Raw genomic sequence first — 56133 nt, forward strand, 5'->3', positions numbered from 1 at the left:
GGATATCATTGGTTGCCCGGGCCATAAGGTCACCGGTACGGTTGCGCTCGAAGAAGGAAGGCGTCATCGTCATAAGATGATTCATAAAGCGGGAGCGGAGCAGACGCTCCACAAGGTTGGAACCCCCGAACAGCTTATGCATCCATATGTAGGTGATCCAATAAATAATTAGAAGCATGAGGACGATCAGGCCAATATACTTCATAAGGGAACCGGCGGTTATCGAGCCGCGTACGATCTCGTCAATGGCATTGCCGAGCAGACGAGGAGGCAGCAGTTCAAGCACACCAACTACAATTAATAAAATCAGGCCTACTGTGTAGCGCCTTTTCTCCCGGCGGAAGAACCAACCGAGATTTCGGAGAACGGAGAACAAGGGAAATCCCTTCCTTTCGTATTGAATTGATTGCCGGCTGTTGAATGGTGCGGATAGTGGTTCAGCTCTTAACAGCATACAAAAAGGCATATCATCCGAAAACGGATGATATGCCTGTGATATACAGCAGTTATCATGTCCACGGTGCTAAGACAGCACAGAGACATGGAAGAGACTTGCATAACCTGAAATCAAGATGTACGCGTTACATACATGATTCTTCAGGTGCTTTCCACTACTTGGGCTGCTTTGGTATTCAGTTGTGTACAGTTGCCGACAATAGTATAAAAATCAACTTTAACAAGGTTAAACACCGCGCTCACCCTTTCCTTAGTTTTGGTAATAACTTGAAGACGCTTCGTTATGTTCAGAGTTTATCATCCGCCGTTAAGAATTGTCAAATGTAATTTTGAACAAATTTCGAATTAGCGGTATGATAAAATACGTTGCGATCATTTGGAATGTGGACTTTTTTTCAGTATGATAAGAAGAAACGGGAGGAGCTAAAAGACATGAAGATGGTAATCAGCCCAGAAGCCGCCGCCTGGTTTATGCGGGAATTAGATCTGCAGACAGGGGCGCATATCCGGTTATTTCCCCGTTACAGTTCAGGAGGAGGACTGCATCCCGGGTTTTCACTGGGGATCGCCACCGAACTGCCGGGACGTCCTGCTGTGCAGACTGAGCAGGGAGGCCTGATTTTTTATATGGAAGAGCAGGACTTGTGGTATATGGAGGGATACAGCCTATCCATTGTCTATGTGGAGGCTGAGGATGATATCGACTACCAGTATGAGCTTCTGCCGGTGGCCGGTGGAGTGCAGCAGTAATTCTGCCCTGTGCAACTGGGTATTACAGCACAGGTTGCTATCTTAAAAAGCCCTTGCCAAAAGGCAGGGGCTTTTTAAGATAGAGAATTTACGGATACAAGAATCTATAAGGTTGGGCCTATAAATCCTAAAACGTCATTAGTGCGAGCTGCGGAAGGTCTCTTCCTCCATAGCGAAATCAAAGTCATCAATGTCATACACCTGGACGGGGACTCCGCCTTCGATGATGCGCTGAATGAGCTCGAACTGGTCGGTAAGAATCGGTACTTTCTCACGCTGGGAAGAGAGCAGCAGCTCGGTTTCGATCGGATCAAACAGCTCTCCGTATGTAGCATTATCAATGCTGTTGATGATGGTGATCTGTGCCTGCCCTCCGAGCAGAATGCCGGAGCTCTTGGCCCATGGAACAGCCAGACAGCGGTTGATCTTCTTGGAATTGAGCGGTTCCTCGAAATAGGCGATCAGTTCACGGATCTTCAATTTGACGTGCTGATCATCATCCGCCCGGTTCATTAACGGCTCGTCACTGTCCCGTAGTTCATACAATTCCATGATGGTTGTATAGGGCACTATATATTCTACAGGGCTTTGCGGGATGAGAAGCTGGCCATAAATTGCCATCATGACCGCTTCTGTCACAAATTGTCTAGACATCGTTATCCTCCTGAAGTTCAGGTACTGCAATCGTACTTATGGACTTAAAAATATAAAAACACTGTGGAGCGCAAATGTCAACAGTACCCAGTCAACAAGGTGAAGAGAAAGGGCGTAACCATCTGTGAAACAATGGAAATCTTATTTTGTTTTTGTCCGGCCTTATATGAAATGGATTGTGCTGACGCTGATTATCGGCATGATCAAATTTAGCATTCCGCTAACACTGCCGCTGATTCTGAAATATGTGGTGGATGATCTTCTGAGCAACTCCGTACTGACTGTCGCGGAACGTGTCTCGAAGCTGATGTATGTCCTCGGAGGCGCATTATTCCTGTTTGTCATTGTCAGAGGTCCTGTTGAGTATTTCCGTCAGTATTTTGCCCAGCTGATCACAAGCAAAGTGCTGTTCGACATGCGCAACAAGCTGTACAGCCACTTGCAGCGCCTGTCACTGCGTTACTATCAGAATACCAAGGTAGGCGAGGCCATATCCAGATTCATCAATGATGTGGAGCAGTCAAAGAATCTCGTGGAAGTCGGGATGATGAACGTCTGGCTGGATATGTTCACGCTCGTCTTTGCACTAGGTTTCATGTTCTACCTCAATCCGGTGCTGGCGCTCGTATCCATAGCCATCCTGCCGCTGTACGGCATTGCCGTGAACACACTTTATAAGCGGCTCAAGCTGCTGACCAAGGACCGTTCCCAGGCGCTGGCAGCGATTCAAGGCTATTTGCATGAGCGGATTCAGGGCATTGCGATTATCCGCAGCTTCACGATGGAGCGGGTGGACCAGAAGCAATTTGAGGCTATCAACGGCAAGTTTCTGGAAAAGGCGATGGCCCAAACGCGCTGGAATGCCGTTACCTTTGCTATTATCAATACCTTAACGGACATCGCCCCGCTGCTTGTGATCGGTTATGGGGGATATCAGGTGATACACGGCAATCTGACGCTGGGTACATTTGTTGCCTTTTTCGGTTACCTGGACCGGATGTATGCCCCGCTGCGGCGGCTGATCAATTCTTCCACCGTGTTGACTCAGGCCTCCGCATCGCTGGAGCGGGTCATGGAGCTATTGGACGAACCTTACGATATCGTCGATCAGCCTGGAGCAAAGCCGCTGAACAATCCATCAGGAGATATAGAGTTTGATCAGGTATGGTTCAAGTATGGCGATGAGAACGAATATGTGCTGAAAGATATCAATCTGCGGATAAATCCCGGACAGACGGTGGCCTTTGTAGGGATGAGCGGCGGGGGGAAGTCCTCCCTAATCAGTCTGATCCCGCGGTTCTATGATATCAGTAAAGGCAATCTGCGAATGGACGGGCATGATATCCGGGGGCTGACGCAGGAGAGTCTGCGGCGGACTGTCGGCATGGTGCTTCAGGATAATTTCCTGTTCAGCGGTTCGGTGCGCGAGAATATTCTCTTCGGCAATCCGGCGGCTGGTGAGGCGGAAATTGTCTCTGCAGCGCAGGCGGCTAACGCGCATGATTTCATCATGCAGCTTCCTGATGGCTATGATACTGAGGTAGGAGAGCGGGGGGTGAAGCTGTCGGGAGGCCAGAAACAGCGCGTGGCGATTGCGCGGGTATTTCTCAAGGACCCGAAGGTGCTTATTCTTGACGAGGCCACCTCGGCACTGGACCTGGAATCGGAGCATCTGATCCAGCAGGCGCTCCAGTCGCTTTCATCCGAGCGCACAACGCTGATTGTCGCCCACAGACTGTCCACGATTACCCACGCAGACCAGATTGTTGTGCTGGAGAATGGAGAGATCACTGAGCGGGGTACCCACGAAGGGCTTATGGCGCTTGACGGAAGTTACGCCCGGCTGTTCAATGTACAGCGGCTGGATGCATGAATAGAGTTTACTGCTATGCGGTTCCTTCGGGAACCGCTTTTTCTTTGCATTTGAATTTAAGTTACAGTATACTGTAACTATAACAGCGAAGTGTAACTAATGTCGGAAGTTTAAATCATTTTTGCGAACGGGAGGATGGTTGGATGAATACCTATACCGGCAAACAGCTTGCCGATCTTGTTCAGCGGGAAGAGCCGGATATGAATCTAAGAACGATACGGTACTATACGCAAATCGGGCTTCTGCCACCGCTGGAGTTATCCGGCAACAAACGGGTCTATACCGACCGGCATCTGGAATATTTGCGGGCGATCCTGACCTTGTCCAAAAGCGGGGAGAGTCTGGCAGATATTCAAGAGAAGCTTACGGGATTGCCTGCGGAGGAAGTGGCTAAGATTGGTGAACGGCTGCGTTTCTACCAAACGGAGCATATTTTCCGCAATGAGACCCTAGTCATTAATGAAGATGTGATGCTTACGGTTAGTCCGCGCATATCTGCAGCGTTAAAGTCCGAGCTGGTTGAAACGGTGAACCGGCTGCTGAAGGGGGGCAACACCCCATGACTGGAGCAGAAATTACGATTGAGGTGCGTCTTGCAAAATCTGTGCTGGAGAATGAAGAGGGAATGAATCACCTCTGGGTCCATTTGGAGCCACTTGGCGGGGTGAAGCAAGCGGTACTTGAACTGCAGCTTCCAGCAGGGGTCCATTGGGACGGGAAAGTAAAGGGCTATCCACAGGATACCAGTGGCAGAGTCATTATTGAGCAGCCCGAAATGCCAAATGACCTTTTACTGGGGATTTATACAATCCAGCCTATAGATTGCGGCTTAGTCAGCTTGAGCATTGATGTGTCACTCATAGATCACAGTGGTATAGAGATCTGTAATACAGTGCTCGTCCCGCTTAGCATTGTTGATGCAGAAAGTGTGGATGAGGAAACGGTAGAAATAGACGAGGAGGTCATTAGAAGAGTCAAAGAACAGGCCCTAACTGAGCCAACGAGCACTCATCCGGACGGCAGCAACAGCGGAATGCTCGATTGCTCACTTCCCAAGCTCATTCGCTATGACCCCCATTACCGCTCAGAACTCGAGGAAAAATACCGGGTTGAGGGAACAGGTTTATAAGCTTCATCCGCATCCCGACATACCAAACAGGCAGGCCACTCCGCTCACAGTGAGCAGAGTGGCCTGCCTGTCTCCATCTTTAAACCATTATCCACGTCCAATCAGCAGGGAGAGGATACCTGCCGCGATCAGCGGACCTACGGGTACGCCCTTGAAGAAAGCGACACCGATAACCGTGCCGATCAGCAGGCCGGCAACGATCGTAGGCTGGCTGCCCATAAGCACTGCTCCACGCCCACCCAAATAGGCAACAAGAATACCGATCCCAATGGCAAGCAGCGATTTCCAGTGGTAAAAGGAATGCCAGATCATTTGCAGCGATATTTTACCGCTCGCCAGCGGAGTCATCACACCGATGGTAAGGATGATGATCCCGACAGTCAGGCCATACTTTTCCAGCCACGGAAAAGCCTGCTGCAGTCCAAGCACCCTCAGCAGCAGCAGCACAACCATTGCGATCGTTACCGGTGAATTGCTGCTGATAATGCCGAGGGCTGCGAGGCCCAGCAGGAGGAGCGAGGTGATATCCATCGTAACGAAACACTCCTTATTCTAAGTAAGCCGTTTTGAAATGATGTGATCTGCAATCAGCTTCCCGTGGCCCCGTCCGGTTTCGATGAATACCTCATTGGCATTGCGTCCGGAGGCGATAACACCGGCTACATAAAGTCCCGGGATGTTAGTTTCCATCGTGGACGGGTTATAGGCAGGTTTATCCTGTTCGTCGTCCATTATTGCCCCTGCGGAAGACAGAAGTGTCCTGCTGGGGCGGAAGCCGGTTAAGGCGAGTACAAAATCATTGTCGAGTTCAAGTGTCTCACCGTTTGATTTAGTAACAATGACTGAACCGGGTGTAATTTCGGTTACCCGTGATTCCAGATGGAGCGTTATCTTTTCTTTAGCTACCATGCTTTCAAAGATAGGCCGTACCCACGGTTTGATGTTCTGCGAAATGCTGGCTCCCCGGTAGACCATATCTACGGAAGCGCCCACCCGCATTAACTCAAGTGCCGCATCCACAGCAGAATTGCTGCCGCCGATGACAGTAACCTTCATCCCCGTATAGGGATGGGCTTCACCGAAATAGTGCGTGACCTTAGGGAGCTCCTCCCCGGGGATGCCGATCATATTGGGCTGGTCGAAGTAACCGGTGGAGATCACCACGTTTGAGGCTGCATGGGTTAGCTGTTCCCCCCGTTTAGTGATCGTATGTACAGCGAAACTTCCGTCCTCCAGACGTTCGACTGAGAGCGCTTCTTCGTAAGCGGCAATCTCGAGTCCATGCTGCTCGGCGGCGCGGCGGTAATAGACGAGTGCTTCATGGCGGTAAGGCTTGTCATTGGGTGAGGTGAAGGGCACATCACCAATCTCCAATAAAGAGGTTGTACTGAAGAACTGCATGCTGGTCGGATACAGATAAATGGAGTGAACAATAAAGTTTTTTTCAATGATCAGGCTGGACAGCCCTTGGCGCTGGCATTCCATTGCGGCCGAAAGCCCGCAGGGACCTGCCCCGATAATAATGACGTCTTTCATATGGATGGCAACCTCCTGATGTATACTTTCTTTTCTCTAAATCGTACCTTAAATTTAATGTTTTTGCTATCTGTGCAGCATATTCAGCTAATCGTTATTGCTCTCGAGATTGGATTGGAGTATAATTAGATATATATCTAAACATAGTTTAATCGTAAAAATTGCTTGTAAATGTTATAGGAGAGTGACCCCGATGCAGCTGGAGAAAATTGTGAATTACCATAAAGCTTTATCCGACCCGACACGCCTGCGCATGCTGCTGCTGCTGTCCAAGGGGGAGGTGCACGGACAGGCGCTGGCGGAGAAACTTAATTTATCACAGCCTACCGTAACACATCATGCCGCCAAGCTCCGGGAGGCCGCAATGATCAAGGAACGCAGAGACAAGAATACGGTTTACTTTTCGTTGAACCCTGAGTTTATCGAGGCCGGTTCAGAGGCATCGCTTAGATTTATTTTTGCCAAGGGGGCAGAAGATATGGACGAGTTATCTACGGAAAAGAGCCTGAAGGATTCAGTGCTGCGCAACTTTTTTGCCAAAGACGGCCGGCTGCGCCAGATTCCCGCACAATACAAGAAGAAGCTGATCGCACTGCAATATATGGTTGAGAAGCTTGAACCCGGTGTAGTGTATACGGAAAAAGAAATCAACGAGTTTATCAGACCATTCCATGAGGATTATGCCTCGATCCGCCGGGAGTTCATCATGCACCAGTTTATGTACCGGGAAAATGACAAATATGAGCTTAACCCGCCGGAGATGTGGACTCACTGGGAAAATGTCAAATAATGATCTAATAAATGGGGATTTTTTGTGACAATTGAAGGTTCGACTGATTAAATGTCCGAATAACGAATAAACTGGAATTGTAAGCGTTATCTGACATATACTTCGAAAGGAGACTTTCAGTATGATATTCAAACGCGCGAAAAAAAATACACCTCCCATTCATCTCACTGTTACTTTGCCGCAGATCAAGCAAGCTGTTAGGCAATTTGAAGAAGATATGCCTGCTCCGATCAACCGTACCGCACTGATTCTGGAGGATAAGAGCATTGACCTTATCCGGCTCAAGAGATATTTGGGCGGAGTGCCTCATCAGAAGTTTTACATGTCGCGGGAAACGTTCGAAATTTTTGAGGAAGCTGACAAGATGGTGCCTTATTATATTGATATGGTTCAGTCGGCTGTGGATAATTATATCAACGACACCGGCAAGCTGCCGCTGCTCGAGGATGCCTGGCTGCCGGAGGTTCATTACCGCCTGCTGCACACTGAACGTTATCTGAAAGAAACACCGCCATTTCCCCTGTACATCACGGAGGAAGAGATGATGCTGACCCATCGGCCCGAGCATTTTGAATGAATGAACGATTTACAATTAACACTAGAAAGACTGTTCAGTTGAGGGGCACTGAGGCGCCTGTCAGCAGAACGGTCTTTTCTTTGTTCATGTTGGCATAGTACAATGAATTTCTGGTAACACGTTCCGGAAGAATTCATAGATTAGGAGAATTATTGCATGAACAAAGTACAAGCACTTCTGTTTGATCTGGATAACACGCTCATGGACCGCGATTCAACCTTCCGCAGTTTCAGCGAACAATTTGTACGTGATCTCCTCGGGCATTTGCAGCCGGAAGAAGCGCAGCGGGTAGTAGAGGATATTATTGTACGGGATGCCGACGGGTACCGGGACAAGGATGGTTTTTTTGCCGAGCTCAGCGAGGTGCTGCCGTGGGAGAAGGCAGTGTCGGCTGCGGACATCCGGACCTATTATGATGAGACCTACACCGGGCACGGAGCGCTTATGAAGTACGCCGAAGATATTTTGAACTACTGCCGGGAGCAGGGCTATATTCTAGGTCTGGTTACGAACGGCAAGAAACAGATCCAATATGGCAAAATCGATCTTCTTGGACTGCGCGGCTTCTTTAAAACAATAGTCATTTCCGGCGAAGCAGGAATCAGCAAGCCGGATCCGGCAATTTACCGTCTTGCACTTGAGCGTCTGGGCACAACTGCGGAACAGACGCTGTTCATCGGCGATCATCCGGTGAACGATATCTGGGGTGCGGGCAAGGCGGGTATGGAAACAATCTGGCTGAAGCGTAATCATGAATGGGATGAGAAGCTGGATGTGCATCCATGGAAAACCATCCATGAGCTTTATGAGTTGAAGGGGATTCTTTAGCTTTGCTGTTGACAATATGCTGCCGGCAAGTTTATTATTACAGCATATTAGTTCGGAAGGAGACGATGTTATATGACAGTTTATATTGCAATTGCGCGATTGGTAACTACTGTTGTGAATACGTGTCTTCCGGGAACAGCAGCTGCAGTGTAAGTAACACGCAGCTTTGCGGGTAAGCTCTACGATGCCTTTTAGAGCCGCCGGGAACCGTATGTGTTCCGGCGGCTTTTTTGTGTGGATCGGTAAGTACGGATACGGTTATTGTATTCGTGCACACCGGATTCACGCTCAGAAATGTGCTGATTCTCCTCTTCAGGGGGAGGAATGGCTTGCTCTGATCTTGACTTCACAGAAATTGTCCCTTGCCATAGTGCAGGGGAGAGTTTCTGTGAAGTCCGCCGCCGGAATGAGGATTCCGGCGGCTTTTTGTGTTCCCGTAATACACGTTGGTCAGAAGAAACGAAGTGATTTATTTCCGATGCCGGCTTCTTTCGAAGCCGGGCCGGGAGTGTACGAACTAAACAATCAGGAGGATTTAGATGACAATAGAACAATATGGCTGGAATAAAACCTGGATTAACAAGTGGAACGAACTGCATCAAAGTTTGGAAAACAGAACATTTGTACCCGGCAGAATTGTCGGCGATTTCGGCAGCAAGTACAGGGTTATGACAGAAACGGGAGAAACCTGGGGTGAGCTGGCAGGCAGGCTCAGACATACCTTAACCGATTCCGGGGATTATCCGGCAATCGGTGACTGGGTGTCACTGGCGATGTTGGATGGTGGAGAACATGCCGTTATTCATGGTGTGCTGCCCCGCCAAAGTGTGATCTCGCGGAAGGTGGCGGGAAATACAAATGAGGAACAGATTGTGGCCTCCAACGTAGACACTTTATTCCTTGTCAGTGCGTTAAATGACGATTTTAATGTCCGGCGGATGGAAAGATATCTGATCATGGCCTGGAACAGCGGGGCAAATCCGGTGATCCTGCTGACCAAAGCGGATTTGTGTGATGATGCAGAGAGCAAAATTGCAGAGATGGAGCGGGCAGCGCCCGGAGTGGCCGTGTATGCAGTCAGCGCCTTGCTCGGAGACGGGCGGGATAAACTGCTGCCCTATATTGGCAGCGGTCAGACAGTGGCCCTGACCGGCTCCTCGGGCTGCGGCAAGTCAACATTGGTTAACTGGCTTAGCGGAGCAACCCTGCAGCTCACCCAGGATGTCAGGGAAGGGGACAGCCGGGGGCGGCACACGACCACTCACCGGGAACTGTTCATCCTCCCGGACGGCGGTATCATTGTCGATACGCCGGGAATGCGCGAAATGCAGCTGTGGGAGGATGAAGGCGGACTTGATCTCGCGTTCGGGGATATCAGCAGTCTGGCAGCAGATTGCCGCTTTAGCGATTGCAGACATGAACGCGAAGAGGGCTGCGCAGTCCTTGCGGCAGTCTCGACCGGAGTGCTGGAAGAGAAAAGGCTGCTGAATTACCGCAAAACCCAGAAGGAGCTGCTGTACCAGAGCAGCAAAGAGGTGAAGCAGAAGCGGAAAACAGCAGCCGCTGCGACCAAGGCAGCGCCTTCCCGTTCCAGAAATTCCGGCTGGCGCCGGGAGCTGGAGGAATATTGAGGAGCAGTATAACTAAGCAACAATAAACTAAGCAACAGTAAACCACAACAAGAGGGTCCCTGGAGCCTTAGAATGGCTGTAAGGAGACCCTCTTGTAACGCAAGGGCGCAGCTCCAAAGAAGCTGCGCCCTTGCTATATATAAATAAAAGTCCGGCTAATTGCAATGCATATACCTAATTAAAGTACGGATGTCTATCTTTAGAACCGGACCTTTAATACTGGTGTGTTCTTAGAACGATGCAGCAGCAGTCTTGGCCAGTTGCAAACCGCTCGCGATGATTTCTGCGGATTGTGCAGGGTTCTGGTTGTGGCCTTCAATAATCACTTGTGTAGTATCTTTGAAGCCCCAGAAGTTCAGGTTGCCCATGATGAAGTTAACGGCCATTTCAGCGCTTGCTGCCGGTCCTTCGGAATAGATGCCGCCTCTGGCATTGAGTACAGCTGCTTTTTTGTCAGTCAGCAAGCCAACTGGACCTTCAGCAGTGTATTTGAATGTGGTGCCTGCCTGGTTCAGGTAGTCGATGTAAGTATGAAGTACAGCCGGAACAGTCATGTTCCAGAGCGGGAAAGCAAATACTACTTTGTCAGCGGCAAGGAACTGATTCAGGTATTTCTTAACCAGTGCAGCGCCGGCAGCTTCTTCAGGAGTAGCTTCGTAGCCTTGAGCGGCTTTATAAACACCGGTAATCAGTGTGTTGTCATAATAAGGAAGTTGCTCTGCGAACAAATCCAGTTCAGTGATTTCGTCTTGCGGATGGGACTCCTTGTAGCTTGCCAGGAATTCGTTGTAAAGCTGAACGCTTACGGATTGATCTGCAGGGCGGTTATTGGCTTTGATGAAAAGTACATTAGACATTATGATTTCTCCTTAGATATATATTTAATACTTACTATCAATAATATAGCATTTAATATTTAGTTTGTAAATAACAGTCGAAACAAATTTTTATTTGCTCGACAGCAAAGGCCTTTTCTTTGCAGGGCTACTACATCTCTTAATGGACGAATTGTTTTTTTGGCAGAACATCAATATGTAGTGAAACCGCTCTGACTCAGCTTTTTTTTCAATTTTGGGCAAAGTTTAAGGAATACAGGACCCGGTTATATAGGTGTTACAAGGATAAAAGGAAATGATTTCCTCACCTCAGGTTGGCAATACAACTTATTGAAGAAGGAGCGATTGACATGTCCATCGACCGTTTTATCATTAAAAAACTGGACAACTGTCACGAAGAGCAGACTCGTCGCAACTTAGTGAAGTTGTTCAAACTGCGGATTCAGAAGGCAGAAAAGGAAGAGAACAGAAATCACCGGATTAGTTGAAGATATGCCGCTGAAGTACAGATAGCCGGCCAACATATAGAGCGAGCAGAGCACATCCCTTCTTAATGAAGGGGTGTGCTTTTTTTCTGCACAAAAAAACTACCCCTCTAATTAATAGAGGGATAGCGCCAATGAATCATTTTCACTATAACTGTGCAATATAGCTTCAGAGCCTTTAATTTCGATACTAATCAGAGAATTTAAGCATTTCTGCAGAGCACTTTTGCCCTTCTGGATTTTGAGCTCCAGTGTGCTGTTCAGCAACCGGATAACCTTCTGGGTGGGCTGTTTGTTTTCTGTAGTGAAGTACACAGGTACAAGCTTGTTCTGAAATGTGATGAGCATTCTCATTTTGAAATCACCTCGCTACAAGTATTTCATGATATAGATCATACCCCTCATTTCTTAATTTTACCTTAAAATTAGCTTATGATAACATAAAGATTACAAGTTTTATAGTTTGGGACTTTTTTTATTGCAGTGTGATTCCAATGTTAGCGGGATCCGGGAAGGATATATCAATGTGAATAAAAAGGATAAGGTATATTTAGCTAATTTTCTGTTCCCAGATAAGCCAGCGGGGAAGGAAATTTCGGATCTGATGCAAATGGCAGCATCCGCGGACCGAATATGCCGGTTAAAATACTGTGAAGGTGATCAAGTACAGGATATCTGCCTGCAGGTTCATAAGGATATAACATTGATCGCAGGCATTGAGCCCTCAGATTCCTTCGTCTATAGACTGAGCGATCCACAGAAGGTGCAGCGCGCTTGTTATTATCTGTTTAATTGCTTTGAGCCTGAAGAGTTTAGCGTAGAGGATGTACCGTGTCTGCAACTGTCCAGACGGAGATATGAGGAGCTAAAAGAAAGCGCCGCAACCTACAGCTTGTGTTTTTTGGCAGAATGTCTGACAGCGGAAACAGGGGATTTGCTACAATCCGCACAGCTTGCGAAGGTCATGAAGAACAAAACGGCTGAAGGAGAGCTTAAGCTGTGTTCACGCAGTAAAGAGGAGTGTAAGCTCCAGCATGCCTTTTTTATTGAAGATACCTCCAGCGGCTGGCTGCTGCGTATGAGCTGCGAAGCCGCGGAGGACTGGATGGTTGCCATTCCGGTTACGAAAGCGCAGATATGCTCTGCTCTCTATGAGTGGGTAATGCAAACATCTCCAGTGTTTACTCCAGAATAATTGTGGAATAAGCAGGCAGTGTAAGCATGTTGTCCGCCAGACCTGCTTCTCCCCGGAACGTCTTGATTATTGAAGAATAAGTAACGGTGTTCGTGCCGGAAGGTAGAGGAATCTTCTGTGTCCCGCCAGTTAAATTGTGAACCACCAATACTTGCTCTCCGGCAGTGATCCGTTCGAAGGCCATAATGCCACTGTTTCCGGAAGAATACTCGCGAATTCCACCGTCTTTCAGTGCAGGTACTTCATTGCGCAAGGAAATAAGCTGACGGTAATGCTCCAGCAGAGAACCTCTGTTCTGCAGCTGACTCTCCACATCAGCACCGGAATTAGCGGCGTTATTCTTTGCCTGCTCCCAAGTGGTCTGGCCATCTCCTTGACCATCGGCAGTCCATTTCATAGGCTCACGGAGGCCTTCATCGGGCTTCACTCCAAGCATTCCTATCTCTTCCCCATAATAAATAAACGGGTTGCCCGGCAAGGTCAGCAGAATAGCTGCGGCCATTCTGGCATGATCCGGATTGTTCGCAAGCTGGCTCATAACTCTGTTCTTATCATGATTATTCAGGAAAGTGGCATCTGTAAATGCTCCTCCCGAAATCTGCGAATATAGCTTGTAAGTTCGCTCCAGAGTAAAGGCAATCCCACTGTCTTTTTCTGTATTGGCAGAATTCAGCACTGCTTCGGCCAGGCCGAAATTAAACCCCGAATCAAATGCTTGATCCAGATAGGCCCCTACGGTAACAGCTGAATTCTCCCATACCTCCCCCACGATATACGCCTGCGGGTTCACCTCGGTTATCGCTTTGCGGAATTCTTGCCACCATGCCACGTTTTTGGCAGTTGTTGCCTCGCTTCTATCCGATACCTGATCTTCGTAGATATGCTTGGCGGCATCCAGACGGAAGCCATCCACCCCTAGATCCATCCAATATTTACCAATATCCTTCATCTCACTGCGAACATCAGGATTATCAAAGTTCAAATCAGGCATTCCGTCCCAGAAGGTGCCCATATAGTGGCTGCCCCGCACAGAGTGCCATGGATTCCCGCTGCCGGCAGCGCTGGTGCCGCTAACCGGACGGTTTTGGTCTTCGGCCCAGACATACCAGTCTCTATACTTACTTTCCTTGTTTTTGGCGGAATCCACAAACCATGGATGCTCCTTGGAGGTATGATTCACAACCAGATCCATTATGATTTTGATTCCCCGCTTATGAGCTTCTTTTATCAGCTCCTGCATATCCGCAACTGTCCCGTACTGGGGGTTGATAGTGCGGTAATCGGTTACATCATATCCGTGATAGCTGGGTGAGGAATTGACGGGCATAAGCCAGATTCCGCCGATTCCAAGATCGTCCCGGGTCGCGGGATTCCCGTCATTCAAGTAATCCAGCTTCTCTGTAATGCCCCGTAAATCACCGATCCCATCCCCGTCGGAATCATAAAAGGAACGGACAAAGATTTCGTAAAAGACCGTGGAGGGCTGTTCATCAACTGCAGCAACCGATTGCCCGGAGACTTGAGGAGAGTTTTGCGGATCGCCGCTTGAAGCCGCGGGTGAAAGTTCTGGTGCCGTAGAAGCGGTAGGCTGGACGGCGCTTGTACTGTTGTTGTCAGAGCATCCGGCAAGCAGGGCAGCAGTTATGCCTGCGATGGCCAAAATGCACATCATGCGGCGGTTAGTCAAGGTTAAAGGCTTGCGCTGCATCTGTTGCGGACCCCTCCGATAAATAGCTTCATTAGTATGTTGATGTGATAAGCGCTTTATTGATATCTTAGTCGAATGCATGATTTTGGTAAAACGTTTGCACAAACGAAAAATCAACGAATTAAGCGATTTATTAAGATTTAGACTGATATATCATTGATTATTGTTTGTATTCTTCTGATATCTCGTGTTTATGCGGAAAATCGTATTTTCATTTAAATAATTTCATGCAAGGAACCGAAATATGCGCCAGTTCTTTCACTTTGAAGTTCTATAATGAAGCGCAAACGATACTACACATACTCTTTAACCTTTCTGTAGGCATTCGCATAAGCTGCAAGCAAGGGCAAAAGACCCGGGAAGAAAGGAGAATGAAGAATGAAAAACAAGAAAAAGCTGTCACTGTCGCTCATGATTCTCGCCTTGTGTTTTTCAGTGCTCGCCGGCTGCGGCGGAGACTCGGCTGCGGTAAAAGTGAAGATCGGCGAAGTCACCCGATCCGTCTTTTATGCGCCCGAATATGTGGCATTATCCCAGAACTTCTTTAAGGAAGAGGGGCTGGATGTTGAGCTTCAGACTATACCCGGCGGTGACAAAACAATGACCGCATTGCTCTCAGGAGCTATTGACGTGGCGCTTGTTGGTCCAGAAACTTCAATTTATGTATATCAGCAGGGAGCGGATGATCCCGTTATCACTTTTGCCCAGCTGACCCAGCGGGACGGCACGTTCCTGTTCGCCCGCACACCGGATGCGGACTTTAACTGGGATAAAGTAAAGGGGTCGACCTTCCTTGGACAAAGAAAAGGGGGAATGCCGCAAATGGCGGGTGCCTTTACTTTGTTTAACAAAGGGATTGATGCCGAAAAGGACCTCACGCTGATTCAAAATATCGACTTTGCCAATATTGCCGGTGCCTTCGCCTCCGGGACAGGTGATTATGTACAGCTGTTTGAGCCGCAGGCTTCTATTTTTGAGAGTGAAGACCGGGGCCAGGTGGTGGCATCCTTTGGGGTGGAGAGCGGTTATCTTCCTTATACGGCTTTTATGTCCAAGGGGAGTTATATCAAAAAAAATAGTGATACTGTGCAAAAATTTACCAATGCAATCCAGCGTGCACAGCTATGGGTGAAAGAGCATAGTCCCGAAGAGATTGCCGATGCGGTACTTCCGTATTTTGATAAAACGGAGCGTGAGATTGTGATCTCCGCGATCAAGCGCTATAAAGAGCAGGACACCTATGCCGTAGATCCGGTCGTGGACAACGAAGAGTGGAACAATCTGCTGGATGTGATGGATAATGCCGGAGAGCTGAAAGAACGGGTTCCGGCGGAGAAAATTGTGAACAACAGCTTTGCGGAAAAAGCGAAAGACAACGTCAAGTAGGCGTTGTCTTCGTCAAATTGATTAAGGGTTAGGAGGGGCTGATATGCTGCCAGTAGTGCAATTGGAGGAAGTGACGCATGCCTATCTGGGTGACCGCGAGGCTTCTCTGGCCATTGAGGACCTCAGCCTCAGTGTAGAACAAGGGGAGTTCGTCAGTCTCGTCGGGCCGAGCGGCTGCGGCAAGACGACACTGCTGTCGATCATTGCCGGGCTGCTCAGTCCATCCCGCGGCGAAGTATTCGTTAACGGACATAGTCTCAAGGGACCCTCCCCGGAGGTAGGGTATATGCTCCAGCAAGATTACCTTTTTCCTTGGCGGACGATCCTGGACAACGCGCTGCTTGGACTGGAGCTCACCGGAAATCTGAACGAAAGCACGCGTCAAAAAACGCTGGAGCTGCTGAAGGATATGGGGCTGGAGGGCAAGGAGCAAGCCTATCCGTCACAGCTGTCCGGCGGCATGCGCCAGCGTGTGGCACTGGTACGGACACTGGCCACCGACCCGGGGCTGCTGCTGCTGGATGAGCCGTTCTCTGCGCTTGATTATCAGATCAAGCTGCAGCTCGAGGATCTGGTATCCGAGACGCTACGCCGCCGTGGAACCACGGCGGTTCTGGTTACCCATGATCTGTCAGAGGCGATCGCCGTCAGCAGCAGGGTGATTCTGCTGCAGCGGAACCCGGGAAGAATACGTAAAATATTTACCGTTCCGGAGGAAATACGCAATACGCCCCCGCTGTACGCGAGGGACTTGCCCGGTTTCGCGGAGCTTTTTCATGGAGTCTGGAAGGAAATGGAGTTGGCTGGGAGGGAAGACGTGTGAAATCAAGTCAGCAAAGCGAAATAACGGCTTCCCGCGCACAATGGCTGGAGCAGAAGCATAGCGATTACAGGAAGAAAAAAAGGCGCTGGCAGAGCAGGGTCATGGCCGTGCGGGGCAGTCTGCTGCTGCTGTTTTTTCTGCTATGGGAAGCAGGAGCCCGGCTGGGTTGGATTGACGAACTGCTGTTCAGCTATCCGACGAAGATCTTCCGTCAGATCTGGGAAGACATGATCAGCGGAAGCCTCTGGCCGCATTTGGGGATTACCGTAGGGGAGACCGTGGTCGGCTTTGTACTCGGAACGCTGCTTGGAACATTGCTGGCAGTGATCATCTGGTGGTCGCCTTTTTTATCAGCGGTGCTTGACCCGTACATGGTCGTTTTCAACAGTATGCCTAAGGTAGCGCTGGGGCCTATCTTTATCGTGATGTTTGGTGCCGGATTTACCGCAATCGTAATCACTACCCTATCCATCACTGTTCTCATTACAACACTTGTTGTGTATAACAGCTTTTGCAGCGTAGACCCGAATCTCGTGAAGGTGGTCAGGTCGTTTGGGGCGACCAAAGTACAGGAGTTCTTTAAGGTTATCCTGCCGGCATCCTTTCCTACGGTTGTTTCGACTTTGAAAGTAAACGTTGGCATGTCCTGGGTAGGTGTAATTGTCGGTGAATTTCTAGTCGCGAGGTCGGGGCTTGGATATCTGATCATATATGGTTTTCAGGTGTTCAATTTCACTCTTGTCATGTCCAGTCTGCTGATCATTGCAGCGGTGGCTACGGCGATGTACCAGATGGTCGTCTATGTGGAGAAGCTGTTGTTGTCGAGGCGGTGAGAAACATGTCATATTGTGTCTCCTCTGAAAATCTTGTACCATGTTTATATCTTTACCTGAATGATGAAAAGCCAAGGAGAGGTATTTACATGGGATTTCGAATTATCAAAACAGCGGCGGCAACGCTGCTGTCCATTCTGCTGGCAGCCGCTATAGGCATACCCAACGCGCAAAGCGCGGGCCTGCTTGCGATCCTCGGAGTGGAAACTACGCGTAAAAGGAGTCTCCGAACGATAATGGCGCGTTTCTCAGCCTCGCTTGTGGGACTCTTTTTAGGTTGTATTCTATTTTTCACCCTGGGCTTTCATTATTGGGTACTTGGCTTGTATGTGCTGTTCGGTTTCCCGCTGATCGTTAAATCGGGCTTTAAGGAGGGCATCGTTACCAGCTCGGTAATCGTGTTCCGCGTGTTCGGACAAGCTGAGCTGTCACTTCATGTTCTGCTGCAGCAGATTGAGCTGCTGGTTGTGGGCCTGGGATCGGCGGGTCTGGTCAATCTGATCTATATGCCGCAGACCGGCGGGGTAATTGCGGGTATCCGCAAGGAGGTCGACAAGTACTTTTCGATCATATTTGTACAAATGGCAAGGACGCTGCGGGACCCGGGTTATGTGTGGGACGGTAAGGAGCTTATCGGTGCGAACGAGGCTGTGCAGCGGGGACTTACGGCTGCGTCCAGGGAAATGGAAAATCATGTGATTCATCCGGATGAAGCCTGGAATATTTATTTCTATATGCGAAAGGAGCAACTGGAGTCGATCCAGAATATGATGCAATTGCTCTCCCAGGTGTACCGGCAGCTGCCGCATGGAGATATGGTTGCCGAATTGTTCGATCAGCTTTCTAATGATGTACTGGCAGAGGAATACACCGGACGGACGGAGCGGCTGCTGGATGCGCTTGAGCAGGAGTTCGAGCGGATGGAGCTGCCGGAAACCCGTGAAGAGTTCGAGGTCCGTTCTGCGATTCTGCAGCTCTGCCGGGAGCTGGCACTTTATCTGAAAATTGCCAAACGCCATAAGGTTCCGGTTGAAGCCAAACCGTTGAAACGACCGGCCGCTTTCCGGGGCCCCTCGTAATCTATAAGATGTAAATGTCGGTGAGGTATTAACATTGCTGCGTAAAATAACGATAAGATATGTAAGAACTAAAAGTGAGCTGGTAATTGTCCCGTCGTTCAGTTTTTGTTCAGTCAACAGGATTAATGTGTTATTCATTAGAAGATGGGGCAGTGAAAGTTCCAATTACTGCAGACGGTTCGCATAGGTGAATTTCTGCGCAGGTAGGTGAGGACTATTGAACAACAGCAATGAACAATATATCGGTAAACAGCTTGTTGAGAATCTCTTCAACCATAATGGCGTGTTTGTTCTGCCCGCACTGACTTTGTTAAGCAGTGATCATATCCGTCTGATCAGTCAGCACAAAATCTTTCTCGAGCCGCATGATGTGGTTCAAGTGGACAGTGCAGCCTTCTATCAGATTGCGGTTGACGAGTGCACGTCTGCGATGGAGAGTATCTTTGAGCAACTACGTTTTAACAAGAGCAAACGGCTGCCCATGATTGAGCTGCGCAATGAAGTCATTCCCTTTATTCAGCGGGTTAGTGAGAAGAACGATTTTTACGGAATATTGGCTGCGTTGCAGTCCAAGGATGATTATACATACAGACATAATGTTGCAGTCGGAATTTTGTCTACACTTCTGGGGAAGTGGCTCAAGCTGAAACCGGAAGAACTAAGTATGCTGACCATTGCCGCAACGCTTCATGATATCGGGAAAATTATGATACCTGCTGAAATTTTGTCCAAGCCCGGACCCCTCAATGAAGAAGAGCTTGCGATGATGAAAAAGCATACCACTATTGGATACGAGATGATCAGGGACACGGTAGGCACCAATCATATGCAGGCACTCGTTGCGCTGCAGCATCATGAGCGCATGGATGGCAGCGGATATCCTTTCGGTGTTCTGGGCCACCGGATTACTGATTTCAGTAAAATAGTTGCCGTGGTGGATATTTTCCATGCGATGACTTCTGACCGCTACTACCGGAAGGCCTCGCCTTTATATGAGGTTTTGAGGCAGATGGAGGATAATGTCTACGGCAAGCTTGACCCTTATATTTGCAGTGTCTTTATCAATAAGCTGATGCAGTCAATGATAGGCAACGAAGTAGTGCTCTCGGATGGGCGGATAGGCAAAATCATCATGATTCTCGCGCATGATCCGCTGCGGCCATTGGTTAATATTGATGAGGATTTCATTGATCTCAGCAGGCACCGAGATTTGGGGATTATGCGGGTTATACCGTTATAAAACCTCGTACGAAGACACCCGCAGGCGGTTGCTGCGGGTGTCTTTGCTGTTCTGAAAAGAAGAATAACGGGCTGCAATAGCAGGAGTGGAGTCGCGGCTTGACGGAAGTTCTACGGTTGCCCTGTGGGCTGTCCGTTTTTTGTTATGTACTCATAACCAGGGGATTATTGCAATAAAATGAACTATGAATCTTATAACGGGGCGCATGGAGGGCTTACCCAAATTTATTTCTACTCTAACAATCAACAAATGCCCAGAACGTGCATACACTTGATAGTGAATGATTGTATGGAGGAGGTTTAAAGATGTCATTAAGTCATAAACGTCAAACAAGGGAGATCATTACGAAGGCAATTTGCGGCAAAGGTCGTAAGTTCTCTACCGCAACTCATACCGTGACTCCGCCACATCATCCGACAAGTATTCTGGGGGCTTGGATTATTAACCACCAGTACGAAGCGGTTGCCGCCGGAAACGGAATCGAAGTAATCGGTACTTACGATGTGAACATCTGGTATTCGTACGACAAAAACAAGCAGACCGAGGTAGCCAAGGAAACGGTCTCCTACGTGGAGCTCATTCCGCTGTCGTATCTGGATCCGAGACACCGTGCTTCCACGGTAGAGGTCTCTGCGGAGGCAACGCAGGAACCAAATTGTGTGGAAGCCGGTGTCTCTCCGGGCGGCGGCAGTGTGACACTTCGCGTAGAGCGGGAATTCGAAGCGGAACTGGTGGCTGAGACCAAGGTTCGCGTGTTTGTCACTGACCAAACGGATGATCCGGAAGACAAGGATTACGATTTCGACGGTGAAAGCTTTGATTTCGATGATCTGGATCCTGACGCCCTGGATGATGAGCTGTAAGGAAGGAATGCGCCGCCGCCAACTGAATATCGGGTGGGTTATAATCCATTATATGTAGTGAGGGCGGCGGCGAGAGGGCGAATGCCCTCCTTTTTATTTTTTATTTATTTTTCAGCATCAAGAACGGGAAGATCTAAAGTTAGGGGAACGAACCACTAGGGAGGAGCCAGCGTGAATGAAGGGTTAAAGGAGTACCTGCACCTAACTCCGGAGCAACAAGAGCTCCGGCTGCGGCGCTGTGGACTGGAGGCTGCTCTGTCTGCCGGCGGGAATCGCTTGGAGAGGGATGCAGGGCAAGCCGGAAGAATAGCTGTTGCAAATGGCCATACATATAAGAAGGGTCCCGATATGGATAGACACAAACAGCAATACTTGGTTAAAGTATTCAACTTGGCAGTGCTTGAGATCACACCACTGGGTACCGGCAGGGCCATGAGTGCTGCAGCGGGGAATTCCCGCCCAGATGCATCGGGCGGTGGGGATAGTGTGTCCGGGGGTACCGGTGTTAGCTTGCTTGATGAGGGTGAAATTGATAATTATGGAGACCCTGGAATTCCCGGAGATTACGGAATACCCGGTGAACAGGCGCATTACAGCCCCGGCCCGGAGCGGCGCGGAACTGCCGGACTGGTGAGGGGAATTGCGGTTAGAGCTTTATACAGCCTGGGGCTGGACAGCGGTGAAGTCCGGCTAAAGGCTATGGGCGGAAGGCGATACCTTGTGGAACAAATCCTTCCGCTCGCGGAACCTGCCGGCAAGCCGCTGCCGGAGCCTTACCGTACAGCGTCGCTGGCGCTGGACCACGACCTTGCCCGGGAGCTGCCTGGCCGTCCAGGCATGCTGATGGGCATGGACCCGGAGTTTCTTCTGCTCCGGGAAACCTCCGGCCGCGTCGTGCCCGCGTCGCGGTTCCTGCCCGTAGACGGCGTCGCGGGCTGCGACGCCGGACCTCCGGGAACGCGCGGCATGTTCCCGGTCGCTGAGCTGCGCCCTGCGCCGCGCGGGGAACCGCGCGCACTGCTGGCGCAGCTGATGTCCGCCGCAGCCACGGCGGACCGGATGGTATCCGACCGCTCGCTCCGCTGGCGGGCGGGAGGCATGCCGCTGCGGGGCTGGGCCCTCGGCGGCCACCTGCACTTCAGCGGCGTCCGGCTGACGGCGCCGCTGCTGCGCGCGCTCGACAACTACTTGGCGTTGCCGCTGCTGCTGCTGGAGGACGCCCGGGCTGCGGCGCGGCGTCCGCGTTACGGGGTGCTCGGCGATTTCCGTATTCAGCCGCATGGCGGCTTTGAATACCGGACCTTGCCGAGCTTCCTGGTGTCCCCGGTCATCGCCAAAGGCGCGGTCTTCCTGGCTCACCTGATCGTGAGCCGCTATGAAGACCTGACGCAGCGCCCGCTGGACCGGGAAGAGCTGCATGCCGCCTATTACAGCGGCAGCAAAGATCTGCTGCGCGCCGCCTGGGCTCCATTGCAGGCCCAGCTTCGCGCACTGGACGGCTACGCGCGCGCCGCCCCTTACGTGGAACCGCTGTTCCGCTGCATCTCCGCGGAACAGACCTGGGATGAATCGCGGGATATCCGTCCGCTGTGGACCGGGAAAGAGTCCATGAGGAATCAGCGGTAATCAGGTTGGGAATTCTGTCGCCCTGAGGCTTATGCACCTGCGCCTGTAAGTTGATTTTCTTTATGTAGATAAGTCATGGACCATTTGTCGATATCGCGGAAACCGAGCTTTTTGTAGATTAAGCCTGCTTGAGGATTGTTATAGAAAAGGCATAGCGATTTTCCCTCGGCCAGAATATCGGCACAAAGCTGTGCGACTACCTGTGAAGCTAATTTTTGTCCTCTGTATTCCGGATGGGTGGCTACGGCGACTATCATCGCTGACCGGGAATTTTCCGCCGCGGTTGACGCGGTAGCAATTACTTCCCCGTTCTGTTCCACGAAGTAGGTGCGGCCGGTTCCGCTTTCCAGCGTTTTGAGCAGAGTTTTACGAGCATCCTCTGGACTGCTGGTAAACTCTGTAATAACATCCGTCAATGTACAAATGGCATCCACATCCTGTGTTGTAGCTTTTTGGATGGGCACAGGAGCGGATGCCGCTGTACGGATTTCCTCATTCATCTCTGTCAGCTCGGCGAAAAGCATCTCTTTTTCCTGCCGGATATTCAACCATTTACTGAGTGTCCGCACAACCTCTAAAGAGCCTGAGATCATTTCGGCGTTTTTGTTTCTGCGCAACAGTTCCGCAAAACCCTCCGCATCAAAAGGCCCCTCTGAATATGGCAAATAACTTCCGTAGAAACGCAGTATCACTGCTTTTAACGGCCCGTCTACAGAGTCACTTTCTCCCCAAAGCTCCATGAAATCCTGCTCGAACCCGAAATTTTCCACGTCTCCGATAATGTATAAATTGATAGCCGGATTTTTGCCTACCAGTTCCATCAAATCTTCCCGGTCGGCTTCATTTAGTTTGCGTATCAAGCTTGTACCTCCTTCAGTTTCAGTAATGTATAATAATTCCTTTATAATTTTACAGCAAATTATTGAAAAAGCACATCATATGGTCATGTTGATCTTCAATGGCTATAATTAACAATATCTGTAATGCACCCGATGCAGGCAGCGTTCCAGCTCTGGTGTTCTCTTAGTGTTCGCTTATTGTGACTTCCCGGGGTGACTTTGCCTTGCAGGTTTCTGTTATAATAGAGAACACAGAAGATAGGTATGGAGGTCAATGATGGCAAAATATACGCCGATGATAGAACAGTATTTAAAGGTCAAAGAAGGGGCAAAGGACGCTTTCCTTTTTTTCCGGCTGGGCGATTTTTATGAAATGTTCTTCGAGGATGCGGTTCTGGCTTCGAAAGAGCTTGAGATTACTTTAACCGGCCGTGAGGGTGGGGGCGAAGAGCGCATTCCGATGTGCGGAGTGCCATACCATGCCGCGGAAGGTTACATACAGCGTTTGATCGAAAAGGGCTACAAAGTTGCGATTTGCGAGCAGCTGGATGATCCCGCCGTAACAAAGGGCATGGTGCGCCGGGATATTGTCCGCGTTGTCACACCGGGTACAGTAATGGACGGCAAAATTATTACGGACAAAAGTAACAACTACCTCGTTTGCGTGACCGAGCAGGACGGGATGATGGCTCTGGCTGCCTGCGATTTGACTACGGGTGAGCTGTATGTCACTTCCGTTCTTTCAGGTTCGGAATGGCTGCGTGACGAGATCGGCATTTATGAGCCAGCCGAGATTATCGGAGATGCTGACCTGCTCGAGAGTTTGCGCAGTGAGGCCTCACTGCTGGCGAAGCCGGTCGTGTACACTCCTTGGGAGAAACGCGAAGAGGAATTGGCCCGCCGCCAGTTCGGCGAAGCGGCCTGGGTGCGTCTGGAGAGTGAACGGGGCAAATGTCTGGCGATGCTGATTTCCTATTTGAGTGAAACCCAGCGGCGTTCCCTGGGACAGCTTAGCCAGATTTCGCCGTATGAGCCTGGCAACTATATGATTCTGGATCCGTTCACACGCCGCAATCTGGAGCTCACTGAAACGGTGCGCGAGCGCTCCAAAAAAGGTTCACTGCTCTGGCTGCTGGACCGCACCGAAACCTCGATGGGCGGGCGTCTCCTGCGCCGCAGAATCGACAAGCCGCTCTTGCAGCGGGCACCGATTGAGCGTCGTCTGGAGGCTGTAGATTATCTCTATAACCAGTTTATTGTCCGTGAGGATTTGCGCGGGGCGCTGAAAGAAATCTATGACCTGGAGCGGCTCGTCGGGCGTATCGCCTTCGGCAGTGCTAACGGACGCGACATGAATGCCCTGAAGCAGTCACTGGCGCAAATACCAGCCCTGAAAGATATGTGTCTGACTTCAGGTTCAGAGACCCTGAGAGAGATCGGTTCCACCATGGATGAATGTGCAGAGCTGCGTGAGGATATCGAGCGGGCCATTACCGAGGATGCGCCGGTATCTGTGCGGGACGGGGGAATTATCCGGACAGGCTATCATGAGCGTCTGGACGAGCTGCGGGAAGCTAGCAGCAGCGGCAAACGCTGGATCGCCGAGCTGGAGGCGAAGGAGCGCCAGGCTACAGGCATCAAGTCGCTGAAGATCGGCTATAACAAAATTTTCGGCTATTATATAGAAATTACCCGCTCCAATCTTGCTTCCTTGCCGGAAGGAAGATATGAACGCAAGCAGACCTTGGCGAATGCAGAGCGTTATGTTACCCCTGAGCTGAAAGAGAAAGAAGCGCTGATTCTGGAAGCCCAGGACAAAATGACCGATCTCGAATACAGCCTGTTTACCGAGCTGCGGGACCGTATCGGGTCACAAATTCCCCGGCTGCAGGCCTTGGCGGAGAAGGTTGCAGAAATAGATGTGTATCAATGTCTTGCTGCGGTCAGCGCCGAGCACCGGTTTGTAAAACCCAAGCTATCCGACGGTTATGACCTGCGTCTTACGGGTGGACGGCATCCGGTAGTAGAAGCGGTGCTGAAAGATTCTGCATTTATAGCAAACGGCAGTACACTGAGCAAGAATGAAGGCAATATATTGCTCATCACCGGCCCTAACATGGCTGGAAAAAGCACCTACATGCGCCAGGTGGCACTGATCTGCATTCTGGCTCAAATCGGCTGTTTCGTTCCGGCAGAAAGCGCGGAGGTTCCGCTGATAGACCGGATCTTTACACGGATTGGAGCGGCGGATGACCTGATCGGCGGGCAGAGCACCTTTATGGTGGAGATGGCCGATATTCAGGTCATGACTGAGAAAGCGACTTCGCGCAGCCTTATTATTATTGACGAGCTGGGCCGGGGCACCTCGACAAGCGAGGGCATGGCGATTGCCCAGGCGGTAATTGAATACGTACATGATACCATTGCCTGCAAAGCACTGGTCTCGACGCATTTTCATGAGCTGGCCCATTTGGAGCAGAGCCTGCAAGGCCTGAAGAATTATTCTATGGCCGTGCAAGAGAGTGGAGACAAAGTGAACTTCCTGCGCAAGCTTGTGCCGGGAGCCGCCGACAGCAGCTATGGCATCTATTGCGCCCGGCTGGCCGGATTGCCGGAAGGTATTATCGACCGGGCATACGGTCTGCTCCAGAGCATTGAGCAGTCTGCGCCTCCGGGCTCGCCAGCGCTGCAATACGGGACTGCCTATGAGAGCCGTCATGGTGTGAAGGAACAGGCAAGCGGACTATCTGCAAGCCGAACGCAAGACGCGGATGTATCGCCATCGGGAGATGATGCTGCCTACATGCATGCGGGCAATGCAGCCGCCGTGAGCACATCAGGCGGATCAGCTTACACCAAAGCTGCCGTATCGCTGGCTTTCCTGCCGGATGCAGCAGACGCTGAAGTCGTACAACTGTCGATCTTTGGAGAAGAAGAGCCGCGCAGGAACCGTAAAGGCGGAGCGGGTTCCGCACCTGCACCTGTTAAAGAAAATCCGCTACTGAAAGAGCTGGTTGCCGCTGTTCAGAGTGCAGATCTGATGAATATGACCCCTCTGCAGGCAATGGGCCTGCTGAATGAGCTTAAGCAAAAAGCCAAAGAGCTTTAATTTAAGGTATTTCCAAAAAAGCGTAATTCTAGCGAAGAACAAACATCACTATTGGCGAGGTGAATACAAAATGGCTAAAATTCATGTACTGGACGAGCATATTGCCAACCAGATTGCAGCGGGTGAGGTTGTGGAGCGGCCGGCTTCCGTTGTAAAGGAGCTGGTGGAGAACGCGATTGATGCCGGCAGCACCCGAATTGAGGTTTCTGTTGAAGAGGGCGGACTGCAGAGCATCCGCGTCAAAGACAACGGCTCAGGTATTGAGCCTGAGGACTGTGAGACCGCCTTCTACCGGCATGCGACCAGCAAGATTGCAAATGGACGTGATCTGTTCCTGATCACGAGCCTTGGCTTTCGCGGCGAGGCTCTGCCCAGTATCGCCGCTGTCTCGAAGGTATCCCTTCTGACTGCCAGCAGTGATGATGGTAAAGGCAGACTGATTGATATCGAAGGCGGGAAGCTAATCCGCAATGAGGATACACCTTCCGGTAAGGGAAGCGATCTTGCAGTAAGGGAATTATTTTTCAACACACCGGCAAGGCTGAAATATATGAAGAGCATCCAAACCGAGCTGGGGCATATTTCGGATGCGATGTACCGGATGGCTTTGGCTCATCCGTCCATCTCCTTTACGTTGCATCACAACGGCAATCAGCTGCTGCATACACTTGGCAACGGCGATCTGTTGCAGGTGATTGCTGCCGTTTACGGTACATCAGCGGCCAAGGCGATGCTGCCGATCTCAGCAGAAGATCCGGATTACCGGATTACCGGCTTTGTCAGCAGGCCGGAGTGGACCCGCTCCAACCGTAATGCGGTCACCACGATTGTAGGCGGAAGATACATCCGCAGCAACGGGCTGAATGCGGCTATTATGCGGGCTTATCACACGCTGCTGCCGATTAACCGCTATCCGCTGCTCGTATTGCAGCTGGACATGCATCCGTCACTCGTCGACGTCAATGTACACCCGGCGAAATTGGAGGTGCGTTTCAGTAAGGAGATCGAACTGTACGCATTTGTTGAGCAGGAGATCCGCAAGGTTCTGCTGGGCCAGAGTCTGATTCCGCGGCCGGGCAAAGAGATAATAGGCGCCAAGGGCAGCAGTTCCTTTATCCAGGAGCAGTTTGCCTTTCCAAAAGGAGCCATTCCTCAGCCAGCTGATGGTTTGCCAGGCATGGCCCGCAATGATCAAGACGGTCCAGACCCGCGGACCGCTGGTCCGCAAAGTGATATGCCCTCCGGGGTTGCTCCGCAGAGTGATCTGCAGCAAGCGGGTACATCAGATGCTAATCGTCCCGCAGAGAGACCGGGTGCTTGGAACCGCGGAGTCAGCGGTGCTTCCCCCTTCGGCAACGGGGCTGCAGCAGGTGAACGCTACTCCGGCAACGCACAGCAGCGGACGGGAGAGCCTCAGAGCGCAATGCCGGTGGCCCGGGAGTCTGCTGCGGCATACAGCGGCAGTACTTCTTCATTGCCGCGTGAAGGGACTGGCGGCAGCTACCGCCAGCCTGCCGGGGCAATGCCGCCCCGGGGAGGGATGCCTTCAGCAGAGGAGCTGTACGCTCCAACCGGCAGTGAAGATCCTGCGCTTCCTCAGTTCCCTGAGCTGAACTACATCGGCCAGCATCACGGGACATATCTTATTGCCCAGAATGACAGCGGGCTTTATCTGATTGACCAGCATGCGGCACATGAACGGATTAATTATGAATATTATTATGAGAAATTCGGGCGTCCCGAGGATGCTTCGCAGGAGCTTCTCCTGCCGATCACCCTGGAATTCACCCCTTCGGAGAGCCGCCAGCTCAGTGAAAGGCTGCATTGGTTCGAACAGGCAGGTGTATTTCTTGAGCATTTCGGAGGGCAGACTTTTCTGGTACGTTCCTTGCCGTACTGGTTCCCTGAGGGAGATGAGAAGGCGGTCATTGAGGAAATGGCGGAATGGGTGCTGAGCGAACGTTACATCGACCTGGCCAAACTGCGTGAGAAATCCTCCATTCTCTGCTCCTGCAAGGCGTCCATCAAGGCCAACCAGAAGCTTACAGAGCAGGAGGTAGAGGCTCTGCTGTCCAGGCTGGCAGCTTGCCGCCAGCCATATACATGTCCGCATGGACGACCGATCGTGGTTTCTTTCTCTTCTTATGACCTGGAGAAGCTGTTCAAACGTGTCATGTAAGTGCAGCTGCACTGCATATGAGGTAAGCCAGCTCACTTACAGCTCTTGATCTGCAATCTGTTCATTTCTATTTTTTAGCGCTCTAATGCGTACCAGATCGGAGGCATCATGATTATAACAACGGGTTTTGACCCGATACCGGAAATAGTGCTGCGGGCTGAGCAGCTTGCTGAACGCACGGGCGCATCTTATGTGCCGAGAGCTAGGTTCTCCATGCCAAAGCTGGCGGAACGTTACGGGGATGAGGAGATTCTGGTAGTTCTGCAGGAGGCGGTACGGCTGATCTCACCGGGTTTGCCACCGATGGAGTTTCATCCCAGTATGGGCTTTGTCCGGGCGAAACGCATCCTGAAGGGCGAATCTGATCCCATGCTGGAAGCTGCCGGAATGCTGCCGGGAGACAGTGTGCTGGATTGCACGGCGGGTCTTGGCAGCGATTCTCTGCTGTTTGCCGTCCACGGCGGAGAAGATTCCGTGGTGACTGCGCTGGAAAGCTCCTTGCCGCTGTATGCGCTGCTGCTTGAAGGCATGAGCCAGTACATTTCCGGCCAGCAGAAAGTAAACGAAGCGTTGCGCCGCATCCAGGTTGTGCACAGCGAACATCTGGGGTACTTGCGGGAACAGCCGGACAATAGTGTCGATATCGTCTACTTCGACCCGATGTTCCGGGTTCCCTTGACGGATTCTGCGGCGATATCCCCCTTGCGCCGTTTCGCTAACACAGCGGCCTTGACCGGGGAGAGTGTCGCTGAGGCAGTCAGAGTAGCACGCAAGGCTGTCCTGCTCAAAGAGAAGGCCTTAAGCGGCGAATTCTCACGGCTGGGCTTTACCGAACAGCTGCGCAGCAGCTCCAAAACATCGTACGGGGTGATACACATTGACAACTGAGATTAAACATAAGGTTCTGGTACTGCTGGGGCCGACCGCAGTCGGCAAAACAAGGCTTAGCCTGGAGCTCGCGGAGACGTACGGTGCAGAGATCATCTCCGGTGATTCCATGCAGGTCTACCGCGGTATGGATATCGGTACAGCCAAGATCACACCAGCGGAGATGAAGGGGATTCCACATCATTTAATTGATATCCATGATCCGCAGGATGCTTATTCTGCCGCTGAATTTCAGGTGCAGGGCGTCCGGCTGATCGAGGAGATCAGCGCCAGGGGTAAGCTTCCATTTATTGTGGGCGGAACGGGACTGTATATTGAATCCCTGTGTTATGGTTTCCGCTTCTCTGAGGCCGTGGCGGATGAGGCGTTCCGCAGCGAGCAGGACGCCTTTGCCGAAGAGCATGGAGCAGAAGCTCTGCACGCCAGACTGGCGGCTGTAGACCCTGCCAGCGCTTCCAGATTGCATCCGAATGACCGCCGCAGAATCATCCGTGCGCTGGAAATTCATCACCAGACAAAGGTTACGCTTTCGGCGTCCCATGAGGCTCAGAAGAAGGAGTCTCCATATGAGTTATGCCTCATAGGTTTGACAATGGACCGGAAAATACTATATAAACGTATTGAAGACCGAATCGATCAGATGCTGGCGGAAGGTCTCGTCGCCGAGGTGAAAGGACTGCTGGATCATGGCTACAGCAGAACTCTTGTGTCCATGCAGGGATTGGGCTACAAGGAAATTGCCGCTTATCTCGCGGGAGAAACGACGCTGGACGAGGCTGTGACACTGCTGAAGCGCGATACCCGCCGATTCGCCAAACGACAATTGTCATGGTTTCGCCACATGAAGGAAATCCAGTGGATCGACGATTTCAACGAGCAAAACTTTTCAGAGAATTTTGCAAAAATACGTGCTATAATAGCAGGAAAGTTTCTCTCAGGTCTTGAATATACTTCTGAACAATCTAATTGAACCATTGGGGGTACGTCATATGAACAAGTCCATTAACATCCAAGATACGTTCTTGAACCAGCTGCGTAAAGAGAATATCCCTGCCACAGTATATTTGACCAACGGCTTTCAAATCCGGGGAATCATCAAAGCATTTGACAATTTCACAATTGTCATCGACAGTGACGGACGCCAGCAAATGGTGTACAAGCATGCCATTTCCACCTTCACGCCACAGCGCAGCGTATCGCTGATGCAGGACAGCGGAAGCGAAGAATAACATTTTTTACAACTTTGTAGTGAAACCTTTTTGTTTATAAAGCGTTTGAATAGAGAGTGCGAGAGAGCAACCTGTGAAGGTTGTTCTTTTCATTCGTGTATACAATTTCAAGATGTTTCCGAAAGGGAGTCAGGAGGCAGCATGTCTAGAGACGATTTTTCCAGGACGAACCGCAATAGAGACAGGGGCACCACCCCTGCGAGTCCCAAAGGGAAGCCGAAGAAAAAGAAGAAGTTTCTAACCAAGAAACGCGTACTGTGGAGTTTGTTTTTTGCAACAGCGCTGGCGATTTTTTGTGCGCTTGGCGGTTACCTGTTTATTATGCTGAACGGGCAGAAGCTGCTGAATGAGAACGAGGATAAATTAAGCGTGAACCCGCCGACACAGATTTTTGACCGCAATGCAAATTTGATCGGTGAACTGTCACTGGAAAAAAGTGATCCGGTAGAGTATGAAGATATTCCGAAACAGCTGATCGAGGCTTTTGTTGCTACAGAAGACAAACGTTTTTTTGAACACAAGGGTGTGGATTTATGGTCGATCGGCCGCGCAGCCGTCAAGGATATCGCTGCACGCAGCATGGTGGAAGGCGGCAGTACGATCACCCAGCAGCTTGCGAAGAATATCTTTCTGACACGCGATAAGACATTTTTCCGCAAAGCGACTGAGGTTTCCATTGCTGTAGCGCTTGAGAATGAGAGGACCAAAAATGAGATTATTACGTTATACCTGAACCGGATTAACTTTGGTGGCACAATCTACGGCATCAAGGCAGCATCTATCCGTTATTTTGGTCAAAGCAATCTTAACGAACTTAAGTTGTGGCAAATCGCCACATTGGCAGCTATGCCGAAGGGGCCGTCCCGTTACAATCCGCTGCGCAATCCGGATTTGTCCAAGGAACGCCGCGGCGTAGTGCTCCAGCTGATGTATGAACAGGGGAAAATTACTGAACAGGAGCGGGATGAAGCCGCTGCGGTCAACTACAACTATAAGCCGCCCGAAAGCAAACAGCGTTATCAGGCCTTTATTGATTATGCTATAGACGAGGCGGAAGATAAGTTTGGATTAACCGAAGATGATCTCAACATCGGCGGATACAAAATTTATACAACGATGGATAAAAACGCCCAGCAGACGGTAGAAGATGCTTTTGCCGACAGCGACAATTTCGAAAAAAGTGTGGATGAGGAGCTGGTGCAGGGTTCGATGACCATCATCAACCAGGAGAATGGCAGCATCGTTGCGCTGATGGGCGGACGGAATTATGAGAAGAAGGGCTACAGCCGTGTGAACGGCAGCCGGCGTTCTCCGGGTTCCTCCTTCAAACCGTTGGTTTCTTACGCTCCTGCTCTGGAGTCGGGGAAATTCTCAAGCTCCTCAATGCTCAGCAATGAAAAGCAGTGCTTCGGTAAATACTGTCCGAGAAATCTGCATGGCTACTCATCAACGATCAGCATGAGTCAGGCAATAACGAAGTCGGAGAACATCCCGGCGGTCTGGCTGCTGAATGAGATTGGTGTGGATACCGGCTTCCAGTTTGCGAAGAAGCTGGGGATCAGCCTCAGCGATGAAGACAAGAACCTGTCACTCGCCCTCGGCGGGATGAGCAAAGGAACCAATACGCTGGAAATGGCTCAGGCATACAGTGCTTTTGCCAGCGGTGGTGAACTGCGTGAGGCGTATTCGATTAAATCGATTGCCAACAGCGACGGGGACATGGTCTATAAGGCTAATACAAAGCCTGAGCGGGTGATGAGTGAGGATACAGCTTATCAAATGACCGAAATGATGCAGGACGTTGTACAGGACGGTACAGGTAAAAAAGCGAGAATCAACCGTCCGGTTGCCGGCAAGACCGGTACTACCCAGAGCGGGTACGACGGGATCAAATCCAACCGTGATGTGTGGTTTGTCGGTTATACACCGGAATGGACCGCAGCAGTGTGGATGGGATATGACAAGCCGAGCAAGACACATCTGCTCAAGAACAGCAGTCCGCTTGCAGCGGCGTTCTGGGGTAAAGTTATGGAGAAGGCTCTGGAGGGGATTCCAGAAAAGTCTTTCCCTAAACCGGAAGGTGCGAGTGCGCCTGAACCAACGGCTACTCCGGAAACGGTACAGCCTGTCACGGGTCTATCCGCTGAATATGATCCTTCAACATTGACAGTGAACCTTGGCTGGGAAGCGGCTCAGGTTGCAGGAGTGGAATACCGGATTTACCGCCGGGAAACCTCGGAGGCGGAGTTCACTTCACTTCTCAGCACAAAGTCTCTCACAATGGGTGATATTAGCGCCATGCCTGGACTGACTTACGAATATTATGTAACAGCTTATTATCCTGAACTGGATGTGGAGAGCGAGCCATCGGGCACCGTTACCGTAATGGTTCAGGATGAACTGCAGACACCAGAACCGGAAGCAACGCCTGATCCGAATCTTCCGACAGATGATCAAGGCAACGGACAGGGTAACGGAAACGGCGAAGGCAACGGCAATCCCGGTGGAAACAATGGGAACGGCAACGGCAACGGCAATGGTAACGGGAATGGAAATGGTAATGGGAACGACAATGGCAATGGCAATGGCAATGGAGGAGGCAACGGCAATGGGGGTGGAGTTGTAACCCCGCCGGAAGCAACCACTACTCCGCCTCCGCCAACCCCGCTCCCAACTAGTTCACCTGTTGAAACCTCCGGTTCAGGAAACGCAGGTACGGATAACAGTACTGAGGCAGGAACGGTTCCGGAGAACGGATTTTCAAATGAGGGCCAATCTCCTCAATAACAATGGTGATTGCCTTTGATCCAAAGGACTATTCTTTACCCATCCAGATGGGGGAGGATAGTCCTTTTTTTAAATGTTCATCTAAAAACCCCTTTAATCCAGAAGCTGTAACCTTTGATTACGTTGCCGGCAGTTCTGTTTTTTTACGGGATGTTTTGAGTGTGTCTCTTAAATGTGTTAAGCTGAAGACACCATTTCTTGAGAGGGTAATTCATATGAAACGTAAATTCGGAGACCGGGCCAACTGGCGCCGGATTACGCGCCGACATTTTGCCTGCCGCTATGTGGAAACCCGGGAATTCAGCGGTTATATCACTCTTTATACGATTTACGGGCTGAAGGAACCACTGTGGAAGAGCTATGGAAGGCATACATACCGCATAGCGGACAAAGGATATTCTTGGCTGCAATATTTTCCCAAGGATAGCCACTATATTGTGACGGCTATGTTCGACGAACGACAGAATATCGTACAATGGTACATTGACACCTGCAAAGTTCAAGGCGTCACGGATCAAGGCGTTCCATGGTTTGATGATTTGTACCTGGACGTTGTGGTGCTTTGGAACGGAGAGGTGTTTTTGCTGGATGAGGATGAACTTGAGGAAGCGCTGGAAAGGGAAGACATTACGGACAGCGACTATAATCTGGCCTGGGCAACAGCCAAGAGCATTCTACGCAGTATTGACGCACATGCCTTTCCTTATTTCTCTCTCTCACTGAAGCATCGTGCCGAATTGTTCCATCACGGAGAATTCAGGAGGAAATAAAAAATGGAATGGTACGTTTACCAAAGAGGTTCATCTCCAATACGCAAAGTGTCCAGAAAACGCCGCTCCCGGCGTAAGCGCAACTTGCTTATTGCAGGTATAACGATTGTGGCAGCAGGCCTCCTATGGTGTGCAGTTGTGTTTAATAACATTAACAGTGCAGCTACAACATCACCTATGGCGAAAGCGGATGCAGGTATTATTCTCGGCATGTCCATGTGGGGGGATAAGCCAAGCCCGGGCCTAAAGGAGCGGCTGGATTACGGGCTAAAGCTCTACCGGGAGGGAATGTTCAGCACCTTTATTGTTTCGGGGGGGCTGGACGATCCGGACTACAAATTTACCGAAGGTCAAGGAATGCGGAATTATCTGGTGGAGCAAGGTGTGCCGGAAGAAGATATCCTTATGGAGAACAAATCTACCAGCACGTACGAGAATCTGCTGTTCAGCCAGGAAATTATGAAGCGTGAGGGGATGACGTCTTCGGTTATTATTACGCATACTTTTCATGGACAGCGGGCGCAAGAAATTGCCAGAGAATTGGGCTATGCTGCACCTGAGCTGGGGCTTACCGAGTCAAAGGTGATGTCGATGGCCAAGTATAAATCCCGTGAAATCCTGGCCTACACCAAATGGAAGCTTCAGCAGTTATTTCTGTAAATCATCTGCCAAGTATAAAAATCCTGAAACTGCTAATAAGACCTCATGTACCGGAATAGACTTACTTAGAGCAGTCAGCCCTGGATAATGAGGTGAATAAGGTGAACGGACGCGTAGCGGCAGCAAGCGGGCGGGAGGAAGGCAGACCGTCAAGGCAAATCAATATTGTGCTGCGGAATCAAGATCCCCCTCCGATGAGCAGTGCGGTGAGCGACAGCAGCAGTGGAGCCGCACTCCCCAAAAATCACGGCCATAGCGGACTGTTCCAGGAGTTAAGCCGGGAACTTGATGGTCTTGTTGGCTTGGATAATATCAAGGAGCTTGTATTTGAGATATATGCGCTTCTGCAGATCGCCCAGATGCGCAGCGAGGCAGGGCTTGCCAGTGGCGGCCAGGCTTACCATATGGTCTTCAAGGGCAATCCCGGAACCGGTAAAACGACGGTAGCGAGGATTGTCGCCAAGCTGTTCCAGCGGATGGGTGTATTAAGCAAGGGGCATCTGATCGAGGTAGAGCGAGCGGATCTCGTCGGCGAATATATTGGACATACCGCCCAGAAGACACGTGACCTGGTGAAAAAGGCGCTCGGAGGCATCCTATTTATTGATGAAGCCTACAGTCTTGCCCGCGGTGGAGATAAGGATTTTGGAAAGGAAGCCATCGATACGCTGGTAAAATCCATGGAGGATCACCGCAGCCAGTTTGTGCTGATCCTGGCCGGGTACTCCGGCGAGATCGATTATTTTCTGATGAGCAATCCGGGGCTGCCTTCTAGATTCCCCATACAGGTTGAATTTCCCGACTATACGATTGATCAGCTGCTGCAGATTGCCGAACTTATGGCCAAGGAACGCGATTATATTTTGATGCCGCAGGCGATACTCAAGTTAAAGCAGCATTTGCTGGTGGAGAAGACGGAGAGCCTTCATGCCTTCAGTAATGCGCGCTTTGTGCGCAATTCGATTGAGAAAGCCGTGCGTGCACAAGCAGTACGCTTGCTGAACCAGTACGAGAGCAACAGCCCCGGCAAGCAGGAGCTGATGTCACTGCGGGCTGAAGATTTTAAGCTGTAAAACAAAATATGATTAACGGATGATATACCTCAGTGGGGTATGGAGATAAGGAGCATTGAATGCATGACGACAACACATGATACACAAACAGATATCCAGGACCGGGCAATATTAGTCAGTTTGGTGACGGACAAAATTAAGCGCACCGGCATTGACCCGGAGCTTTCCCTGCAAGAATTGGTGCAGCTGGCGGAGACAGCCGGTGTCGAAGTGCTGGACGTGCTGCGCCAGAACAAGGAAACTCCTGATTCCAAATGGTTCATCGGCAAGGGGAAGGTAGAAGAGCTGCGGATGGCTGCAGATGGTTTCGGTGCGAATACGGCAATCTTTGACCAGGAGCTGTCCGGAGCGCAGGTGCGCAATCTGGAGGAAGCTCTGGATCTGAAAATTATCGACCGCACCCAGCTGATTCTGGATATCTTTGCCGGACGGGCGAAGACGCGGGAAGGTATTATTCAGGTAGAGCTGGCACAGCTCTCCTATCTGCTGCCGCGCCTCTCCGGGCAGGGCAAAAACCTGTCCAGACTCGGCGGCGGTATCGGCACAAGAGGACCAGGGGAAAGCAAGCTGGAGACGGACCGCCGGCACATCCGCAACCGGATTGATGAGCTGAAACGCCAGCTCGACGAAGTGGTGAAGACCCGTGAGCTGCATCGTGAACGCCGCCGCAAGAGCGGTGCCGTACAGGTGGCCCTTGTCGGATATACAAATGCAGGCAAATCGACGCTGTTGAAGCAGCTCACGGATGCAGATGTATATATTGAGAATCAGTTGTTCGCTACACTTGACCCAACTTCACGTGTACTGCAGCTCCCGTCAGGCAAAGAGGTTGTGTTAACGGATACGGTTGGATTCATACAGAATCTGCCGCATGATCTGGTGGCATCCTTCCGTGCCACTTTGGAGGAAGTGAATGAAGCGAATCTGGTGCTGCATGTAGTCGACGCCTCTTCTCCAATGCGTGAGGAACAAATGGAGGTTGTCCAAGCCATTCTCACGGATCTGGGTGCTGCCGGGAAGCCGCAAATTACATTGTTCAACAAAAGCGATATCTGTCAGCCGGAACAGCTGGAGATGCTTCCTGCAGGCCCGGAATATTTAAAGATCAGTGCTTTTAACCCTGAAGATCTAACTCTGATCCGGGAGATCATCGAAGATTCGCTGGCAGGGGATACTCTGACCTTCCGGATTCCAGGTGACCGTGGTGACCTGTCTTCATTGCTCTACCGTGTAGGCGAGGTGTTGGAGCAGCAGTACGACGAGAATGATGTGCTCTACAATGTCCGCTTAAACAAAGAGGATTATGAGAAATGGGGCTACAAGTTAGCGGAGTTCGTAGTACAGGAATAAACCATCATTTTGAGCAAGTCTCAAAATAAATTAAGGAATGCATTGAGTGTCCCCACAAAGCATGGATATCTCCTTCGGTCTTCGAAGCCGAATCCTACTGTGTGGGGCTAATTCTTGATGTTAAGTAAATGTAATGTAAGGGGAGAACAAGGGGAAATGGCTGTTTTTGCAGAGGATATTTTACATGCGGCAGAGGCTGCAGAACTTGAAATTGAAAGTGCGGTAAAAAAGCTGGACCGGATAGTGGACCACAATCAGTGGAAGGTTATTGAGGCGTTCCAGCGGCAGCAGGTGAGCGATTTTCACTTTGCGGGTTCTACCGGTTATGCTTATAATGACCGGGGCCGTGAAGTGCTGGATCTTGTATATGCCGAGGTATTCGGTGCGGAGGCGGCACTGGTTCGGCCTCATTTTGCTTCTGGTACGCATACCATCTCTACGGCGCTTTTTGGTGTACTGCGTCCAGGAGACGAATTGCTGTACATCACAGGACGCCCATACGATACGTTGCATAAAGTAGTTGGCAAGCCCGGTGACGGGACAGGCTCTTTGGCCGATTTTGGGATCGGCTACCGTGAGACCGCTTTAACCGGTGAAGGGAAAGTAGATTGGGACGAAGTAGCGCTCGCTATAAATGACCATACAAAAGTTATCGGAATCCAAAGATCGCGTGGCTATGATTGGCGTTCTTCCTTTGCGGTCGCAGAAATCGGCGATATGGTAACAAAAGTGAAAAGGTTGAAACCGGATGTCATCGTGTTCGTAGACAACTGTTATGGAGAATTTACGGAAGAGCTTGAGCCTCCCCAGGTGGGAGCCGACCTCGTCGCAGGTTCACTGATCAAGAATCCGGGTGGGGGAATCGCTGAGACAGGCGGATATATTTGCGGACGCAGCGATCTTGTCGAGCTGGCGGCCTACAGGCTCACAGCACCGGGGATAGGCGGAGAAGTGGGCGCGATGCTGGGAACAACACGCGGACTCTACCAAGGGCTCTTTATGGCTCCACACACGGTGGGGCAAGCGCTCAAAGGCAGTATCTTTGCAGCTGCTGTCTTTCAGCGCTGCGGGTTTACGACCAAGCCAGCCTGGGAGGAACCGCGTACGGACCTGATCCAGGCGGTTGCTTTTGACGGGCCGGAGCATCTGATTGCCTTTGTGCAGGGGATTCAACGTGCTGCAGCCGTTGACAGCCATGTTGTGCCAGAGCCTTGGGATATGCCTGGTTATGAACATCCTGTCATTATGGCGGCAGGAACGTTCATCCAGGGTGGCAGCTTGGAGTTATCTGCGGATGCGCCGATCCGGGCGCCCTATATTGGCTATATGCAAGGCGGATTAACCTATTCTCATGTGAAGTACGGTGTGTTGATGGCGCTGCAAAGTATGCGGGATAGAAATCTTCTGTAAGAAAAACTCACACACCATTGACACGCGAAACCAGGAAATGTACAATGAGATGAGAAAAAGATCATTGGAAGGTTGGATGAGTCATGGGTGATGAAATCCGCAGAAATATGGCACTATTTCCTATAGGTATTGTAATGAAGCTAACCGATTTATCTGCCAGACAAATTCGTTATTATGAGCAGCACAGTCTGATTGTGCCCGCTCGTACCTCAGGCAATCAGCGTTTGTTCTCATTTAATGATGTGGAACGCCTGTTGGAAATCAAAGCATTAATCGAGAAGGGTGTTAACATTGCCGGCATCAAGCAGGTGATGAACCCAGTCACGAAGGAATCCGAAGAAGCTACGGTTATTACCCCTGATACAGAGGTTAGACGTAGAGAGTTGTCCGATTCACAGCTTCATCGTTTGCTGAAGCAGGAACTGGTTTCCGGTAAAAGACCGGGACAAGTCTCTCTTATTCAAGGCGAACTTTCCCGGTTTTTTAATAAATAACATAAAGAGACATGAAAGGGAGAGGGTATAGTGAGCTTTTCTAAAGAGGATATTATGCGCATCGCCAAGGAAGAAAACGTCCGTTTTATTCGCCTGCAATTTACCGACTTGCTCGGAACGATCAAAAATGTAGAGATTCCTGTTAGCCAGCTCGAAAAGGCGCTCGACAATAAAATGATGTTCGATGGTTCCTCCATTGAAGGTTATGTCCGGATTGAAGAATCCGACATGTATCTCTATCCCGACCTCAGCACATGGGTAATCTTCCCTTGGGTGACTGACAGCCGGGTTGCTCGTCTGATTTGTGATGTGTACATGCCTGACGGAACACCGTTTGCCGGAGACCCGCGTGGTATTCTGAAGCGTTGTCTGGAAGAAGCCGAAGAAATGGGTTATACCGCGATGAACGTTGGACCTGAACCTGAGTTTTTCCTCTTCAAAACTGATGAAAGAGGGAACCCAACTACGGAATTGAATGACCAAGGCGGATATTTCGATTTGGCGCCGATGGATCTTGGAGAGAACTGCCGCCGCGAAATCGTATTGACTCTTGAAGAGATGGGCTTTGAAATCGAAGCTTCCCACCATGAAGTTGCTTCCGGCCAGCATGAAATTGACTTCAAATATGCTGATGCCATCAAAGCTGCTGACCAAATTCAAACCTTTAAGCTTGTCGTGAAGACGGTAGCCCGCCAGCACGGCCTGCATGCTACTTTTATGCCTAAACCACTTTTTGGAATGAACGGATCCGGTATGCACGCTCACCAATCCCTGTTCAAAGGCAAAGAGAATGTGTTCTACGATGAGAGCGACACACTTGGCCTGAGCAAGACAGCCCGTTACTACATGGCAGGTATTCTGAAGCATGCCCGTGCGTTTGCTGCAATCACGAACCCGACAGTGAACTCTTACAAACGTCTGGTTCCCGGTTATGAAGCGCCTTGCTACGTAGCATGGTCCGCCAGCAACCGCAGCCCGATGATCCGTATCCCTGCTTCCAGAGGGCTGAGCACTCGCATCGAGGTCCGCAATCCGGATCCGGCTGCTAACCCTTACCTTGCACTTGCTGTGATGTTGAAGGCAGGTCTTGACGGCATCAAGCGCCAACTGGATCTTCCAGCTCCAATCGACCGTAACATCTATGTGATGTCAGAAGAAGAGCGGATTGAAGAAGGCATCCCTAGCTTGCCATCCGATCTGAAGGAAGCGTTGAACGAAATGATCCGCAGCCATGTCATCACCGAAGCCCTCGGCGAACATGCGCTGGCTCACTTCTATGAACTGAAAGAAATCGAGTGGGATATCTATCGCACCCAGGTTCACGAGTGGGAAAGAGACCAGTACATGACTCTTTACTAGAATACAGCAGCCCTTGACGCGTAAGCGTTGGGGGCTTTTCTTTTTGTGGGCGTGGGAGTAGTGAAGGACTCTTAAATTAATAGTGCCCACAAAATGCCCACAAATATTTTGAGGTGTCTATTCGAGGATGGATTTCATGTGGGTTTCATACTTTTCCATACTGCTCGCTTCAATCTTTTTGGAAACGTGGGAATAGACGTCCGCAGTAATTCTCATGCTGCCGTGTCCCAATCGTTCTTGTACATACTTCATACCATTGCCTGCCTCTAGGAGTAGCACAGCATGGGTGTGTCTCAGAGAGTGGATCGGCATTGATGGAAGCTCTGCACGCTTAAGAATTCGCGAAAAGGAATTAAAGAGGGAAGACTTAGGGCCCCACGCTTTAACTCTCCCTTTAATAGAAACCCCCCTGCATGGATTTTTATCCAATTTCCCGAGAGTAACTGCTTTTTCCAACGCACTGTTCATAGTGTTATGGGTAATTTCAACGGTGCTTTTGCTGTATTTTTCGCCAAGGTGATTAAGAAATTTTTAATAACCAATCGGCTGTACTTTTCGGAGCATGATAGCCTGAAAGTAAGGTTTGATATGGTTTTTGATATTGTTCTGATGCTGAATCAAAGTATTCTTCCGGACTGTACCAACCTTGTACTCCTGTACATATTGCTCCAGATAATCGACTAGAGGTAAATCTGTCTGTTCATAACCTTCTGATATTTTCCTCTCTGCGTTTGCCGCTGCAAGCTGGGCTTCCTTCTTGGTCTCAAAGCCGCGTTGCGACTTTTCTTTAAATTTCTGAGTTATGGGGTCTTTGTAACGAATACGATATTCCCAGCCTGTGCTTTGCTTCTTAAAACTTGCCATTTCACTCCTGCCAACAGAATGTTTGTTCGCTTTTTTGTGTATAGGAAATAGCCTTTCGGCTACGAATCCTCAAGATAAAGGTTTCATGCTGTGACCTATCCGACGAAGAACTGCAGAAATACCGTGAGATGCCGCAAGATACATTCTGGGATTATCATAGCAAGCCGCATATTACACCATCCAGAAAAACAAAAGGAGCATAGAGGATATATTCCTCTTGCTCCATAGAATTAACCTCTATTCCGAACTTTCCTAAAATGTCTTTTCACTATGGTTCTACCCGTTAATCTCTTAGATATTTTACGAACTTTTTCTCTATATTTTTCTTTTTCTTTTTCACTTATGGCATGCCTATTAATTTCATCAAAGAGATGGTCAAGACGAAGATTTATTTCCTCACCCAGGATCACTACAACATTGCTGAATTCATCATCAATCTGGGTTTCGAAATAATTAACTAACTCGTTCTTGTCTTCGAAATCCTTACAAATAACATCAAAGACTATTTTTTCTTTCTTGTAATTCCAAAAATGAGTTTGCTTAATCATTATTCATACTCTCCTAATCATTTTCTACATCAAGATGCATTAATTGTTCAATACTCGTGAGCCCTAAAGCTAAAACTATTTTTTCTAAATGTTCCCGATTTATTGAGGTACGCATGTTATTGCATATTTCGCTTATTGCAGCTTTGCGAATCCCAGTTTTCTCGGCCAAAGATTTTTGAGACATACCGCGTTCATCTAATAGTTCTTGGACTTTAATGGTTATCGACACCATGCGTTCTTCCACCTCCAATGAGTTGATTCTATCACAAGACACGAAATTACGCAATTTCGTAATTTATGTGTTGACGATACGGAATAACGGAATGTAGTAACCATTTAGTAAAGGGAGGGACAACTTGTGGATTTAATTACTCGACTTGAAGCCTATGTAAGAGATGAATTGCAGCCGAAGTATACATACCCTATTGGGCTGGTGCATACGAAGGCATTCGAAGAAGCAGGGAAGGGGCGATTGTATATTTGGATTGATAAGGGTGTGACGTTTGAGCACAAGTTCATTGAATTGCCAGAGAAACTATATACTTCAGGAAAAAACTCCTGACCCAGAGAAAGGAGATTCCTATGGATACAAAAACGGTCAACCTTGCAAAATTGGAGGATCAACCACAAGCAATTAGAGAAGCAATTGCCTTTTATGCAGCGCACAGTGTACTGCCAATTCACTTCACCGCAGCCGAACGTGAACGTCATTATTCAACATTAGAGAAGGCTGGTTACTTGGAACGAATTTCCTGAATCCCGTAGCGAAACCGGATAATTCAAGAAATAAAATTCATACATAGGAGGTGCAAAAGAGCATGGGAGAACACAAAACATTCTGGAAGCCCGAGAAGCAGATTAAAGAGAAAAAGACCTACGGCAGTCTGGGATCTAATAAACCAAAGACTAAGAAGGAAGTTCCAGAATGGAAGAAAGGTCTCCTTGCTCATCATCAAAAAGGCCAAAGTTCTAAAGATCGAGGCGAGTTTAATGACGATGTACTTGCTGAAATCATTGCCGAATCCAGTGGTACTTGTCCTATATGCAAATGCGCTCCATCAGACACAACTCATCATGTTATGCCCAAAGGACGGAAAGGTCGCGGTGTGAAGACCAATGGATTAAGACTGTGCTGGCCTTGTCATGATGCCATCCAAACGAATGAAGAAGCCTTGCAATACTGGATATCGGTATTCCGTGACAAATACGGGGATCACTTCTGGTTTGATGAAAAAGATTGGGACGAATACAATCATAAGCTTGCTGTTCAGCAACAGAAGGAACAAGAAAAGCAGCAACGTGAAAATCAGATACAACCAGTAGTAGATCTCTTATCTGCAGCAGCTGGCCGGAACTTGAAGGGGAAAGAGGTTTGCTTGCTCCAATTATTTGAGGATAAGGATATGGCAGTATTTGCAACGCTAATGGCGGATGTATTCGGCAGACCACTAGAAGAACCGAAGGTTTATAGCTATGGTGAACGCTTTGAAGATTAGGAGTTGATCGAAATGGCTAATGTTCGAGATACTGCTTATCGGCAGAATCTTACCAATAAAAGAGAAATGGGACCGATATTCGAATCCCATGAACTACAACTTTACAGAAAGTTAGAAGAGGTTGATTATCTCATCGCATGTATCTCCAGCGAAGCGACAACGTGTTGTGTAAGTTCAGACTATTGCAGAGAGTTCATTCGAACACAGGTAACAGACATTTCGAACACAGGTAACAGACATGATCGATCAGATAGCTTAAAAACGGGAAAAGGAATGAAAGTCCAGATCTCGAAAAGCGAAGTGAAATTACAAATACTTCATATAACAACGAGAAAGAGTGCTAAATATGACTGAACTCAGCCCAGCAGCTAAGGAATTATGCGAGGACAATTACGCATCGAATTGCGGGCGTTGCCCACTCCGGCTTGCATGTGTACAGAATGTAGGTCCGGGGAGAGAGAGGCATATGACCGCTGTCAGGGAGAGGTGAACACCGAGGAAGAGATTTTAGTAAATAAATAAGCGCCGTATTTTCGGCGCCATTCAATAAATTTCATATCACTTGCGAGAATTTCTGCTCTTCACTGACATGAACGCTAAACCAGTAACAAGAATGATGAAAAATATGGTTAAATATTCCATGAATAGCACCTCACTATTCTGTTTTCTAATTCCAGATAAATTATACCATAATATGGATTATTCATTATTGCGAATAAATAAAGAGGCATAACACCGCCAGGAAGGAGATAACCCATTGATCCTACAAGGTGACAACATACAGAGAGGAGGATGCTTGTGATTCTTCAAGGCGACTGCTTGGAGATAATACCCACCATCGAAAGCAAAACAATCGACATGATTCTCTATCGGTATTGAGAAAGAACCGGAGTACGTCGAACTGTCTAAGCGGCGGACGGCAATTATACAGCAGCAGTTAATTTAAGGGATCAGCAAGCCCCTAACTAAAAATTAAAGGCACAAAGAATATGAGAAAGACAATAAGTACGATAACACTGCTTATTCTACTCATGATGAGATAGGCATCACTGGGTTCGGAGTCACCCTTTACCATCCATCCATAACGCATGTACCAACCCATTGCCGGAAAGAAAATATTCAGTATCGCAAGCAACATGAAAAGTATAGCGAAGACCACCATTTTTACCAGCTCCTTTATTAATATTACTCAGACTGAGCAAATGAGGTTGCACATTTAGGGGCTGTCATAGCCCCAGGGAGGGGGAAACTTACTTATCTTTAGGGGGCTTAGGTTTTTCCGCCTGATACATGGCTACTCCAAATACAATTCCTAATCCGCCACTTATTACAATGTTGTCGAAAACAATGGCAAAAGATAAAAAGTGCAGATAGCATTCTTTTCTTTCCATTCAACATACAACACCCTTTTTCAATTATTTAACAATTGTACGTGACTTATCAAGATTAGTTTCGAGAGGGCATAGGCTCATAAGGAGAGATGAACGATATGACAAAACAACCAAAGATGAAGAAATCTGGACTGAAGCCGGGCGACAAGGTGATCATGCACAACTGTTACGAGGTAGTGAGGCTTGAGGGATACGGCGGCGGCTTTGCTACTGAATATCTGAAGAAGTAGTCCGATCAACCTAAATCTAAAAAATGGATTTCAAAAAATTAGCAGTATCTTTGTCTACTTTTATTCTGACTGGTTCGCCATACCAAGAAAAAACTCTTTCATATTTCTTACCCGTCATACCTAAGCTTAACATTGCTCGTTCCATCAAATTAATACAGTCTTCATCACATGTTCTATTTCGGTGTAGATCACTACAGACAATCACTATTTTTTTCATAACGATCACCTCAGGACTAGGATTAACTCATTTTAGATTATACAACAGTTCATTAAATAAGTTAGTGTTTCAAAAAAAAATACATCATCTAACAACGAAGGAGACTTATATCATGACACCAGAACGGCAAGAAGAGAACAAGCTCAAGAAGGGTGACCTGGTTGTAATGCACACTTGCATTGAATCCGAGGAACACCCCGGAAAGATATGGACGTGCAAAACAGATCAGTTTACGCGAGGGAAGGGAGTAATCGCACAGGATTCTGTATTCCTCGAAGGCTACAGCGGATCGTTCGCACCTGAATTTCTGCAGAAGGTAATACTGCCGGCTGAGGACGAGCGCGCGCTGGCTACTCTAGAAGAGGCAGAGCAACAGAACAAGCGTCTGGAAGTTAAGCTTCAGGCGAGCCGGGACAGTGTATATCCCCTATCCGTTGAATGGGACGAATGCAAGGTTGAGTTGGCAGAGTCACAAACGAATTACAAATGCGTCCAGGAAACATTGGAATTTACAGCAGGAGCATTAAGCATTGTAACTGAGCAAAAGTTAGATCTGGAGAAGGCGCTGGCAGAGGCACAGCAGACCATTGATGCTTATAGGATCGCCGTAGGCAACTGCTACTCTGTAATGTCCAGACGGCACAAAGAGGTTTGGGAGGCACAACAGACCATAGCCCGGCAACGGGAGGAACTGACATGGCATGGGGATATTGGGAACTACGAGGTGGGAAATTACACGCTGATTGCAGATGACAGCCTTGATGAATGGGAATCATTTGTACTGCAGGATGTGGGGAAACGCGGTCGGGCAGCACTGGAAATTGAGCAATCGTCCTGCTGTTCCAACCCAAATGTGCAGACCGTTAATAATGAATTTGTGATTAACACCACCTGCTGCATGAATTGCGGACAACACTGAGGGATGAATTGTCTCGCCTCTGGTGTGGATGTGGGCAACCGGCTGTACATCAAGTACCAGATGAACCAACACACCATAGATTTCAGTGTGTTAAATGTAACGAAGGGTGGGAGACGCAGCCGTGACACAGATACAGACAATGACCAACCCGGAGCTTAACCGGGCGCTGGCGGAGTTGATGGGATGTAAGGTAGTCAAAGTCTCTGAGGGTGAATTTGCCTATGAGTTACAGGATTCATCGGGACATTGTATTAATACGGACGGAAGAGGCTGGGAAAGCGAACAATACGCATGGGCAGGCGCTCCTGACTACTGCACTGACCCTGCTGCCTCTCTAGAGGTACAGTCAGCAGCCATAGCTAAAGATGCTGATGCCTATGTGCAGAACCTTGCAATCGTCAAATGGGGACAGCCTGATGAAGACGTTGAGGACACAGCGGTTTGGAATAAAACGATGAGATATTCAATTGCCGAACTGCTTACCGCAAGACCCCGAGAGAGGGCAGAGGCGGCATATATCACGATGCAGGGGGTGAAATAGCATATGTACTATTTACGCAAGGAGCCGGAGGAAAAGACGATTCCGCCCATTCCTCTAACTAACGGTAACATCATACCGGAGCGGAAATTCATGAGCGAAGATCGGGCAGTATACAAGGCCCGCGAGTTCTCTCGCTTCTATCGCGGCGGATTTAAAGGAATTGTTGGGCGCTACCAAGGCATGAAGGTGTACACCTGCAAGACGCTTAAGCGAATCATTGAGCTGAGGGAAACCACGCTTAAGGCCTGCGGCGAGTTGTTTGATGTGTACGACGAGAACGGGAAGGTTGAGCTTCCAGATTATGAAGGAGGGTCACAGAATGAGCAGAATAGTTGAACCTAGATACGACACAGCAGGCAAGCTTATACAGGAGCATGACGTGCTGAAAGACGAAGAAACTGGAGAAATGGCGTTAGTCGTCCAAACGGAAAATAAAGCGGGCGTAAGAGGACTGGCAGTTCAGAATACGATTATTGGACTCGGGGACTGGCTGGACGTTTATCCAGATGGTGTCTGGACTGTCGTGGGTAACGCTGGAACTTTGATAGTATGATGCGCCGTACGAAACACCAGATCATTAAGGGAGTAGGAGTATCCCTCCTCTCCCAAAGGCAGAGTAGACGCAAACTGCTCACTGGCGATTTCCAAAAGAGCTCGTTTTAGGGTTTAAAATTTATCGGGATTTTTAATTCTAATTGAGGCTACTTCTCCGCACTTTTTACAAAATGTATACATAACCGGGGAGCCAAAAGAAAAAGTTTTACCGATTGGCATTACTCTAGCATCCACAGCGTTCACTTCACCTTTAGCAAAGGTAGTACTTCCACAAGCTTTACAAGTTAAGTTTTCTTGATTCATAATAACCATCCTCAATAAAATATTTAACAATTAATACGAATTGTACCAAAGGCAGGTTTCATTATTAAAAGTGCTATGTGACTTTCGGAAGACATAACGCAATAAACACAAATACGAAAGACGTAGTGAAAACGGCTTCTGAAAATGGTTCCATTAGATGATGCACAGTTCGAAGATACATGACATAAGGGGATAGAGGAGGTTACAGCCCTCCTCTCCCACCAAGGGAGGATAAGTAAGATGGACGTTCTACTTGACAAGGTAGTTAAAACACGGAAGCCTCATAAATGTTTGGGATGCAACGAAGTTATTCCTGAAAAAACGGAAGGCGTTAGGTTTGCAAATATGGCAAATAAAGGCAGTGTTTATTCCACTTATACGAGGCATTCGGAAACTTAGTAAAGACGCCATACGGACTATATATCATTCCAATAAATCTATTCTCAAATAGTTTACCGCAGTATTCGATTGATCCAAAGACAGTCGGTCAACACACCGGATTGAAGGACAATAATGATCGGGAAATTTATGAAGGAGACATCGTACAGATTCCGGATCTTTACGAGACTTCTGAGAACACCAGCACGACTTACCACACGGAAGTTATTGATTTCGAAGAACATGGATGGAGATAGGGCGGAAAGCGCATCATCGAAGATTACATCTACATCTCTGTTGAAGGTGAGATTGTTGGTAACAAGTATGATAATCTGGAATTGCTTGAACAGTCAGAGGTATAAGCGGGAGAAGAGGATATGAGCACCGATATTAAGTTTTTGCAGGATCTGCAGTCTGAACTGAACAGTCAGGACAATGATTCCCAGGCAGCCCAAGGTTTTGGACAGCGGGAGATTACCGTTGGGTAGAGTGTAACAATGGCAATCGGATTAGCGGTAGCCGCATGTTATAAATTACCGCCAATCAAAAGTAACAACCACGTCGTTAATGTGACCAAAAACTCATTATCGCGTTAATACCAGGTCAAGAATGCATCAACTTCAGCAATGGATAGATCATATTCCTTTTCGACTCCATTAATAAGGGTAATCGTGAGAATAGCTCTATCACCAGTCGGTTGTTCTGGTGTTGTTGTTGGTTTCGGAGTTATCGTGGCTGTAGGAGTTGGAGATGGTGTAGTAGTTGGTGTAACCGTTGGTGTTGGTGTAACTGTTGGTTCTGGTGTAGCCGTAGGTGTAGGAGACGGCGCTGTTGTCGGTGTTGCTGTAGGTGTTTCTGTTGGTTCAGGGGTAGAGGGAACTACCGAACCAAAAAAGTCAATTTCATAAACGCTAGCTCCACTCGTTGTTGTTACAACAATAGATTTTACCTCGGAATATGTAGTTCCTAAACTAGTCAAAACACCAATTGTAACAATATCAGAGTGTGTTGCTATAATTTTATTTTTACTATCCAAAAACTTGATTTCAAACTTATCAGAAGCTGCGAAAGATTTTAAGAAATATCCATTTATATTCGCTGTCTCTCGAGTTCCTAAGTCAAATTGAAAAGAGTTAAGTGTACCACCATTTGATAACCCCTTGCCAGTATTTAAATAATTATCAGTAATAGAGTTAATGGTTTCTCGGAAAGCATAAGTTTGAGTACGATAATCCCAATCTCCATGAGTCACAGCATAACCATTAAAAATACCACCAGTTTGAGCAAAGGCACCGTTTAAAGGAATTACAGTGAAAATTAGTAGAAACATAAGAACGATCTTCTTTCTTTTCATTTGTTTAGTTGCACTCCTTAGTATGTATTATAGTCACCTACTTTACAAAAATAACAAGGGTTGTCTAAACATATATGTATATATCTGCAATAAAGTGAGTGGATGAAGACATTTTCTTTTTTATTCCAGTTGGTGAATAAGTTACTTGCGAACTCGGCCCGGTAGGGGGCCATAAATTTTATTGATATAAAGAAGTGTATCCAACAAACACTAACATCAGGATATATTCCGAAATCGATTATGATTGCAGGCACCCATTTTGTGCGAGAACGATTTGAATTTAGAGCATACATAAAATAGGTTGAAGTTATCATCGTCTGTCCAATCAAAATTCCTCTCTTTGCATACTCTATGAGTATAAATAAAGAGGAGGTAGTTTAACATGGCACAAATCATAGATGTAGGAAGTAGTACTGCGACAACAGGAAGCCAAACGGTATCCATTCCCATTCTCGCGCCGGCTCAAAATTTAATCTTAGCTGAGTTTGGACTAGCTACCGTAGCAAGTGGAAGTGTTCAACTGGATACAACTATTGGTTTTCAAACGACATTGGGTGTTCCAAGTGTGATTTTCACTTTGTACAGAGATGGACAACCTATTTTCAATGTGGGAGCTAGTGGACTTTCGATTTCAGCAATTCAACCTATTACTATTTCATATTTGGATAGAAGCGTTCCAGAAGGGTATCATGCATATTCTTTAGGCGTGGCCAATAACAGTCTCAATATTTTACTGAATACTGCCAGTGTTACTGGACCGGTTACCTATTCTGGAATATCGATTGGATGAGTTTCAAAAGCCCGTCAACCTTAACTGGTCGGCGAGCTTTTTTTCTGTTTATATAAAAATACTCAGTAAACACTGGACTCCGCAACAAGCCAGTTTTGTGTTCATTCCCCCATAATTCGATTCCTATTTACCCAAGCACAGATAAAAATCCCACATATTCTAAGTTGTATCCAATTGCAGAGGAGGAATAACGAATGAGTGGAGTTGTTGGAGGATATGGCTGTGGACATGAAAAAGAAGTTAAATGTATTAGTCCTTTTACGTCGACAGGTGCAATCTTGGTACTCTTTATCTTGTTGGTCATCATTACAAAAGCCTGTATATTCTAAATTTTATTCAATTACAAAGGGGAGACTGTAATGGGTGAATTTGCTGGGGGATATGGTGGCTTTACTTCTACCACTGCAATTCTGGTTCTGTTTATCTTGTTGGTTATTATTCTTAGTACGTGCTTTATCTAAATGCATATCGTTTGGGAAAGTGAAAGCTTGTCAACCTAAACTGGTCGGCGGGCTTTTTCTATTTATACGATAAATTCTGTAAATACCGGACTCCGCAGCATGCCGGATTTGGTTCAGTTCCTCATAGCCGGGGCTCCGGATTTTCCCGGCCTCCTAGGAGAAAGTCAGCCGGTGTCCGTCTATCTTTGGTTCAAAATATAATCATTGTGGCTGAATGGACCAGCAGTAGTTTGTAATAACATTGGGAAAATAAACATAAAAAACCTCCTCTATCCAATTATAGCGCTTGGCTAAAAGGGAAAGAGGAGGTAAGTCCTGGGAAAGATTATTCGGAAGTTGTATACTCACTTACTTCATAGGTTAGTATTTTATCAAATACGACATAATCTTTACGCTTTTTGAAGGGGCCTTTGTTGTTGCTATGTTTATCAATTGCATACATCCCAGGGCCTCTACCTGCATCACGGGCATCATACCAGGTTAAAAATGCATCTACTTCAGCGATGGGGAGATCGTACTCCTTTTCTACTCCATTTGTCATCGTAATCACCAGTATAGCTCGATCACCTGGTTGTTCTGGTGTCGGAGTTGGTGCTGGAGTAACAGTTGGCTTTGGAGTCGTGGTTGGTGTAGGTGTAGCCGTTGGAACTGGCGTACTCGTAGCTGTAGCAGTTGGTGTAGGTGTCACAGTTGGCGTCGGGTTAGGCGTAGTAGTAGGTGTTGGGTCCGGTGTAGTTGTCGGAGACGGAGTTGTTGTCGGAGAAGCCGTCGGCGAAGGACTAGGTGTTGGAGAAACTGTTGGTTCAGGTGTAGCGGTTGGTAACGGTGTTGGCGTAGGTTGGTTTGTTAAATAACCATATACTTTAAAATCATATACTTTTAGATCATTACCCGCATTACCTAAAAAGATATAACGTACTTTGTCTACGTTTACGGAAAGTTCTTGTTTAGTTAATATTTCTCCTCCAATAACGCGTTGAGATAGTTTGATTTCAGTACCCTTTTCATCATAAAAATAGGCACTGAAAGCTTGATTTCCCCCATTTGCAAATTCTACTTTGAATTTCGAAATATAGTATTCTTCAGGTAACTTAATCCAGAATCCTGTAGTAGATGATTTGTAATTTCCAACTTGTCCAAATGTAGCCACATTTTCGTCTGTTAGTTTATCTGTAGTTATATTTCCTGTATTTATTCCACTACCAAGTGTGAATAATTTACCGAGTACGATATCGGTTGGTGTTGGTGTCACTGTCGGTGACGGCTCAACAGTAGGAGTTGGAGTGTTGGTTGGTTGTGGCACTTCAGTATTACTACTACTAACTGCTACGGATGCACCGGTTTTATCTCTTCCCGCATAAAGATACGGACCTGCAGACCATGACATTTTATCGGCTTGGTAATAAGTTTCTATCTTTGTGATTAATGTTGAAGGAATATTGAAATAGTGTGGATCTGTGGTTTTGAATACAGAATACTCCACATACTCAGTATCAGAAGTGTAGACCAGCATTTTATCAATCCCCCAGCTAGATATAAGGAAGATAGATTGAGTATTAAATGCTGGATTGAAAATTGATGTTCGTACCATTGCTTTCGATGCTGTTGCTGATGCAGCAGATCCTACAGATAAGGATGAGAAAACAAGTAGAATAATCAGAGCGAAAGTCCGTAATCTTTTCATTTGTTGTACCCCTTATTATGTATATTTTCTTCTTATAGAAATTTCATTCTGGTGTCTTAGCAACCCTGCCTTTCCTATAATTTACATGAGTGAATTTTAACGTTCATGGATGAATATGTCTAAACAAAAATACTTATATTTGGAATAATTAGATCATGTTCTATTAATGTACATAATTGTGGGAGCTGTGGAATATACTCATTATTGTTTAACGAACATTTGTTTGGTTATAATACAAACAAATGTTCTTATTTTATCGGAGGCGATCAATCATGAAGATGAGCATCGGCCAAACCATCGAAATCATATATCTGGACAAAGCGGGGAAGATCACTCAGCGCAAGATCGAAGTAAACGGCATTCGTGACGGACGTATTCGGGCTACATGCCTGACCACAGGCGCACCGCGAGTGTTCCTGGCAGCCAGTGTCTTATCATGGCAACCTGCGCAGGAACGGCGGCATGCTTGATGATACTCCGCGTAAGTTGCTGAGGATCATATTTCAGTTCCGGTATCATTTTAGACGGATGCCCAACATTAAGGAGCTGCGACGATTGAGCGGGCGGCGGCCTGCGGAGATAATCAAGGGGTTCAAAGCGCTGGCAGCGGAGCAATATATACTATGGGAGTCGTCTGCACCTATTGAGACGGCCGTAATAATTGAGGGGTGGGAACGTAACGTACCGTACGATACATCACCGCAGGGAGGCGCACAGAGCGCCGGGCGTGGACCTAACATAGATTACTGGATGAATCACTAAGGGGGCAGTACATAATGAGTAAATTGGATAGCAATGAGCGGTGGAAAACTAAGATGCTACTTACCGATCATGTGGATCAGTACGATCAGAGGGATAAGGACGAGGGAGCCGGTAGTAAGATGCTCACGAATGATGAGCGCGAGATGATCCGGGATCTCATTTTACTGCCACATATAGATACAATGGTGAGTAAGAGCCTTAAGGAGATCGAGCATTCCGGCAATGTCCTTCTAATGGCCGGGAAGGCAATACAGCGCCGGATCATGCAGGATACCTATCGACTGCAAAAAGAGCTGAAGCAGCGGAATATTAAATTTTTCGCGGATGAGCAAGATGAATTTATCTCTTATCACAAAATATTTTGCCGGGATACCAGGAACGATTCAGACTTACTCGCGATGTAATGCGACCTGAGATTAGCCTGCGGCTGACCAAGTATACAACTGAGCTCGGAGAAGTGTTAAAGGATCATCTTAAATAATGTGATAAAAAATAATCCCCGAAGTTTCCGGGGACACTACTTTGAACGATCATTATCCATTACCTGCTACTGCAATTCCACTGAAACTTCTTGCTCTTAGAGTTGCAGTCCTAATGGCTGATGCTAGAATGGTATATGAATTTGGCCTGTAAAGCACATCACTAGCCGGCGGGAAGTCAACAGCGGTTATTCCTACCATTTTGTATTGGGTCCCTTGTTTATTGATGTTTCCCGGGTACGTTGTACTAAAGATTAATGTATTATTGCGGTAGATGCTAAAAGTAACATCATTCTGAACTATAACGCTAACATCAACACTAAGCCTTACATAAGCATTTAAAGTGACCCTTACCAAGCTTGCATTTGCAGGTGTAACATTTGAGGTTTGAAGTCCAATGACACCAAACTAAATTAATACCTGGTGTATCAACTACACTATCCTGTGAGATGCGCATATCCAAAAACTGAATACTCATCATATTCACCTGACCTCTCTTAGTAGATGCCATATTTTGTGAGAGGAAGGGTCGATTGCTTGTGCATATTTAAAAAGAGTTAGTCGGTCTGCATAAACAAAGCCCCGTCAGTAATACTGGCGGGACCTTCAGTATTGGCCTGGGATAGGGCAGTCATTATTGAGGGCTGCCCTAGTTTCATTTTCTATATTTTTCAAGGATAATAAACAGCATAGAATGTGTAATCAAATGGGCTTCCAAAGCCTACCGGATACGCTCTCACACAATATAATTCCCCCTGGACTGGTACGAATCCAATCTTTTCGCTTGAGCTCGGTGCAATAATCTTTTCAACAATAGGGGGCTTTCCATTTATTAAATCAAAATAACGATAAACACTAAAGTTTAAGTAATTCATAGGGCTTGGCGAATCGTTCAAGATTGTAAGAGTTTGTTTGTAGTTCGACAAACCTGGAAAGACATAAAAATCATTATCGGCCGATGAAGAAATGGAGCCATGCAAAAAGAATTGCCCCTCAAGTTCGCCAACTTTCATGTTGGTTATAGCGCTAGCTTGAGCAGGGATGTTATTGGGTTCTGCTTCATCTTGCGCAAAGGCAGCGGTTGCGAAAGAAAGTGATACTACTACCGACAAAAGCGCGGACACAAACTTTTTTTTCATTTTCCTCTTCCTCCTATTTAATAAAAATGGGATACTTTACTATTTTAAAACAAATACGTGATAGGTGGAACTGTATTTATAAGGATAAATATGGCAAAATGATAAAATATTTGGTTATGACTTGATCAAAAAAGAATTGATTATAGATATGACTACATAATCAAAGCCCCGTCAGTTTACTGGCGGGGTATGGTATCTATAGTTCAGCCTCCTCATAATGGGAAGTGACAACATAATATATGCCCACAATAGCGCCCCCAAAACGCCCACATATAATAGAAAGAATGAAATACATTCTAAAAAACCTTTATTAGCAAGGTATTAAGTGGTGTTCAGACCATTATAAGCGACCTAAGTCATAAATCGCACCCAGGTTCACGAGTGGGAAAAAGATCAGTAAGTGACTCTTTACTAGAATGAAGGAGCTCTGCTTTAGGATCAAAGTTGCAGCAGCTACGATGATTATTATCATAATGGATATCCATGTAGTAGTAGTCAAGTAAACACCTCCATACTCCAAATACTACCATCTTAAGATTATATAACATGTGCTTTACTTAATAAGAAGGGGGATAGCCAGTATGAGCTGAAAACCGAAATACCGCGCGTGGAGAAAACGCATATGACATCTCCTTTGTAGATATGCATGTCTGGACCGTACTACGAATGCTTATTATTGAAGTAACCAGCAGGGGGATCTAATACATTTTCAGTAGAACGTCTTACATTCATTTGATGAAAATGTTATGATTATTAAATCAGTGTGTAGAGATATCGGTTTTTTTATTGACCGAAAATATATGTCTCATGATACGTCTGCCATCTGAAATATTATTCACGGAGATGACAAACATGCATGGAGACACAAGACTGCCTAGAAACGCAAAAGAAGGTATATTATTTTTATTGATTATTTCAATTATTTCAGTAAATACTATTGCTCCTATTATTGTGGGATTGGAACTTGGTTTCAGTAAGGAAGTGTATATAGATACACTAAAGATTATTCCGTTCATGTGGATAATCGTAGTTTTATTGGTAAGATTAGTTGCAGGACCGTTGGTTGGGAAAGTAATGCCAATATTCATGGGACAAACCGATGGATTTAATGCTAGGGTTCTATTGAATACTTTATTGAATGTCACAGTGTTATCTATTTTATTATCGATTATCGGTACATGGGTTGGGACCAAACAAATAAGCCTAGAACCGTTTAAAAACTTCCTTCACATCTGGCCAAGAAACTTTGGGATAGCATTTTGGATTGAACTGTTGGTTGCGCAGCCGATAGCAAGATTTGCAATGAAAACATTACATGCAAGTAAGGATCGTAAAACAGAAAGTGTAATGCCTAACTAGCTGAAATGGCGTAGACAAATAAAGAAATTTAGGGAACGTCCATGGCGGACGTTCTTTTTTTGCACATTTGGACCATGCTGCGCAGAAGCCACTCGTATCAGACGATTATTCTAAAGGGGAAATATGTTATCAATGTACCGGGGGGATTGGGGATTGGATCAAGATAGATGAGATTATAGATGTGACTAAATAAAATATCCCCATAGTCTCCGGGGATA

At 48.0% G+C, this 56133-nt stretch carries 63 protein-coding genes and 1 pseudogene (1 of these 64 cut by a window edge); 45 read left to right on the forward strand and 19 right to left on the reverse strand.

What is annotated here, in order from left to right; all coding sequences use genetic code 11:
• Window positions 1-376: the beginning of an ABC transporter ATP-binding protein gene (locus tag NYE29_RS24835; protein WP_076109476.1), read on the reverse strand. Its footprint begins 1373 nt before the window's first position; only the first 376 of its 1749 coding nucleotides appear in the window; its start codon is at window positions 374-376; its stop codon lies beyond the left edge, outside the window.
• Between the two features lie 512 nt (window positions 377-888).
• Here NYE29_RS24835 and NYE29_RS24840 point away from each other — a divergent pair.
• Complete coding sequence (locus NYE29_RS24840; protein WP_076109477.1) at window positions 889-1206, forward strand: HesB/YadR/YfhF family protein; 318 nt, start codon at window positions 889-891, stop codon at window positions 1204-1206.
• Window positions 1207-1344: 138 nt separating this feature from the next.
• Here the strand turns inward: NYE29_RS24840 and NYE29_RS24845 are convergent, their stop codons facing one another.
• The gene (locus NYE29_RS24845) at window positions 1345-1860 is read right to left on the reverse strand and encodes an ADP-heptose synthase (protein ID WP_076109478.1); all 516 of its coding nucleotides are present in this window, start codon (window positions 1858-1860) and stop codon (window positions 1345-1347) included.
• Between the two features lie 124 nt (window positions 1861-1984).
• Between NYE29_RS24845 and NYE29_RS24850 the strand changes: the two genes are divergently transcribed.
• The 3 genes from NYE29_RS24850 (at window position 1985) to NYE29_RS24860 (ending at window position 4862) form a co-directional block, all read left to right on the forward strand.
• Window positions 1985-3733 (forward strand): ABC transporter ATP-binding protein, encoded by a 1749-nt coding sequence (locus tag NYE29_RS24850; RefSeq protein ID WP_076109479.1) that lies wholly within the window; start codon window positions 1985-1987, stop codon window positions 3731-3733.
• 143 nt (window positions 3734-3876) lie between these two features.
• Window positions 3877-4296 (forward strand): MerR family transcriptional regulator, encoded by a 420-nt coding sequence (locus tag NYE29_RS24855; protein WP_076109480.1) that lies wholly within the window; start codon window positions 3877-3879, stop codon window positions 4294-4296.
• Complete coding sequence (locus NYE29_RS24860; RefSeq protein ID WP_076109481.1) at window positions 4293-4862, forward strand: hypothetical protein; 570 nt, start codon at window positions 4293-4295, stop codon at window positions 4860-4862. The genes NYE29_RS24855 and NYE29_RS24860 overlap by 4 nt, the downstream gene beginning before the upstream one ends.
• 87 nt (window positions 4863-4949) lie before the next feature.
• Here NYE29_RS24860 and NYE29_RS24865 read toward each other — a convergent pair whose 3' ends face one another.
• Both NYE29_RS24865 and NYE29_RS24870 read right to left on the reverse strand, forming a co-directional pair.
• On the reverse strand, window positions 4950-5393 hold the full coding sequence (locus NYE29_RS24865) for a DUF441 domain-containing protein (protein WP_076109482.1): 444 nt from the start codon (window positions 5391-5393) through the stop codon (window positions 4950-4952).
• Between the two features lie 21 nt (window positions 5394-5414).
• Window positions 5415-6398: a YpdA family putative bacillithiol disulfide reductase gene (locus NYE29_RS24870; protein ID WP_076109483.1), complete on the reverse strand. Its 984-nt coding sequence runs from the start codon at window positions 6396-6398 to the stop codon at window positions 5415-5417.
• A gap of 193 nt (window positions 6399-6591) precedes the next feature.
• Here NYE29_RS24870 and NYE29_RS24875 point away from each other — a divergent pair, with 193 nt between their 5' ends.
• From NYE29_RS24875 to rsgA, 4 genes are all read left to right on the forward strand, one after another.
• Window positions 6592-7188, forward strand: a complete 597-nt coding sequence (locus NYE29_RS24875) for a DUF2087 domain-containing protein (protein ID WP_340897891.1) — start codon at window positions 6592-6594, stop codon at window positions 7186-7188.
• A 121-nt stretch (window positions 7189-7309) separates the two neighbouring features.
• A complete protein-coding gene (locus tag NYE29_RS24880) occupies window positions 7310-7765 on the forward strand; it encodes a DUF3939 domain-containing protein (protein ID WP_076109485.1) in 456 nt (151 codons plus the stop codon).
• A 156-nt stretch (window positions 7766-7921) separates the two neighbouring features.
• Window positions 7922-8593, forward strand: coding sequence for an HAD family hydrolase (locus NYE29_RS24885; protein ID WP_340897892.1), 672 nt, complete (start codon window positions 7922-7924; stop codon window positions 8591-8593).
• Window positions 8594-9132: 539 nt separating this feature from the next.
• Entirely contained in the window at window positions 9133-10224 is a 1092-nt protein-coding gene (rsgA, locus tag NYE29_RS24890) for a ribosome small subunit-dependent GTPase A (RefSeq protein WP_340897893.1), read from the forward strand.
• 230 nt (window positions 10225-10454) lie between these two features.
• Here the strand turns inward: rsgA and NYE29_RS24895 are convergent, their stop codons facing one another.
• Window positions 10455-11081: an FMN-dependent NADH-azoreductase gene (locus tag NYE29_RS24895; RefSeq protein WP_038593055.1), complete on the reverse strand. Its 627-nt coding sequence runs from the start codon at window positions 11079-11081 to the stop codon at window positions 10455-10457.
• 293 nt (window positions 11082-11374) lie between these two features.
• Between NYE29_RS24895 and NYE29_RS24900 the strand changes: the two genes are divergently transcribed.
• On the forward strand, window positions 11375-11548 hold the full coding sequence (locus NYE29_RS24900; RefSeq protein WP_340899901.1) for a hypothetical protein: 174 nt from the start codon (window positions 11375-11377) through the stop codon (window positions 11546-11548).
• A gap of 111 nt (window positions 11549-11659) precedes the next feature.
• Here NYE29_RS24900 and NYE29_RS24905 read toward each other — a convergent pair whose 3' ends face one another.
• Window positions 11660-11899, reverse strand: coding sequence for a hypothetical protein (locus NYE29_RS24905; protein WP_038593052.1), 240 nt, complete (start codon window positions 11897-11899; stop codon window positions 11660-11662).
• A 256-nt stretch (window positions 11900-12155) separates the two neighbouring features.
• On the opposite strand from NYE29_RS24905, the gene NYE29_RS24910 reads away from it, so the two are divergent.
• Entirely contained in the window at window positions 12156-12740 is a 585-nt protein-coding gene (locus NYE29_RS24910) for a hypothetical protein (RefSeq protein WP_340897894.1), read from the forward strand.
• On the opposite strand, the gene NYE29_RS24915 is transcribed toward NYE29_RS24910, so the two are convergent.
• Window positions 12727-14448 (reverse strand): alpha-amylase family glycosyl hydrolase, encoded by a 1722-nt coding sequence (locus tag NYE29_RS24915; protein WP_340897895.1) that lies wholly within the window; start codon window positions 14446-14448, stop codon window positions 12727-12729. The genes NYE29_RS24910 and NYE29_RS24915 overlap by 14 nt on opposite strands.
• Before the next feature lie 378 nt (window positions 14449-14826).
• Here NYE29_RS24915 and NYE29_RS24920 point away from each other — a divergent pair, with 378 nt between their 5' ends.
• The 7 genes from NYE29_RS24920 (at window position 14827) to NYE29_RS24950 (ending at window position 22298) form a co-directional block, all read left to right on the forward strand.
• Window positions 14827-15834, forward strand: a complete 1008-nt coding sequence (locus NYE29_RS24920; protein WP_340897896.1) for an ABC transporter substrate-binding protein — start codon at window positions 14827-14829, stop codon at window positions 15832-15834.
• 43 nt (window positions 15835-15877) lie between these two features.
• Window positions 15878-16657 (forward strand): ABC transporter ATP-binding protein, encoded by a 780-nt coding sequence (locus tag NYE29_RS24925; protein ID WP_340897897.1) that lies wholly within the window; start codon window positions 15878-15880, stop codon window positions 16655-16657.
• A gap of 44 nt (window positions 16658-16701) precedes the next feature.
• Window positions 16702-17490 carry an ABC transporter permease gene (locus NYE29_RS24930; protein ID WP_445322218.1) on the forward strand — a complete coding sequence of 263 codons (789 nt, stop codon included), beginning with the start codon at window positions 16702-16704 and terminating at the stop codon, window positions 17488-17490.
• Between the two features lie 89 nt (window positions 17491-17579).
• Window positions 17580-18569 (forward strand): aromatic acid exporter family protein, encoded by a 990-nt coding sequence (locus NYE29_RS24935; RefSeq protein ID WP_038593041.1) that lies wholly within the window; start codon window positions 17580-17582, stop codon window positions 18567-18569.
• A gap of 217 nt (window positions 18570-18786) precedes the next feature.
• Window positions 18787-19809, forward strand: coding sequence for an HD-GYP domain-containing protein (locus tag NYE29_RS24940; RefSeq protein ID WP_038593039.1), 1023 nt, complete (start codon window positions 18787-18789; stop codon window positions 19807-19809).
• 305 nt (window positions 19810-20114) lie between these two features.
• The gene (locus tag NYE29_RS24945; RefSeq protein WP_038593037.1) at window positions 20115-20672 is read left to right on the forward strand and encodes an outer spore coat protein CotE; all 558 of its coding nucleotides are present in this window, start codon (window positions 20115-20117) and stop codon (window positions 20670-20672) included.
• A gap of 171 nt (window positions 20673-20843) precedes the next feature.
• On the forward strand, window positions 20844-22298 hold the full coding sequence (locus tag NYE29_RS24950; RefSeq protein WP_340897901.1) for a putative amidoligase domain-containing protein: 1455 nt from the start codon (window positions 20844-20846) through the stop codon (window positions 22296-22298).
• 29 nt (window positions 22299-22327) lie between these two features.
• Here the strand turns inward: NYE29_RS24950 and NYE29_RS24955 are convergent, their stop codons facing one another.
• Entirely contained in the window at window positions 22328-23158 is an 831-nt protein-coding gene (locus NYE29_RS24955) for a GNAT family N-acetyltransferase (protein ID WP_340897902.1), read from the reverse strand.
• A 256-nt stretch (window positions 23159-23414) separates the two neighbouring features.
• Here NYE29_RS24955 and mutS point away from each other — a divergent pair, with 256 nt between their 5' ends.
• The 13 genes from mutS to glnA all read left to right on the forward strand — a co-directional run bounded on the left by mutS (window position 23415) and on the right by glnA (window position 40445).
• Window positions 23415-26246 carry a DNA mismatch repair protein MutS gene (mutS, locus tag NYE29_RS24960; protein WP_340897903.1) on the forward strand — a complete coding sequence of 944 codons (2832 nt, stop codon included), beginning with the start codon at window positions 23415-23417 and terminating at the stop codon, window positions 26244-26246.
• Between the two features lie 70 nt (window positions 26247-26316).
• Window positions 26317-28425 (forward strand): DNA mismatch repair endonuclease MutL, encoded by a 2109-nt coding sequence (mutL, locus tag NYE29_RS24965; protein ID WP_340897905.1) that lies wholly within the window; start codon window positions 26317-26319, stop codon window positions 28423-28425.
• A gap of 108 nt (window positions 28426-28533) precedes the next feature.
• A complete protein-coding gene (locus tag NYE29_RS24970; protein WP_340897906.1) occupies window positions 28534-29313 on the forward strand; it encodes a class I SAM-dependent methyltransferase in 780 nt (259 codons plus the stop codon).
• Complete coding sequence (miaA, locus tag NYE29_RS24975; protein WP_340897907.1) at window positions 29303-30283, forward strand: tRNA (adenosine(37)-N6)-dimethylallyltransferase MiaA; 981 nt, start codon at window positions 29303-29305, stop codon at window positions 30281-30283. The genes NYE29_RS24970 and miaA overlap by 11 nt, the downstream gene beginning before the upstream one ends.
• A 19-nt stretch (window positions 30284-30302) precedes the next feature.
• Window positions 30303-30542, forward strand: a complete 240-nt coding sequence (gene hfq, locus NYE29_RS24980; RefSeq protein ID WP_019910673.1) for an RNA chaperone Hfq — start codon at window positions 30303-30305, stop codon at window positions 30540-30542.
• Window positions 30543-30683: 141 nt separating this feature from the next.
• Window positions 30684-33329, forward strand: a complete 2646-nt coding sequence (locus NYE29_RS24985; protein WP_340897908.1) for a transglycosylase domain-containing protein — start codon at window positions 30684-30686, stop codon at window positions 33327-33329.
• A 215-nt stretch (window positions 33330-33544) separates the two neighbouring features.
• Window positions 33545-34099: a DUF402 domain-containing protein gene (locus NYE29_RS24990; protein WP_038593019.1), complete on the forward strand. Its 555-nt coding sequence runs from the start codon at window positions 33545-33547 to the stop codon at window positions 34097-34099.
• 3 nt (window positions 34100-34102) lie between these two features.
• Entirely contained in the window at window positions 34103-34759 is a 657-nt protein-coding gene (locus NYE29_RS24995; RefSeq protein WP_076109497.1) for a YdcF family protein, read from the forward strand.
• 101 nt (window positions 34760-34860) lie between these two features.
• Window positions 34861-35832 carry an AAA family ATPase gene (locus NYE29_RS25000; RefSeq protein ID WP_340899798.1) on the forward strand — a complete coding sequence of 324 codons (972 nt, stop codon included), beginning with the start codon at window positions 34861-34863 and terminating at the stop codon, window positions 35830-35832.
• A gap of 63 nt (window positions 35833-35895) precedes the next feature.
• Window positions 35896-37182, forward strand: a complete 1287-nt coding sequence (hflX, locus tag NYE29_RS25005; RefSeq protein ID WP_340897909.1) for a GTPase HflX — start codon at window positions 35896-35898, stop codon at window positions 37180-37182.
• 156 nt (window positions 37183-37338) lie between these two features.
• Window positions 37339-38592, forward strand: coding sequence for a methionine gamma-lyase family protein (locus NYE29_RS25010; RefSeq protein ID WP_340897910.1), 1254 nt, complete (start codon window positions 37339-37341; stop codon window positions 38590-38592).
• An 83-nt stretch (window positions 38593-38675) separates the two neighbouring features.
• Window positions 38676-39086 (forward strand): MerR family transcriptional regulator, encoded by a 411-nt coding sequence (locus NYE29_RS25015; protein ID WP_036656080.1) that lies wholly within the window; start codon window positions 38676-38678, stop codon window positions 39084-39086.
• Between the two features lie 30 nt (window positions 39087-39116).
• Window positions 39117-40445, forward strand: a complete 1329-nt coding sequence (gene glnA / locus NYE29_RS25020; protein WP_038593006.1) for a type I glutamate--ammonia ligase — start codon at window positions 39117-39119, stop codon at window positions 40443-40445.
• Window positions 40446-40562: 117 nt separating this feature from the next.
• Here glnA and NYE29_RS25025 read toward each other — a convergent pair.
• The 3 genes and pseudogenes from NYE29_RS25025 to NYE29_RS25035 all read right to left on the reverse strand — a co-directional run bounded on the left by NYE29_RS25025 (window position 40563) and on the right by NYE29_RS25035 (window position 42089).
• Window positions 40563-41309 (reverse strand): annotated as a pseudogene (locus NYE29_RS25025) (tyrosine-type recombinase/integrase).
• Window positions 41310-41539: 230 nt separating this feature from the next.
• The gene (locus tag NYE29_RS25030) at window positions 41540-41857 is read right to left on the reverse strand and encodes a hypothetical protein (RefSeq protein WP_076109501.1); all 318 of its coding nucleotides are present in this window, start codon (window positions 41855-41857) and stop codon (window positions 41540-41542) included.
• A 13-nt stretch (window positions 41858-41870) separates the two neighbouring features.
• Window positions 41871-42089, reverse strand: coding sequence for a helix-turn-helix domain-containing protein (locus tag NYE29_RS25035; protein ID WP_083675496.1), 219 nt, complete (start codon window positions 42087-42089; stop codon window positions 41871-41873).
• 126 nt (window positions 42090-42215) lie between these two features.
• On the opposite strand from NYE29_RS25035, the gene NYE29_RS25040 reads away from it, so the two are divergent.
• From NYE29_RS25040 to NYE29_RS25050, 3 genes are all read left to right on the forward strand, one after another.
• Window positions 42216-42419 carry a hypothetical protein gene (locus NYE29_RS25040; protein ID WP_076109502.1) on the forward strand — a complete coding sequence of 68 codons (204 nt, stop codon included), beginning with the start codon at window positions 42216-42218 and terminating at the stop codon, window positions 42417-42419.
• A 20-nt stretch (window positions 42420-42439) separates the two neighbouring features.
• Window positions 42440-42613 carry a hypothetical protein gene (locus NYE29_RS25045; protein WP_179091688.1) on the forward strand — a complete coding sequence of 58 codons (174 nt, stop codon included), beginning with the start codon at window positions 42440-42442 and terminating at the stop codon, window positions 42611-42613.
• 62 nt (window positions 42614-42675) lie between these two features.
• Window positions 42676-43353 carry an HNH endonuclease signature motif containing protein gene (locus tag NYE29_RS25050; protein ID WP_076109503.1) on the forward strand — a complete coding sequence of 226 codons (678 nt, stop codon included), beginning with the start codon at window positions 42676-42678 and terminating at the stop codon, window positions 43351-43353.
• Window positions 43354-44314: 961 nt separating this feature from the next.
• Here NYE29_RS25050 and NYE29_RS25055 read toward each other — a convergent pair.
• From NYE29_RS25055 to NYE29_RS25065, 3 genes are read right to left on the reverse strand one after another with little or no spacing between them, the layout of a single operon-like run.
• Entirely contained in the window at window positions 44315-44455 is a 141-nt protein-coding gene (locus NYE29_RS25055; RefSeq protein ID WP_340899799.1) for a hypothetical protein, read from the reverse strand.
• Window positions 44415-44567, reverse strand: coding sequence for a hypothetical protein (locus tag NYE29_RS25060; RefSeq protein ID WP_340899903.1), 153 nt, complete (start codon window positions 44565-44567; stop codon window positions 44415-44417). Before NYE29_RS25060 ends, NYE29_RS25055 begins: the two co-directional genes overlap by 41 nt.
• A gap of 36 nt (window positions 44568-44603) precedes the next feature.
• A complete protein-coding gene (locus tag NYE29_RS25065; RefSeq protein ID WP_179091689.1) occupies window positions 44604-44744 on the reverse strand; it encodes a hypothetical protein in 141 nt (46 codons plus the stop codon).
• A 98-nt stretch (window positions 44745-44842) separates the two neighbouring features.
• Here NYE29_RS25065 and NYE29_RS25070 point away from each other — a divergent pair, with 98 nt between their 5' ends.
• Complete coding sequence (locus NYE29_RS25070) at window positions 44843-44974, forward strand: hypothetical protein (protein WP_256718041.1); 132 nt, start codon at window positions 44843-44845, stop codon at window positions 44972-44974.
• A gap of 16 nt (window positions 44975-44990) precedes the next feature.
• On the opposite strand, the gene NYE29_RS25075 is transcribed toward NYE29_RS25070, so the two are convergent.
• Window positions 44991-45191, reverse strand: coding sequence for a hypothetical protein (locus NYE29_RS25075; RefSeq protein ID WP_144024247.1), 201 nt, complete (start codon window positions 45189-45191; stop codon window positions 44991-44993).
• Window positions 45192-45303: 112 nt separating this feature from the next.
• Between NYE29_RS25075 and NYE29_RS25080 the strand changes: the two genes are divergently transcribed.
• From NYE29_RS25080 to NYE29_RS25095, 4 genes are all read left to right on the forward strand, one after another.
• Complete coding sequence (locus NYE29_RS25080) at window positions 45304-46110, forward strand: hypothetical protein (protein ID WP_076109506.1); 807 nt, start codon at window positions 45304-45306, stop codon at window positions 46108-46110.
• 121 nt (window positions 46111-46231) lie between these two features.
• On the forward strand, window positions 46232-46651 hold the full coding sequence (locus tag NYE29_RS25085; RefSeq protein WP_340897912.1) for a hypothetical protein: 420 nt from the start codon (window positions 46232-46234) through the stop codon (window positions 46649-46651).
• Window positions 46652-46654: 3 nt separating this feature from the next.
• On the forward strand, window positions 46655-46987 hold the full coding sequence (locus NYE29_RS25090; protein WP_076109508.1) for a hypothetical protein: 333 nt from the start codon (window positions 46655-46657) through the stop codon (window positions 46985-46987).
• Window positions 46971-47204, forward strand: a complete 234-nt coding sequence (locus NYE29_RS25095) for a hypothetical protein (protein WP_076109509.1) — start codon at window positions 46971-46973, stop codon at window positions 47202-47204. The genes NYE29_RS25090 and NYE29_RS25095 overlap by 17 nt, the downstream gene beginning before the upstream one ends.
• 113 nt (window positions 47205-47317) lie before the next feature.
• On the opposite strand, the gene NYE29_RS25100 is transcribed toward NYE29_RS25095, so the two are convergent.
• The gene (locus NYE29_RS25100; RefSeq protein WP_076109510.1) at window positions 47318-47509 is read right to left on the reverse strand and encodes a hypothetical protein; all 192 of its coding nucleotides are present in this window, start codon (window positions 47507-47509) and stop codon (window positions 47318-47320) included.
• A gap of 467 nt (window positions 47510-47976) precedes the next feature.
• Between NYE29_RS25100 and NYE29_RS25105 the strand changes: the two genes are divergently transcribed.
• Complete coding sequence (locus NYE29_RS25105) at window positions 47977-48144, forward strand: YopX family protein (protein WP_256718048.1); 168 nt, start codon at window positions 47977-47979, stop codon at window positions 48142-48144.
• A gap of 335 nt (window positions 48145-48479) precedes the next feature.
• Here the strand turns inward: NYE29_RS25105 and NYE29_RS25110 are convergent, their stop codons facing one another.
• The gene (locus tag NYE29_RS25110; protein ID WP_083675498.1) at window positions 48480-49241 is read right to left on the reverse strand and encodes a hypothetical protein; all 762 of its coding nucleotides are present in this window, start codon (window positions 49239-49241) and stop codon (window positions 48480-48482) included.
• 382 nt (window positions 49242-49623) lie between these two features.
• Between NYE29_RS25110 and NYE29_RS25115 the strand changes: the two genes are divergently transcribed.
• On the forward strand, window positions 49624-50031 hold the full coding sequence (locus tag NYE29_RS25115; RefSeq protein WP_076109512.1) for a hypothetical protein: 408 nt from the start codon (window positions 49624-49626) through the stop codon (window positions 50029-50031).
• A 194-nt stretch (window positions 50032-50225) separates the two neighbouring features.
• A complete protein-coding gene (locus NYE29_RS25120; RefSeq protein WP_218642517.1) occupies window positions 50226-50360 on the forward strand; it encodes a YjcZ family sporulation protein in 135 nt (44 codons plus the stop codon).
• A gap of 457 nt (window positions 50361-50817) precedes the next feature.
• On the opposite strand, the gene NYE29_RS25130 is transcribed toward NYE29_RS25120, so the two are convergent.
• Window positions 50818-52176 carry a hypothetical protein gene (locus NYE29_RS25130; protein ID WP_340897914.1) on the reverse strand — a complete coding sequence of 453 codons (1359 nt, stop codon included), beginning with the start codon at window positions 52174-52176 and terminating at the stop codon, window positions 50818-50820.
• Between the two features lie 272 nt (window positions 52177-52448).
• Here NYE29_RS25130 and NYE29_RS25135 point away from each other — a divergent pair, with 272 nt between their 5' ends.
• Genes NYE29_RS25135 through NYE29_RS25145 form a run of 3 tightly spaced genes read left to right on the forward strand, consistent with a single transcriptional unit; the run spans window position 52449 to window position 53342 of the window.
• A complete protein-coding gene (locus NYE29_RS25135; protein ID WP_179091692.1) occupies window positions 52449-52646 on the forward strand; it encodes a hypothetical protein in 198 nt (65 codons plus the stop codon).
• Window positions 52647-52704: 58 nt separating this feature from the next.
• Window positions 52705-52938, forward strand: a complete 234-nt coding sequence (locus NYE29_RS25140) for a hypothetical protein (RefSeq protein WP_340897916.1) — start codon at window positions 52705-52707, stop codon at window positions 52936-52938.
• Window positions 52939-52952: 14 nt separating this feature from the next.
• Window positions 52953-53342, forward strand: a complete 390-nt coding sequence (locus NYE29_RS25145) for a hypothetical protein (RefSeq protein WP_083675499.1) — start codon at window positions 52953-52955, stop codon at window positions 53340-53342.
• A gap of 746 nt (window positions 53343-54088) precedes the next feature.
• Here the strand turns inward: NYE29_RS25145 and NYE29_RS25150 are convergent.
• Window positions 54089-54556, reverse strand: a complete 468-nt coding sequence (locus NYE29_RS25150; RefSeq protein ID WP_076109514.1) for a hypothetical protein — start codon at window positions 54554-54556, stop codon at window positions 54089-54091.
• 852 nt (window positions 54557-55408) lie between these two features.
• Here NYE29_RS25150 and NYE29_RS25155 point away from each other — a divergent pair.
• On the forward strand, window positions 55409-55915 hold the full coding sequence (locus NYE29_RS25155; protein WP_076109515.1) for a hypothetical protein: 507 nt from the start codon (window positions 55409-55411) through the stop codon (window positions 55913-55915).
• Window positions 55916-56133: the final 218 nt, after the last annotated feature.

The sequence above is a fragment of the Paenibacillus sp. FSL M7-1046 genome, from assembly GCF_038007405.1.
GTDB lineage: Bacteria > Bacillota > Bacilli > Paenibacillales > Paenibacillaceae > Paenibacillus_AQ.

Bases quoted from the DNA above. Each gene is read 5' to 3' on its own strand.
- NYE29_RS24840 (WP_076109477.1), top strand. From the start codon at position 889: ATGAAGATGGTAATCAGCCCAGAAGCCGCCGCCTGGTTTATGCGGGAA.
- NYE29_RS24845 (WP_076109478.1), bottom strand. From the start codon at position 1,860: ATGTCTAGACAATTTGTGACAGAAGCGGTCATGATGGCAATTTATGGC.
- NYE29_RS24855 (WP_076109480.1), top strand. From the start codon at position 3,877: ATGAATACCTATACCGGCAAACAGCTTGCCGATCTTGTTCAGCGGGAA.
- NYE29_RS24860 (WP_076109481.1), top strand. From the start codon at position 4,293: ATGACTGGAGCAGAAATTACGATTGAGGTGCGTCTTGCAAAATCTGTG.
- NYE29_RS24865 (WP_076109482.1), bottom strand. From the start codon at position 5,393: ATGGATATCACCTCGCTCCTCCTGCTGGGCCTCGCAGCCCTCGGCATT.
- NYE29_RS24870 (WP_076109483.1), bottom strand. From the start codon at position 6,398: ATGAAAGACGTCATTATTATCGGGGCAGGTCCCTGCGGGCTTTCGGCC.
- NYE29_RS24875 (WP_340897891.1), top strand. From the start codon at position 6,592: ATGCAGCTGGAGAAAATTGTGAATTACCATAAAGCTTTATCCGACCCG.
- NYE29_RS24880 (WP_076109485.1), top strand. From the start codon at position 7,310: ATGATATTCAAACGCGCGAAAAAAAATACACCTCCCATTCATCTCACT.
- NYE29_RS24885 (WP_340897892.1), top strand. From the start codon at position 7,922: ATGAACAAAGTACAAGCACTTCTGTTTGATCTGGATAACACGCTCATG.
- rsgA (WP_340897893.1), top strand. From the start codon at position 9,133: ATGACAATAGAACAATATGGCTGGAATAAAACCTGGATTAACAAGTGG.
- NYE29_RS24895 (WP_038593055.1), bottom strand. From the start codon at position 11,081: ATGTCTAATGTACTTTTCATCAAAGCCAATAACCGCCCTGCAGATCAA.
- NYE29_RS24905 (WP_038593052.1), bottom strand. From the start codon at position 11,899: ATGAGAATGCTCATCACATTTCAGAACAAGCTTGTACCTGTGTACTTC.
- NYE29_RS24910 (WP_340897894.1), top strand. From the start codon at position 12,156: ATGGCAGCATCCGCGGACCGAATATGCCGGTTAAAATACTGTGAAGGT.
- NYE29_RS24915 (WP_340897895.1), bottom strand. From the start codon at position 14,448: ATGCAGCGCAAGCCTTTAACCTTGACTAACCGCCGCATGATGTGCATT.
- NYE29_RS24920 (WP_340897896.1), top strand. From the start codon at position 14,827: ATGAAAAACAAGAAAAAGCTGTCACTGTCGCTCATGATTCTCGCCTTG.
- NYE29_RS24925 (WP_340897897.1), top strand. From the start codon at position 15,878: ATGCTGCCAGTAGTGCAATTGGAGGAAGTGACGCATGCCTATCTGGGT.
- NYE29_RS24935 (WP_038593041.1), top strand. From the start codon at position 17,580: ATGGGATTTCGAATTATCAAAACAGCGGCGGCAACGCTGCTGTCCATT.
- NYE29_RS24945 (WP_038593037.1), top strand. From the start codon at position 20,115: ATGTCATTAAGTCATAAACGTCAAACAAGGGAGATCATTACGAAGGCA.
- mutS (WP_340897903.1), top strand. From the start codon at position 23,415: ATGGCAAAATATACGCCGATGATAGAACAGTATTTAAAGGTCAAAGAA.
- mutL (WP_340897905.1), top strand. From the start codon at position 26,317: ATGGCTAAAATTCATGTACTGGACGAGCATATTGCCAACCAGATTGCA.
- NYE29_RS24970 (WP_340897906.1), top strand. From the start codon at position 28,534: ATGATTATAACAACGGGTTTTGACCCGATACCGGAAATAGTGCTGCGG.
- hfq (WP_019910673.1), top strand. From the start codon at position 30,303: ATGAACAAGTCCATTAACATCCAAGATACGTTCTTGAACCAGCTGCGT.
- NYE29_RS24985 (WP_340897908.1), top strand. From the start codon at position 30,684: ATGTCTAGAGACGATTTTTCCAGGACGAACCGCAATAGAGACAGGGGC.
- NYE29_RS24990 (WP_038593019.1), top strand. From the start codon at position 33,545: ATGAAACGTAAATTCGGAGACCGGGCCAACTGGCGCCGGATTACGCGC.
- NYE29_RS24995 (WP_076109497.1), top strand. From the start codon at position 34,103: ATGGAATGGTACGTTTACCAAAGAGGTTCATCTCCAATACGCAAAGTG.
- hflX (WP_340897909.1), top strand. From the start codon at position 35,896: ATGACGACAACACATGATACACAAACAGATATCCAGGACCGGGCAATA.
- NYE29_RS25010 (WP_340897910.1), top strand. From the start codon at position 37,339: ATGGCTGTTTTTGCAGAGGATATTTTACATGCGGCAGAGGCTGCAGAA.
- NYE29_RS25015 (WP_036656080.1), top strand. From the start codon at position 38,676: ATGGGTGATGAAATCCGCAGAAATATGGCACTATTTCCTATAGGTATT.
- NYE29_RS25030 (WP_076109501.1), bottom strand. From the start codon at position 41,857: ATGATTAAGCAAACTCATTTTTGGAATTACAAGAAAGAAAAAATAGTC.
- NYE29_RS25035 (WP_083675496.1), bottom strand. From the start codon at position 42,089: ATGGTGTCGATAACCATTAAAGTCCAAGAACTATTAGATGAACGCGGT.
- NYE29_RS25045 (WP_179091688.1), top strand. From the start codon at position 42,440: ATGGATACAAAAACGGTCAACCTTGCAAAATTGGAGGATCAACCACAA.
- NYE29_RS25050 (WP_076109503.1), top strand. From the start codon at position 42,676: ATGGGAGAACACAAAACATTCTGGAAGCCCGAGAAGCAGATTAAAGAG.
- NYE29_RS25055 (WP_340899799.1), bottom strand. From the start codon at position 44,455: ATGGGTTGGTACATGCGTTATGGATGGATGGTAAAGGGTGACTCCGAA.
- NYE29_RS25065 (WP_179091689.1), bottom strand. From the start codon at position 44,744: ATGGAAAGAAAAGAATGCTATCTGCACTTTTTATCTTTTGCCATTGTT.
- NYE29_RS25070 (WP_256718041.1), top strand. From the start codon at position 44,843: ATGACAAAACAACCAAAGATGAAGAAATCTGGACTGAAGCCGGGCGAC.
- NYE29_RS25075 (WP_144024247.1), bottom strand. From the start codon at position 45,191: ATGAAAAAAATAGTGATTGTCTGTAGTGATCTACACCGAAATAGAACA.
- NYE29_RS25080 (WP_076109506.1), top strand. From the start codon at position 45,304: ATGACACCAGAACGGCAAGAAGAGAACAAGCTCAAGAAGGGTGACCTG.
- NYE29_RS25090 (WP_076109508.1), top strand. From the start codon at position 46,655: ATGTACTATTTACGCAAGGAGCCGGAGGAAAAGACGATTCCGCCCATT.
- NYE29_RS25095 (WP_076109509.1), top strand. From the start codon at position 46,971: ATGAGCAGAATAGTTGAACCTAGATACGACACAGCAGGCAAGCTTATA.
- NYE29_RS25100 (WP_076109510.1), bottom strand. From the start codon at position 47,509: ATGAATCAAGAAAACTTAACTTGTAAAGCTTGTGGAAGTACTACCTTT.
- NYE29_RS25110 (WP_083675498.1), bottom strand. From the start codon at position 49,241: ATGAAAAGAAAGAAGATCGTTCTTATGTTTCTACTAATTTTCACTGTA.
- NYE29_RS25115 (WP_076109512.1), top strand. From the start codon at position 49,624: ATGGCACAAATCATAGATGTAGGAAGTAGTACTGCGACAACAGGAAGC.
- NYE29_RS25120 (WP_218642517.1), top strand. From the start codon at position 50,226: ATGAGTGGAGTTGTTGGAGGATATGGCTGTGGACATGAAAAAGAAGTT.
- NYE29_RS25130 (WP_340897914.1), bottom strand. From the start codon at position 52,176: ATGAAAAGATTACGGACTTTCGCTCTGATTATTCTACTTGTTTTCTCA.
- NYE29_RS25135 (WP_179091692.1), top strand. From the start codon at position 52,449: ATGAAGATGAGCATCGGCCAAACCATCGAAATCATATATCTGGACAAA.
- NYE29_RS25140 (WP_340897916.1), top strand. From the start codon at position 52,705: ATGCCCAACATTAAGGAGCTGCGACGATTGAGCGGGCGGCGGCCTGCG.
- NYE29_RS25145 (WP_083675499.1), top strand. From the start codon at position 52,953: ATGAGTAAATTGGATAGCAATGAGCGGTGGAAAACTAAGATGCTACTT.
- NYE29_RS25150 (WP_076109514.1), bottom strand. From the start codon at position 54,556: ATGAAAAAAAAGTTTGTGTCCGCGCTTTTGTCGGTAGTAGTATCACTT.
- NYE29_RS25155 (WP_076109515.1), top strand. From the start codon at position 55,409: ATGCATGGAGACACAAGACTGCCTAGAAACGCAAAAGAAGGTATATTA.